Annotated in this window: 54 protein-coding genes and 4 tRNA genes; 32 read left to right on the forward strand and 26 right to left on the reverse strand. The window is 65.0% G+C overall.

Annotated features, from left to right (window positions below; genetic code table 11):
• The 8 genes from VNW74_RS12465 to VNW74_RS12500 form a co-directional block, all read right to left on the reverse strand.
• On the reverse strand, nucleotides 1–159 hold a 159-nt coding region (locus VNW74_RS12465), incomplete at its 3' end, for a methylmalonyl-CoA mutase family protein (RefSeq protein ID WP_414686667.1).
• Nucleotides 160–274: 115 nt separating this feature from the next.
• Nucleotides 275–1,087: a class I SAM-dependent methyltransferase gene (locus tag VNW74_RS12470; RefSeq protein WP_325677192.1), complete on the reverse strand. Its 813-nt coding sequence runs from the start codon at nucleotides 1,085–1,087 to the stop codon at nucleotides 275–277.
• A 103-nt stretch (nucleotides 1,088–1,190) separates the two neighbouring features.
• The gene (locus VNW74_RS12475; RefSeq protein WP_325677194.1) at nucleotides 1,191–1,880 is read right to left on the reverse strand and encodes a M15 family metallopeptidase; all 690 of its coding nucleotides are present in this window, start codon (nucleotides 1,878–1,880) and stop codon (nucleotides 1,191–1,193) included.
• 33 nt (nucleotides 1,881–1,913) lie between these two features.
• On the reverse strand, nucleotides 1,914–2,381 hold the full coding sequence (locus tag VNW74_RS12480; protein WP_325677196.1) for a hypothetical protein: 468 nt from the start codon (nucleotides 2,379–2,381) through the stop codon (nucleotides 1,914–1,916).
• 424 nt (nucleotides 2,382–2,805) lie between these two features.
• Entirely contained in the window at nucleotides 2,806–3,522 is a 717-nt protein-coding gene (locus tag VNW74_RS12485) for a hypothetical protein (protein ID WP_325677198.1), read from the reverse strand.
• A gap of 132 nt (nucleotides 3,523–3,654) precedes the next feature.
• Nucleotides 3,655–5,229 carry a PEP-utilizing enzyme gene (locus tag VNW74_RS12490; RefSeq protein WP_325677200.1) on the reverse strand — a complete coding sequence of 525 codons (1,575 nt, stop codon included), beginning with the start codon at nucleotides 5,227–5,229 and terminating at the stop codon, nucleotides 3,655–3,657.
• A complete protein-coding gene (locus VNW74_RS12495; RefSeq protein ID WP_325677202.1) occupies nucleotides 5,226–6,326 on the reverse strand; it encodes a TIGR03857 family LLM class F420-dependent oxidoreductase in 1,101 nt (366 codons plus the stop codon). Before VNW74_RS12495 ends, VNW74_RS12490 begins: the two co-directional genes overlap by 4 nt.
• Nucleotides 6,323–7,450, reverse strand: a complete 1,128-nt coding sequence (locus VNW74_RS12500; protein WP_325677204.1) for a hypothetical protein — start codon at nucleotides 7,448–7,450, stop codon at nucleotides 6,323–6,325. Before VNW74_RS12500 ends, VNW74_RS12495 begins: the two co-directional genes overlap by 4 nt.
• A gap of 121 nt (nucleotides 7,451–7,571) precedes the next feature.
• Between VNW74_RS12500 and VNW74_RS12505 the strand changes: the two genes are divergently transcribed.
• A complete protein-coding gene (locus VNW74_RS12505) occupies nucleotides 7,572–8,198 on the forward strand; it encodes a TetR family transcriptional regulator (RefSeq protein WP_325677206.1) in 627 nt (208 codons plus the stop codon).
• Here VNW74_RS12505 and VNW74_RS12510 read toward each other — a convergent pair.
• A complete protein-coding gene (locus tag VNW74_RS12510; RefSeq protein WP_325677208.1) occupies nucleotides 8,182–8,844 on the reverse strand; it encodes a helix-turn-helix domain-containing protein in 663 nt (220 codons plus the stop codon). The genes VNW74_RS12505 and VNW74_RS12510 overlap by 17 nt on opposite strands.
• 387 nt (nucleotides 8,845–9,231) lie before the next feature.
• Between VNW74_RS12510 and VNW74_RS12515 the strand changes: the two genes are divergently transcribed.
• From VNW74_RS12515 to VNW74_RS12565, 11 genes are all read left to right on the forward strand, one after another.
• On the forward strand, nucleotides 9,232–9,978 hold the full coding sequence (locus tag VNW74_RS12515) for a hypothetical protein (RefSeq protein ID WP_325677210.1): 747 nt from the start codon (nucleotides 9,232–9,234) through the stop codon (nucleotides 9,976–9,978).
• Nucleotides 9,975–10,625 (forward strand): cytochrome c oxidase subunit 3 family protein, encoded by a 651-nt coding sequence (locus VNW74_RS12520; protein WP_325677211.1) that lies wholly within the window; start codon nucleotides 9,975–9,977, stop codon nucleotides 10,623–10,625. The genes VNW74_RS12515 and VNW74_RS12520 overlap by 4 nt, the downstream gene beginning before the upstream one ends.
• A gap of 5 nt (nucleotides 10,626–10,630) precedes the next feature.
• Entirely contained in the window at nucleotides 10,631–10,900 is a 270-nt protein-coding gene (locus VNW74_RS12525) for a cytochrome C oxidase subunit IV family protein (RefSeq protein WP_325677213.1), read from the forward strand.
• 223 nt (nucleotides 10,901–11,123) lie between these two features.
• A complete protein-coding gene (locus VNW74_RS12530; RefSeq protein WP_325677215.1) occupies nucleotides 11,124–11,768 on the forward strand; it encodes a hypothetical protein in 645 nt (214 codons plus the stop codon).
• Nucleotides 11,768–12,940 (forward strand): phosphotransferase, encoded by a 1,173-nt coding sequence (locus VNW74_RS12535; protein WP_325677217.1) that lies wholly within the window; start codon nucleotides 11,768–11,770, stop codon nucleotides 12,938–12,940. Before VNW74_RS12530 ends, VNW74_RS12535 begins: the two co-directional genes overlap by 1 nt.
• An 86-nt stretch (nucleotides 12,941–13,026) precedes the next feature.
• On the forward strand, nucleotides 13,027–13,371 hold the full coding sequence (locus tag VNW74_RS12540) for a hypothetical protein (RefSeq protein WP_325677219.1): 345 nt from the start codon (nucleotides 13,027–13,029) through the stop codon (nucleotides 13,369–13,371).
• Between the two features lie 370 nt (nucleotides 13,372–13,741).
• Complete coding sequence (locus VNW74_RS12545) at nucleotides 13,742–14,581, forward strand: SH3-like domain-containing protein (protein WP_325677221.1); 840 nt, start codon at nucleotides 13,742–13,744, stop codon at nucleotides 14,579–14,581.
• A 57-nt stretch (nucleotides 14,582–14,638) separates the two neighbouring features.
• A complete protein-coding gene (scnC, locus tag VNW74_RS12550; RefSeq protein ID WP_325677223.1) occupies nucleotides 14,639–15,340 on the forward strand; it encodes a thiocyanate hydrolase subunit gamma in 702 nt (233 codons plus the stop codon).
• Between the two features lie 18 nt (nucleotides 15,341–15,358).
• A complete protein-coding gene (locus VNW74_RS12555) occupies nucleotides 15,359–15,730 on the forward strand; it encodes a thiocyanate hydrolase (RefSeq protein WP_325677226.1) in 372 nt (123 codons plus the stop codon).
• A gap of 381 nt (nucleotides 15,731–16,111) precedes the next feature.
• Nucleotides 16,112–16,606 carry a hypothetical protein gene (locus tag VNW74_RS31895; RefSeq protein ID WP_414686666.1) on the forward strand — a complete coding sequence of 165 codons (495 nt, stop codon included), beginning with the start codon at nucleotides 16,112–16,114 and terminating at the stop codon, nucleotides 16,604–16,606.
• Nucleotides 16,603–17,364, forward strand: a complete 762-nt coding sequence (locus VNW74_RS12565) for an O-methyltransferase (protein WP_325677227.1) — start codon at nucleotides 16,603–16,605, stop codon at nucleotides 17,362–17,364. Before VNW74_RS31895 ends, VNW74_RS12565 begins: the two co-directional genes overlap by 4 nt.
• A 259-nt stretch (nucleotides 17,365–17,623) precedes the next feature.
• Here VNW74_RS12565 and VNW74_RS12570 read toward each other — a convergent pair.
• The 3 genes from VNW74_RS12570 to VNW74_RS12580 all read right to left on the reverse strand — a co-directional run bounded on the left by VNW74_RS12570 (nucleotide 17,624) and on the right by VNW74_RS12580 (nucleotide 17,907).
• Nucleotides 17,624–17,700: transfer RNA gene (locus VNW74_RS12570), tRNA-Phe, on the reverse strand.
• A gap of 24 nt (nucleotides 17,701–17,724) precedes the next feature.
• Nucleotides 17,725–17,798: transfer RNA gene (locus VNW74_RS12575), tRNA-Asp, on the reverse strand.
• 36 nt (nucleotides 17,799–17,834) lie between these two features.
• Nucleotides 17,835–17,907: transfer RNA gene (locus VNW74_RS12580), tRNA-Glu, on the reverse strand.
• A 121-nt stretch (nucleotides 17,908–18,028) separates the two neighbouring features.
• Here VNW74_RS12580 and VNW74_RS12585 point away from each other — a divergent pair.
• From VNW74_RS12585 to VNW74_RS12600, 4 genes are all read left to right on the forward strand, one after another.
• Nucleotides 18,029–18,101, forward strand: a tRNA-Lys gene (locus tag VNW74_RS12585).
• Between the two features lie 88 nt (nucleotides 18,102–18,189).
• Nucleotides 18,190–19,296, forward strand: a complete 1,107-nt coding sequence (locus VNW74_RS12590) for a F420-dependent hydroxymycolic acid dehydrogenase (RefSeq protein ID WP_325677229.1) — start codon at nucleotides 18,190–18,192, stop codon at nucleotides 19,294–19,296.
• Between the two features lie 60 nt (nucleotides 19,297–19,356).
• Nucleotides 19,357–19,740, forward strand: a complete 384-nt coding sequence (locus VNW74_RS12595) for a metalloregulator ArsR/SmtB family transcription factor (RefSeq protein ID WP_325677231.1) — start codon at nucleotides 19,357–19,359, stop codon at nucleotides 19,738–19,740.
• Nucleotides 19,741–19,806: 66 nt separating this feature from the next.
• The gene (locus VNW74_RS12600) at nucleotides 19,807–20,010 is read left to right on the forward strand and encodes a zinc transporter Slc39a7 (protein WP_325677233.1); all 204 of its coding nucleotides are present in this window, start codon (nucleotides 19,807–19,809) and stop codon (nucleotides 20,008–20,010) included.
• Between the two features lie 30 nt (nucleotides 20,011–20,040).
• On the opposite strand, the gene VNW74_RS12605 is transcribed toward VNW74_RS12600, so the two are convergent.
• Nucleotides 20,041–21,069, reverse strand: a complete 1,029-nt coding sequence (locus VNW74_RS12605) for an oxygenase MpaB family protein (protein WP_325677235.1) — start codon at nucleotides 21,067–21,069, stop codon at nucleotides 20,041–20,043.
• Nucleotides 21,070–21,138: 69 nt separating this feature from the next.
• On the opposite strand from VNW74_RS12605, the gene VNW74_RS12610 reads away from it, so the two are divergent.
• From VNW74_RS12610 to phoU, 5 genes are all read left to right on the forward strand, one after another.
• On the forward strand, nucleotides 21,139–21,723 hold the full coding sequence (locus VNW74_RS12610) for a TetR/AcrR family transcriptional regulator (RefSeq protein ID WP_325677237.1): 585 nt from the start codon (nucleotides 21,139–21,141) through the stop codon (nucleotides 21,721–21,723).
• Between the two features lie 112 nt (nucleotides 21,724–21,835).
• Nucleotides 21,836–22,855 (forward strand): acyl-ACP desaturase, encoded by a 1,020-nt coding sequence (locus VNW74_RS12615; protein ID WP_325677239.1) that lies wholly within the window; start codon nucleotides 21,836–21,838, stop codon nucleotides 22,853–22,855.
• Nucleotides 22,856–22,860: 5 nt separating this feature from the next.
• Entirely contained in the window at nucleotides 22,861–23,994 is a 1,134-nt protein-coding gene (gene dusB / locus VNW74_RS12620; RefSeq protein ID WP_325677240.1) for a tRNA dihydrouridine synthase DusB, read from the forward strand.
• A 242-nt stretch (nucleotides 23,995–24,236) separates the two neighbouring features.
• Complete coding sequence (locus tag VNW74_RS12625; RefSeq protein ID WP_325677242.1) at nucleotides 24,237–26,387, forward strand: LCP family protein; 2,151 nt, start codon at nucleotides 24,237–24,239, stop codon at nucleotides 26,385–26,387.
• A 109-nt stretch (nucleotides 26,388–26,496) separates the two neighbouring features.
• Complete coding sequence (phoU, locus tag VNW74_RS12630; RefSeq protein ID WP_325677244.1) at nucleotides 26,497–27,165, forward strand: phosphate signaling complex protein PhoU; 669 nt, start codon at nucleotides 26,497–26,499, stop codon at nucleotides 27,163–27,165.
• Here phoU and pstB read toward each other — a convergent pair.
• The 6 genes from pstB to VNW74_RS12660 form a co-directional block, all read right to left on the reverse strand.
• Nucleotides 27,162–27,938, reverse strand: a complete 777-nt coding sequence (pstB, locus tag VNW74_RS12635; protein ID WP_325677245.1) for a phosphate ABC transporter ATP-binding protein PstB — start codon at nucleotides 27,936–27,938, stop codon at nucleotides 27,162–27,164. The two genes, phoU and pstB, sit on opposite strands and share 4 nt — an antisense overlap.
• On the reverse strand, nucleotides 27,931–28,863 hold the full coding sequence (gene pstA, locus VNW74_RS12640) for a phosphate ABC transporter permease PstA (RefSeq protein ID WP_325677246.1): 933 nt from the start codon (nucleotides 28,861–28,863) through the stop codon (nucleotides 27,931–27,933). Before pstA ends, pstB begins: the two co-directional genes overlap by 8 nt.
• A complete protein-coding gene (pstC, locus tag VNW74_RS12645; RefSeq protein WP_414686668.1) occupies nucleotides 28,860–29,804 on the reverse strand; it encodes a phosphate ABC transporter permease subunit PstC in 945 nt (314 codons plus the stop codon). The genes pstA and pstC overlap by 4 nt, the downstream gene beginning before the upstream one ends.
• Nucleotides 29,805–29,933: 129 nt before the next feature.
• Nucleotides 29,934–31,043 (reverse strand): phosphate ABC transporter substrate-binding protein PstS, encoded by a 1,110-nt coding sequence (pstS, locus tag VNW74_RS12650; protein ID WP_325677286.1) that lies wholly within the window; start codon nucleotides 31,041–31,043, stop codon nucleotides 29,934–29,936.
• Between the two features lie 125 nt (nucleotides 31,044–31,168).
• A complete protein-coding gene (gene mshD / locus VNW74_RS12655; RefSeq protein WP_325677250.1) occupies nucleotides 31,169–32,125 on the reverse strand; it encodes a mycothiol synthase in 957 nt (318 codons plus the stop codon).
• Nucleotides 32,122–32,886: a response regulator transcription factor gene (locus VNW74_RS12660; RefSeq protein ID WP_325677252.1), complete on the reverse strand. Its 765-nt coding sequence runs from the start codon at nucleotides 32,884–32,886 to the stop codon at nucleotides 32,122–32,124. The genes mshD and VNW74_RS12660 overlap by 4 nt, the downstream gene beginning before the upstream one ends.
• Nucleotides 32,887–33,076: 190 nt before the next feature.
• Between VNW74_RS12660 and lmeA the strand changes: the two genes are divergently transcribed.
• From lmeA to VNW74_RS12690, 7 genes are all read left to right on the forward strand, one after another.
• Complete coding sequence (lmeA, locus tag VNW74_RS12665) at nucleotides 33,077–33,889, forward strand: mannan chain length control protein LmeA (RefSeq protein ID WP_325677254.1); 813 nt, start codon at nucleotides 33,077–33,079, stop codon at nucleotides 33,887–33,889.
• A gap of 109 nt (nucleotides 33,890–33,998) precedes the next feature.
• The gene (locus VNW74_RS12670) at nucleotides 33,999–34,412 is read left to right on the forward strand and encodes a thioredoxin family protein (protein WP_414686669.1); all 414 of its coding nucleotides are present in this window, start codon (nucleotides 33,999–34,001) and stop codon (nucleotides 34,410–34,412) included.
• An 11-nt stretch (nucleotides 34,413–34,423) separates the two neighbouring features.
• Nucleotides 34,424–34,531, forward strand: coding sequence for an Ms5788A family Cys-rich leader peptide (locus tag VNW74_RS31900; protein WP_414686670.1), 108 nt, complete (start codon nucleotides 34,424–34,426; stop codon nucleotides 34,529–34,531).
• A gap of 98 nt (nucleotides 34,532–34,629) precedes the next feature.
• Nucleotides 34,630–35,094: a DUF4395 domain-containing protein gene (locus VNW74_RS12675; protein WP_325677258.1), complete on the forward strand. Its 465-nt coding sequence runs from the start codon at nucleotides 34,630–34,632 to the stop codon at nucleotides 35,092–35,094.
• A 20-nt stretch (nucleotides 35,095–35,114) separates the two neighbouring features.
• Nucleotides 35,115–35,948: a sulfurtransferase gene (locus VNW74_RS12680; protein ID WP_325677260.1), complete on the forward strand. Its 834-nt coding sequence runs from the start codon at nucleotides 35,115–35,117 to the stop codon at nucleotides 35,946–35,948.
• Between the two features lies 1 nt (nucleotide 35,949).
• On the forward strand, nucleotides 35,950–36,252 hold the full coding sequence (locus VNW74_RS12685) for a DUF1416 domain-containing protein (protein ID WP_325677262.1): 303 nt from the start codon (nucleotides 35,950–35,952) through the stop codon (nucleotides 36,250–36,252).
• Between the two features lie 144 nt (nucleotides 36,253–36,396).
• On the forward strand, nucleotides 36,397–37,074 hold the full coding sequence (locus VNW74_RS12690) for an FABP family protein (protein WP_325677264.1): 678 nt from the start codon (nucleotides 36,397–36,399) through the stop codon (nucleotides 37,072–37,074).
• 75 nt (nucleotides 37,075–37,149) lie between these two features.
• On the opposite strand, the gene VNW74_RS12695 is transcribed toward VNW74_RS12690, so the two are convergent.
• Both VNW74_RS12695 and VNW74_RS12700 read right to left on the reverse strand, forming a co-directional pair.
• Nucleotides 37,150–38,394 carry a hypothetical protein gene (locus VNW74_RS12695; protein WP_325677266.1) on the reverse strand — a complete coding sequence of 415 codons (1,245 nt, stop codon included), beginning with the start codon at nucleotides 38,392–38,394 and terminating at the stop codon, nucleotides 37,150–37,152.
• 560 nt (nucleotides 38,395–38,954) lie between these two features.
• Nucleotides 38,955–39,824 carry an aminodeoxychorismate lyase gene (locus VNW74_RS12700; RefSeq protein WP_325677288.1) on the reverse strand — a complete coding sequence of 290 codons (870 nt, stop codon included), beginning with the start codon at nucleotides 39,822–39,824 and terminating at the stop codon, nucleotides 38,955–38,957.
• A gap of 58 nt (nucleotides 39,825–39,882) precedes the next feature.
• Here VNW74_RS12700 and VNW74_RS12705 point away from each other — a divergent pair, with 58 nt between their 5' ends.
• Complete coding sequence (locus VNW74_RS12705) at nucleotides 39,883–40,977, forward strand: folate-binding protein YgfZ (protein WP_325677268.1); 1,095 nt, start codon at nucleotides 39,883–39,885, stop codon at nucleotides 40,975–40,977.
• Between the two features lie 146 nt (nucleotides 40,978–41,123).
• Complete coding sequence (locus VNW74_RS12710; protein ID WP_325677270.1) at nucleotides 41,124–41,300, forward strand: DUF3073 domain-containing protein; 177 nt, start codon at nucleotides 41,124–41,126, stop codon at nucleotides 41,298–41,300.
• A gap of 55 nt (nucleotides 41,301–41,355) precedes the next feature.
• On the opposite strand, the gene purM is transcribed toward VNW74_RS12710, so the two are convergent.
• The 3 genes from purM to VNW74_RS12725 all read right to left on the reverse strand — a co-directional run bounded on the left by purM (nucleotide 41,356) and on the right by VNW74_RS12725 (nucleotide 45,843).
• Nucleotides 41,356–42,450 (reverse strand): phosphoribosylformylglycinamidine cyclo-ligase, encoded by a 1,095-nt coding sequence (purM, locus tag VNW74_RS12715; RefSeq protein WP_325677272.1) that lies wholly within the window; start codon nucleotides 42,448–42,450, stop codon nucleotides 41,356–41,358.
• A gap of 58 nt (nucleotides 42,451–42,508) precedes the next feature.
• A complete protein-coding gene (gene purF / locus VNW74_RS12720) occupies nucleotides 42,509–44,092 on the reverse strand; it encodes an amidophosphoribosyltransferase (RefSeq protein ID WP_325677273.1) in 1,584 nt (527 codons plus the stop codon).
• A gap of 170 nt (nucleotides 44,093–44,262) precedes the next feature.
• A complete protein-coding gene (locus VNW74_RS12725; protein WP_325677275.1) occupies nucleotides 44,263–45,843 on the reverse strand; it encodes an NAD(P)/FAD-dependent oxidoreductase in 1,581 nt (526 codons plus the stop codon).
• Nucleotides 45,844–45,965: 122 nt separating this feature from the next.
• On the opposite strand from VNW74_RS12725, the gene VNW74_RS12730 reads away from it, so the two are divergent.
• On the forward strand, nucleotides 45,966–46,565 hold the full coding sequence (locus VNW74_RS12730; RefSeq protein WP_325677277.1) for a TetR/AcrR family transcriptional regulator: 600 nt from the start codon (nucleotides 45,966–45,968) through the stop codon (nucleotides 46,563–46,565).
• On the opposite strand, the gene VNW74_RS12735 is transcribed toward VNW74_RS12730, so the two are convergent.
• On the reverse strand, nucleotides 46,562–46,954 hold the full coding sequence (locus tag VNW74_RS12735; RefSeq protein WP_325677279.1) for a sterol carrier family protein: 393 nt from the start codon (nucleotides 46,952–46,954) through the stop codon (nucleotides 46,562–46,564). The genes VNW74_RS12730 and VNW74_RS12735 overlap by 4 nt on opposite strands.
• 55 nt (nucleotides 46,955–47,009) lie before the next feature.
• On the opposite strand from VNW74_RS12735, the gene VNW74_RS12740 reads away from it, so the two are divergent.
• Nucleotides 47,010–47,450, forward strand: coding sequence for a PPOX class F420-dependent oxidoreductase (locus tag VNW74_RS12740; protein ID WP_325677281.1), 441 nt, complete (start codon nucleotides 47,010–47,012; stop codon nucleotides 47,448–47,450).
• Here the strand turns inward: VNW74_RS12740 and VNW74_RS12745 are convergent.
• Nucleotides 47,437–47,628: CPBP family intramembrane glutamic endopeptidase (locus VNW74_RS12745; RefSeq protein ID WP_325677283.1), on the reverse strand; the 192-nt coding region annotated here is incomplete at its 5' end. The two genes, VNW74_RS12740 and VNW74_RS12745, sit on opposite strands and share 14 nt — an antisense overlap.

Raw genomic sequence — 47,628 nt, forward strand, 5'->3', positions numbered from 1 at the left:
CTTGCCCCGATAACCGGACGCGAAATTACCCCGAGTGAACGGATAGGTGCCCGGTGGCGGCGGCTCGTTACCACGCTCCCCCGGCCCGTACACGGGCTCCAGCGGGATGCCGGACGGAGTATGGGCCATGTCATCCATCGATGGATAACGTACTTGCAGAAAAAGAGAATGCCAATACCATGCGCCTGACCAGTGCAAACGGTGACTGCTCCGGTTGACGAGGTGACCGTGCTGATGTTCGCCGATACCTTCGAACGGCTCAGCGGAGGCTTTGCTACGCCCGACAGAGAATCTCGCCATGCGGGATCGCCAGCCAGGCGTTCGGCGCGGCGGCCCAATCCCGCCATGCCGACGAGATGTCGTTGAGCTCCGCGGTGGTGGCCATCCCCGAGTCCACCAGCTGACGAGCCAGGGCCGACTCGACGATCCGGTCCGCCCACATCCGGCCCCACCAGTCGCGGGTCTCCGGCGTCGCAAAACACCACATGCTGCCCGTCGGCGTGATGTCGTCGAACCCCGCTTCTTGCGCCCAGGACAACAAACGCCGCCCGGCATCGGGCTCACCGCCATTCGCGCGGGCCGCTTCGTCGTAAAGCTCCCGCCAACGCTCCAATGTCGGAAGGAGTGGAAACCAGATGAATCCGGCGTAGTCAGCGTCGCGGACCGCGACGATTCCGTCCGGCATACACACCCGCCGCAGCTCCCGCAACGCCTGCACCGGATCGGCCACGTGCTGCAGTACCTGATGCGCGTGCACGACGTCGAAGGTGTTGTCCGGGAAGTCGAGAGCGTGCACGTCGGATGTTACGAACGAGATGTTCGACTGGTTGCGTGCACGCGCCTCGGCGCGAGCCAAATCCAAAGCCGCATCGGTGAGTTCGACGGCGGTGACCTGGCCGGGCGCGACGAGTGCGGCAAGGTCGACGGTGATGGTCCCGGGGCCGCAGCCCACGTCGAGCACCGACATCCCCGGCCGCAGGTGCGGCAGCAGGTAGCCGGCGGAGTCCTTCGCGGTGCGCCGGCGGTGCGCGCGCAGCACCGACTCGTGATGCCCGTGGGTGTAGACGGCCTGAGGTTTGGTATTCATCCTGCGACTCCTTGCGATCGAACCATGCCCGAACCAAAGGCTACCGTCGGGAGTTCCATGATCCGAAACTGTTATCTCATATATTGAGATAACACACCTCGGCTCAGTCGACCGGAACGTTGAGGATCGGGCGTTGAACCCCGGCGCCCGGGCCGTCGAAATGCCACCACTCCCCGGAGTACACCGACAATCCGCCGGCACTCATCGCATTGCGTAGCCGCGCCCGGTTTGCCTGCTCGTCGGCGCTGACGCCGTCGGTAGCGAAGGCAGTTGCGCGGGGCGAAAAGTCGTCGAAGTCGGTTCCCATATCGGCGAGGCACAGGCCGGCCAACTGGCGCGCGGGCGGGCATTGCTGTTGTGCGCTTGCGATCGTCACGTCAACCGAACGTCCCGCCTCATGGCTGCGCGCATAGGGACCAGGCTTGGCCACCCAGGCGGGATTCGGTACAACGTTGAACATCTTGACCTGCACATCGTGCGGTCGATAGCAATCCCAGAAAACCAGTACCTCGCCGTGCGAAGCCAATGCCTTTGCCCCAGCGGCAAGCCCGGGAGCCATGGATTCGTGCACCAGGCAGCGGGCATCGGCCGGATACAACGTCATACCGGTGAAATTGTTCGGCGTCGCATAGCGCAGATCGATGACCGCGCTGGGAACGACGGAGCGCGCATCGACAAATCCCGCCGTGCGTGCCTCGGGGCTCAGCGGGGGCACGTCGGCATTGGCGCGGGCAGCCCAGCTGGGGGCGGACACCGCGATGAGCACCGCGGCCAGAAACCTCGCTACGGCCATGCGTCCAAGTCTGCCCTTCCGCGGCCGCGGACTTCAGCTCCAGTCGATAGCTGCGGCGCGCTGCGGGACGTCCTCCACTCTGGCCGCGACCTGGGCGGCAACCCCATGTTGATCGTTTTCCATTGTTCTGGCCAAAGATTCGGCTTCCGCGACAATCTGCTTGAGCAGGTCCCGGTGGTCTTCGATCATCGCGATGGTCGCGTTTCTGATGGCCACCACCGCAGCACCTCGAGTCTCCGACGGTGAGAAACTCCCGGACAGCAGAGGGGGCAGTGTCTGGCGCTCAAAGTCGGTCATGTCGCGCGACAGGTGCACGTTGAAGGTCGCTCGAAAAGGATCCTGATCATCGAGCTCAACACTGGATATTTTGAGTGGGTCCATGGGCCGTTCCTTTGGTCGGCGAGGGCGATCTTCGCCCGCGTCACGCCGAATCACATTCTTGTAGTTTACCTGCGTTCGCGGACCGCTGCGGAGGCCGACGATGCCGGGGTCGGCCACCAAGCCGGTAAACTGTCGCCGTCAGGAACGGCCTCGGAATCACGCCCAGCTACGGAGGAACATGAAGCGCGCTGTATTAAGGGCCAGGCCTGCGGCCACTTTCGGAATTGCGGTGGCGGTGACGATCTTGGCCGCGCCTTTTGCCCACGCTGACCCCGATGTTCAGGGTCAGTGTGCGAGTTCCGGCGGCCAGTACACGTCGCAGCAGGTGTCACCTCACTTCGGTCAGGCCCCCAGCCTGATCGAGACCTGTTGCGTCGCGCAGAAATGCACTACCTGGCGCGACGGCGTGCAAGGGCCGACGTACGGCGGGAATTAGGCGTGAGGAGGCCGCAAACCTGGTTTTCGGCGCGTGGAGTCGGAATGACCAGTCGGCCGCCGCAAAGGAAGCTACACCGCAGGCGGTAGCCGAGCTATCGCGATCATGTCAGCAACCACATTGGCCGGCGGGCAGCGCTCCGATATGGTCCTTCAGCCAGTTGGCCACTTTCGTGAGGTCGCGCGTGCCGTCGGCGAACGAGCCGGATTCGGGTTGCGCTGCCACCGCAACGGCGACCCTCCCGGTCGAGGCCTTGAGGATTCCGATCTGTCGCACCAGATAACTACCGGGGGGTGACGGCCCCCAACCGCCTTTGAATCGGGTGTCTGGAATGCGGCCGATGCCCCAGCTCTGGTCGGGGTCGATGTGGCCCATCAGCTCGAATATCGGGTCGTTTTGGCTGTCACACACAGCACCAGAGGTGAACCGAACCTGGTTTGTCAGCGACCAATTGGTCTGACCGAAAGCGGTGAACCCTGGCCGCACCCGCTGTGACTGAACGATCGTTGGATCGCCGGTCTGCCTCAAGACGTCTTCGACCTTGTGCGCGGCGGTGAGCGGATCGCCCAAACGCTCCCAGATTGATTCGGCTGCCGCGTTGTCGGATTCGGTGATGGCGAGGGTCATCTCGTCGGTGATATGGGGCGGGTCCTCTTCACGGTAGCCGGCAATGACCAACGGCACCTTGATCGTTGACCAGGCAGGTCCATCCTGCCAGTGCCCCAGTGTGATCGGGGCTTGCCCGTTGCCCACGGCGCTGATGGCGATACCAATCCTCGCGTGGAGCTTGCTTTCCAGCTGCGCGAAGTCATCATCCAGTGTCAAAGCCGTGTCTTCCTTCTTGTGCTGAGCGTTGAAACTTGCAGAGGGTCCTCGTCAGGGTATGCGGTCGATTCTGACAGAGCCGGGCCCGGTTCCTTGACGGCGAACAGTTCCGTTGCCACCGTTGGCGATTCGTTAAGCGATGCGTACCGCGCCGATGTCTCCGTCGACCTCGATTAGATCGCCGGTGCGCAAAACGGCGGTACCGCGCTTCGTGTTGATCACACAGGGGATGCCCAACTCGCGGGCGACGATCGCCCCGTGGCTGAGCGGGCCGCCGATGTCGATCACCACGGCGGCGGCGATCGACAAGATCGGCGCCCAGCTCGGATCCGTGACGTGGCACACGAGGATCTCTCCCGGCTGGAAGCACTCGAGCTCGTCGGCGTTGGCGGTGAGCAGGACGCGGCAGGTTCCCGTGATCTTGCCACCCGTGACGCCGAGGCCGGAGAGCTCGGTCGCGGTCTCCGTTGATCGCTTCAAGGGAGTGGCGCGGGGCGTGCCGCGCCAGGTCTCCGGCAGGTCGAGTTCGGCGTAGCGTGCATGAGCCGCGCGCCGCTCGGCGATGAGTTGACGGCGGTCGGGTCCCGGATCGCGAAGCTCTTGGAGCTCCAGGAAGAAGACGTCGTCGGGTTGGTCGAGCAGCCCGCGTCGCGCGAGTTCGCTGCCGGCCCCGCGCGCCCCGGCGCGCAGGCCGTCCATTGCGATCAGGAAGGCGGCCTTGCCGATCTCCCGGCTCAGCACGAGGCGCCGGGTCAGCGCGAGCAGAAGTCCCAGGCCGCGTGCGCCGGCGAGCGAAGAGCGGTCGCGCAACTCCTGTTCGGCATGCTCGCGAACGGTACGCGCCGCGGTCTCGACCGGCTCCGGTCTCGCCTCGCGGTAGCGGCTAGCGAGCGCGCGCACGGGGCCGGCGTCCTCCCGCCACGACCGGCTCGACACGTCGCCTTCGGTGGGACCGTGGTAGCCGTGTCCGGCTAGGAACGCCGGCTCGGAAAGCTGGCCGGCGGCGAGTCGCCGGACATCCGTGATGAGCGAGGCCTCCTCGAGTCCGCCGTAACCACCCACGAGGGCGCGTTCGAGTCCGGGAGCATCGGCGCGGGCGCACAGTTGCGCGAGCTGCTCGAAGGCGCCCTGCGCGAGCATTGTGACGACCAGATGGGCGCGCATGGCCGGCACGAAGCGATCGGCGGCGGCGTCGAAGAGCGCCAGGGCCTCCGGCAGAGAGGCCGGTTGCGCGCCGAAGACGCGGTCGCGCCACCATGTTTCGTTCTCAACGCGGTAGCGATGCACGGCGCGTGGCGCCCGGACAAGGTTCACCGGCAGTCGTGCCGCGATCAGCGGGTAGCGGCGACGGACTCGCCGGTTTGAGAGCGCCGACCGCTTGGCGCCGAACATCTGCTCTTCGACCGCGTCGCCGGAGGATCCGGGCATCCGGTCCCCGAGCTCCCTGAAGGTGTTCACGTTGAGCGCGTAGCGGCCGAAGAACACCGCGCCGAACCGATCGTCGGCGGCCGGCGACAGGAGCGGGCGGTTCCGCGGCCAGGCACCGAGGTCGATCGTCGACGCCGCGGTCGCCGCCTCGGCCAGGTCCCCCCAGATGCTCCAACCGAGTGGGGTGTGGACGCCCGGCGCCGCCTCGGACACGTTGACCGTGGTCCACAGCACGTCCGGCCCGCTGTGCATGTGCAGCGGGCCGGTGGGTTCGGTCATGCGTTCGTCATTGCCCGCGCGCGCCATGCCTCGAGCAGGCCCGCGTTTTGGCTGGGCGTGCTGCCGTAGGTGCAGATCTCATCTGCGCCCGCGTCGCGGAATTCCTGGAGCTTGCGCACACAGTCCTCGACCGAGCCGATCGCGCACGCCTCGCGCATCCACTCGTCCGGGATGAGCCGCGCAGGCTCGGTCAGCTGGCGGCGGTGGAAGTTGAGATCGGCGAGTTCGGCCTTCACCGACGTCAGCTGTGCGTGCTCGCGCATGCGGTCCATCGTGGCGGCGTCCCAGTCGTTCAGTTCCGAGTAGCAGCAGGCCCAGTCCGGCGGCTGCAGGTAGGTGACGGCGCGGGCGTTGGTGAGCTGGCGGGTCTCGCCCTCGCTCAACTCCGGCGTCGTGACGACCTCGACGTAGAGGCGGATCGTCGCCGGGTCCCGGTCGACCTTCTCGCACGCGACCCGCAGATTCTCTTTCACCTTGGCCACCGCGCCGGGCGTGACCATCGACGGCATGATCAGCCCGTCGAACACGCGATTCGCCGCGACGAACGCCGCCGCGCCCGGCATCCCGAAGCAGCCCGCCACGATCGACGGACTCGGTCCTTCGTAGATGTCCTTCAACCCCAACGTGCCGAGGTTGCCGAGGGGACCGTCATATTCGAACTGCTCCCCGGCCCAGATCCGTTTCAAGATGGTGCAGTAGTCGCCGAACGCCTCGAAGCTGAGGCTGCCGCCGTAGCCGTAGCGGGACGCGCCGCGGCCGATCCCGAGCGTGAATCGCGGGCCGTACGCGGCCTGCATCGTCGCTCCGACGGACGCGGTCAACATCGGGTGTCGGGCCCCAGCGGCGACGATCCCGGTGCCGATCCCGATCGACGAGGTGCGCGCGGCGATGCCACCGAGGATCGTCGCGGGCTCCTTCAGCTCGGGCCGCTCGGCGAGCCACACCCGCGCAAAGCCGAGCCGCTCGGCCTCGACACCATCGGCGATACCTTGAGCGGGCGTGCGCTCCGACGTCTCGTGCTCGGGGTCTCCGTGTAGGTGGCTCTTCACCCGCCCGGAGATCACGAACGCGCTCAGGTCCTCGACGACATCGGTCATACCACTGCCTCCTCGATTGCTTCCTGAATCAGCTGCAGTCCGTACCGGGCGCCCACGGTGGGAAGGTCGATGGTGGTCTTGTAGCCCGGCGAGGTCGTGACGACCGCCTCGATGTAGTTGACGCAGCGCGCCGCCGTCATCGCGACCGCGTCCTTCAGCGCTGTCCCAGTTCCTCCCGGCAGGCCGAGTGGGAAATCACCGCGGTAGGGCGGGAAGCCGTCGATTTCGATCCGGTACCCGCCCTCGTACCCGTCCATCTTGGGCCAGTCGGGCGCCATGCCCGCGCCCATCCGGTTGATGTGGTTGATGACGAACCGCGGCTGGTCGCCGACGAAGCCGGTGAGCGTCCACCGCAACGCGCCGATCGTCCCCGCCTCGACGACCATCCCGCTCGGCGCGGTCGACCGGTCGGGCGAGATGTAGAAGTCGGCGTCGAGCGAGGTGCGCGACAACTCGACCCCCGTCGCGTCGGCGAGCTGATAGAGCGCGCACGCCCACGTCGGGGCGACGGTCGTGAAGGTCGCCGAGTCCACGTCGTCCGGTCGGCGGCCGAAGCCGAGCGCGTCCATCTGCGCGAGGCCCGGATAAGGCCCGTAGTCGATCAGCTCGAATGTCCGCACCTGCGAAATTCGCCCGACGACCGTCGTCATCGTGATCGCCAGGCAGTCCGTGATGAAACCCGGGTCGATCCCGGTGAAGAAGATCGAGGCGTTGCCCTCGGCGCACGCGCCGTCGAGCTCGTCGCGCAGGGCCTCGCCGTCGGCCAGGTGCGCCCAATGCATCCCGGCCGCCAGCGAGCTCACGACGTTCTTGCCGCTTCTGAGGATCGGAAGCACCTCGTCGACCCACGTGCGGGAGGGGCTTCCGGGCGCGGTCGGGTCGAGCAGCCCGTCGCCCGGCATGAACAACACGCAGTCCGCATCGAGCGCGAGCAGCGCCGCCGAGTCGGTGGTCGCCGCCACGCCGATCGGGTCGCGTCCCGCCAGCTCGCCGGCGTCGCGCCCGACCTTCCGGTCGGTGTAGCAGCGGACGCCGACGAGCTCGAGGTCGTCGCGGTCGAGCACGTAGTTCATCGCCTGCGTCCCGACCGACCCGGCGCCCCACTGAATCACTCGTCGTCCCATGGGTTTCCTCCGGCGTCGAATAACCTCGTTCGACTGAACGGGGTTAATATGTACCATGCCGCGCATGACCGACACAAGGGCTACGACCCGCCGCCGCACCGGTCCCCCACCGAGCCTGACCATGGATCAGATCGTCGACGCGGCCCTGACCGTGATCGCCGACGGCGGGATGGCAGCCTTGACGACCCGCCGGCTCGCGTCGCAGCTCGGCGTGGGGCAGATGACCCTCTACACCTACGCCCGCACGAAGGACGAGCTGATCGACCGCGTCGCCGAAGGCGTCCTGCGCGCGCTCCTGGCCGACATGGACACCACCGGCGACTGGACCCGCGCGCTGCGGTCGGCCGCCACCGCGATCCGACGACGCATGCGAGAACAGCCCGGCACGCTGGAGGTCCTGCTCGCCGTCCGCGACGTCTCCGCCACGTCGCTCGATCCATTGCGTGAGCGCATGCTCGCCCCGCTGCTCGAGAACGGCTTTCCCAGCACGCTCGCCGTCGCCGCCGCGACGGAGGTACAGACCTATGCGTTCGGCTTTGCGCTGCTGGAGCGAGCACATCCGCACGCGGGCGAGGACGAGGTCATCCGCCTCAGCCAGCTCGACGAAAGCAGCTACCCGGCTCTCCGGGCGGTCGCCGCCGACTACGCCGACCGGTTCTCCGACGATCGATTCGAACGAGGACTCGCAGCGTTGCTCGACCGGATCCGCCGCGAGTGTGGAGATGGCCCGATCAAGCGCCACCCGTAACGCCGTAGAGCAACATGCGGGTCGCCTCGTCGATCTGTCGCGCCTTGCCGGGGCGCCGCTGATTCGGCGGGAAAAGCCAGCTGTCGAGCAGCACCAGCGACATCACCGACCCAACGGAAAACGCAACGGTCACCGGGGTATCGACATCGCGGAAATGTCGAGCCTCGCTGTGCTCGAGCAAGACATCCTGCACGCCTCGCAGGCTGTCGGCGAGTTTGTCGCTCACCCGGGCGGCGACCTCGGCCAGCGCCGGGTCACCGCCCTGGATCGGGGCGGCGAGAAGTGTCTGAAACAGCTCCCGGTGCTCGACAGCCAGATTGTAAAAACCCTTTACGAAGGAATGCGCGACCTCGGCCGGATCCGAGGCGGAGGTGGCGTCTACATCCCAGGTCTTGGCCCATCGATCGACGAAATCGGTGAACGGGGTCAGAATCGCCGCCTCGAAGAGTTCGGCCTTTGACCCAAAGTTCCGGAAAATCACCGACTCCCCCACCCCGGCCTCATCGGCGATCTGACGGGTCTTCGTGCCGTGGTAACCCTGCGTAGAGAAGAGTCGATGCGCGGCCTGCAGCACCAGGTCTTTGACTACGTCAGGCGCACGGCGCCCGTTCCCGCGCTTTGCGGTGGTGTCGGCAGTCAGTGCCACTCACCCCGACAACGCCGAACACCCATCCGCGGCCTCCTTGGTTCGAACTTTCCCTATCAGCGTAACGCCGGCGGGCCTGCTGATCCTGGTGTGGCCTTTATGATAAGTGCCACTCATGATCGAAGCATGTGTCACTTGCTGGCCAAGGCGGCGGTCTGCTTCAAGGTTTGCATTGATCGTGCGGTACGACGCGGCGGCTGTGTGTTGGTCCGCGAACCCTCACTTACGCAGGCTCTTCGGATTTTCGAGATCTCCTCTATCATAAGTGGCACTCATGATCTAAGCTAGTGCCACATACTAAGACCATAGGCTCGTTGCACGCACCAGACCGCTTGAGGCGCGGCATTTGAGTGCACGACGGCACTTAGACCGATGGAGCTAGAGCACATGACCAAACAGATTCGGATGGACTCCGGCCTGATGAAAGCGGCCGTATGGTCCGGGATCGCGCTCATCGTCGCGATGATCGTCGCGCAGGGGTTCATGATGCACTTCATCCCGCCGCCCTCTCCGGCACTGTCGGCCCATGACCTGGCGCAGCGGTTCATCGATCGACGCGACGAGATCCGGTTGGGATGTCTGATCCAGTGCATGTTCTGGTCGTTCTGGGCCACCTGGAGCATGGCGATCACGCTGTTTGTCCGCAAGATGGAACGCGGCTTCCCGATCTTGACCTACTCGTCGATCGCGCTGAACGGTGGCGGGTACGTCTTTTTCATCCTGATCCCGATGACCTGGGCGGTCATTGCCTTTCGGCCCGAGACGTTGGATCCGTCGGTCATGCAGATCATGAACGACTGGGTGTGGTTCGACTTCCTGTTCACCTGGCCACCGTTTGCTGTGGTCATGGCGATCTTCGGGATCGCAATCATCAAGGATCACAACGTTCCCACGTTGTATCCGCGCTGGGTCGCCTACCTCAACTTCTGGTGCGCCATCCTCATCTTCCCGGCCGGGTTGATCGCGTTCTTCCACACCGGGCTGTTCGCCTACAACGGCATCGGAGCGTTCTGGATGCCGTTCGCGATCTTCTTCGGCTGGATGATCACCATGTCGGTCACCACCCTGCAGGCGATCAACCGCTACCAGGCGCGTCGGGAGGTCGAGGCCAGCCGGACTCCCGCAGCCGTATGACGGCACCGAGGAACGCCGTCATTAATAGCGGCGAGGAACTCACTCCCGCGTCAGCCACCGTCGACGCGCGCACGTCGCCAAAGATGAACAAGCAGAAGAAGATTCCCGGCGAGGCGGGGGTGTGGATCTTCATCCTCGGCGACATGTCGGTGTTCGCCGTCTTCTTCACCTATTACCTGGTCCAGCGAAGCAAACAGCCCGAACTGTTCGATGCGTCGCAGGCGACACTGAACAAGAGCTTCGGTGCGGTCAACACCGTGTTTCTCCTGATCAGTTCCTTGTTCGTCGTCCTGGCGGTGCGGGCGATCAGATCGGCGCAGCGACCGCTCGCGCAACGCCTTGTCATCGCAGCGTTTCTGTGCGGCATCGCGTTCGTGCTGGTGAAGATATTCGAATACCACGAGAGAATCGCGGCGCACCAGACCCCGTCGGTCAACAACTTCTACCTGCTCTACTTCGTGCTGACCGGCCTGCACCTCTTCCACCTGGTAATCGGCTTGGTGGTGCTCATCGTCCTGCGGTCCATGGCCACTAAACCTGATCTGTCGCAAGGCCAATGGGCATTCTTCGAAGGAGGCGCGTGCTTTTGGCACATGGTCGACGCACTGTGGCTGGTGCTGTTCCCGTTGATCTTCCTGGTCAGGTGACAACGGTGACGAGATTGCTCCGCACGCCCGCCAGTGCGGTCTGGATTTTCTTGATCCTCGCCACCGTCGTCTCCTGGACGCTCGGCACTCAGCACGGGTTCAGCAATTACACCCTGGCCAGTGTGGTGATACTGCTCATCGCATTCATCAAAGTGCGACTGGTCGGCTTGTACTTCATGGAGCTACGCGGGGCGCCGACGGTACTCCGCGGGCTGTTCGAAGCGTATTGCGCCATCGTGTGCGCAGTCGTCGTCCTCGTGTTTCTGCTGGCCTGACAGCGGCGATGAGCAAATCGCGACCTGCAGCCAGCGACTCGGAGCGGGCAGACAGATCTAGGGCGTATGGCACCCGAATGCAGATGCACAAGAGAGGACACCGGCGAACATGACAACAACCGATAGCTCGACAACAGCAGAGCCCGTGCACGGTGGATGGCTGGCCACCTTCCGGATAGACCCCTTGCTGATGCGGCTCTTCGTGTGGTCTGGCTTGGTGCTCGTGGCAGCGACGATCGTCGGCTTCGGGTGGCTGATGCACATGGTTCCGCCGCCCTCACCATCGCTGAGCACGCAGGAACTTCTCCAACGCGTGCACGAGCATCAAACCTCCATCCTCATCGGCGCGGCTCTGGTGACGTTTTTCTGGTCTTTCTGGGTGACCTGGGCGGCACCAATCGTCCTCTACATCCGCCGGATGGAACGCGTCCCCCTGCTCACCGTCGCGGCCCTTGCCAACGTCGGCGGCGGCGCGGCGGTCATCACGACAATCGCCGTCGCGTGGACCGTCATGGCATTCCGCGCCGAGAACCCCACCATCGTCCAAGCATTCAACGACCTGGGCTTCTTCCTGTTCCTCTACACCTGGCCACCATTCGCGATCTTCATGATCATCATCGCCCTGGCCGTCTTCCGCGACGTCAACCCGGCGCCGATCCTCCCGCGCTGGGTTGGGTACTACAACATCTACGCCGCGCTCGCCATGGCGCCGGCGAGCCTCATGGGTCTGTTCAAGACCGGCCCCCTCGCCTACAACGGCCTGCTGTCCTTCTGGCTGGTTGCCGTTGACTTCTTCGTCTGGATGGTCGTCATGTCCATCGTCTTTCTGAACGCGATCTCACGCGACGAGAAGAGGCTGGGAGGCTGATGAACTACAAGCTGTGGCTTGCCAAGCGCGCTGTCGAGATCGGCGCCCACATGGTCGGCGAACGGATCCGACCGCCCACGCTGCGTGCGCGTGCAGATGTTCCACGCAACGGCACGGACCTGAACGAGGAATGGCTGACCGCCGTACTCTGCCAAGAGCACCCCGGTGCACGTGTCGTCTCCTTCTCAACTCCGGGAGGCAGTGTCGGCACGTCCACCCGAACCGCGTTACGGGTGACCTACAACGACGCGGGCCAGGCGGCGGGCCTGCCGACGGAGCTCTTCACCAAGACCACCGCGGCGTTTAGCCAGCGTCTCGTGCTCGGCGGCGGTGAGGTCCTGCATGGCGAAAGCCACTTCTTTTTAACGTTTCGCCCGAAGGTCGACATGGAGGCCCCACAAGGCTATTGGGGCGGGGTTGACGAGTCCTCTTGGCGCAGCATGATTGTGATGGAAGACATCGCCGCCACAAAGGGCGCGATCTTCATCAAGCCGACGACACCGCTGACCCGTGGCCAGGTCGAGGACATCCTGCGCAACATGGCCGCCTACCACGGCGTGTGGTGGCAGGCCCCCGAACTGGAAATCCTGAAGAAGCCCGTCGACCACTACAACAACGTCGCGAACTTCATGGACTTCGAAGGCCGGTGCGCCGTCGGTATGGAGCGGGCCAAGAGCGTTATCCCCACCCGCCTGCACGGCCAGGCCGACCGGCTGTGGGCGGGCACCCAAAAGGGCCTCGAGATCGCGACGGAGGTCTTGCCGGCCACGCTGCTGCACGGTGACAGCCACGTCGGGCAGACCTACATCACCCGCGACGGCCGGATGGGCCTCACCGACTGGCAAGCGACCCTGCAGGGCGGCTGGGCGTACGACTTCGCGTACTTCGTTGGATCTGCATGCGAACCCGCAGACCGCCGCAGGTGGGAGAAGGAGCTGCTCGAACAGTACCTGGAGGCACTCGATGAGGCGGGCGGCAAAGCGCCCAGCTTCGACGAGGCCTGGCTCAGATACCGACAGACTCTCTTCTACCCGTACTCGGCTTGGGCATTCACCATCGGGCGCGCCTTCTACCAGCCGAAAATGCAAGCCAAGGACACCTGCCTGGCCATCATCAAACGGCTATCCACCGCCATCGACGACCATGACTCGTTGGAGGCGATCGGCGTCTGAACGACCGACCTCCCAGCCCGGTCCCGGGCCATATGGAGGGTCTATCCGCATTGTGGGCCGGATCATCGCAAACGAAAGAGGCTGAGGTGAATCGTCGTATCGAGCTGGGATGCGCATGGTCGTGTGTGGTCGGAGTGGTCCTTCTCTTGATTGGCTTCTGGCCCATCGCAGCGCTGTTGCCGGTGCCGCCGGCCGACTACAGCGCCGCGAATATCGCCACCACCGGTGTCGTCACGTTCTTCAAGACAGGCCCGTTCACCTACAGCGGCGTCCTCGGCTTCTACATCCCGCTTGTCATGTTCTCGGTATGGCTGCTCGTCATGCCCTACGCGGTCTACCGCGCGATCCGCGACGAAGTCCCGCCGGCGGATGAATCATCCCCGGCAGCCACAGGGCTGATGCCTGGTAATCAACTAAGGGGAAATACCTAGGAGAAGGCGCCGCGGGTGCGATCAAGCCTTGTTTACTGCTCGCGCCGGACGACACCGCGTCCGTGCAGCTCAACCCTGGTGGCCAGGGCCGGGATCGAACCGGCGACCCTCCGCATCAGCCGGGGCTGGCTGCCTACGGTCGGGCCCGACAGACCGCCAAATCTGGTCATCCATCCGTGGGACGAAGCTTCGTCGCAGTTCGTCCAATGGCCGTCGCATGATGTTCTACTCGCAGGCGAGTTGCAGGCGTTCGAGACGTCGCACGAGGAGGCTTGGCAACCACCGCCCAGTGTCTGCGGCAGCGATCCGCGACGGTTCCGTCGGGCGCCGACAATAATTAAACTAAAGCTCCCAGTCGATCGGAGCACTCATGACCACACCGCGGGACCGGGTAACCCATCTCGACCTGATCGCCCGGCTGGCATCCGCTTTCACCGACCTTCCAGACGCACCGACTCCGGACCTTATCGACCACGAGCGGTTCACCGCATACATGAAGACCCCCCATGACGTAGGTGGAGAGCCCGATGCGCCGATCAAATTCGAGAACAAGCAGTACGAAGCGTGGGAAGACAACACCTTTGTTTCATGTGAGGTTCTGGGGTGGCGCGGAATCTGGGTGTCGGAGGAACGTCGCCGCCTCCAGAACGTCGACCTCGGACGCACGATTTATTTAGGGCTTCCCTACTACGGTCGTTGGCTGCTGGCTGCCGCGCGCATCCTCGTGGAGAAGCATCACATCACTCTGGGCGAATTGACCGACCGCCAGGTTGAAGTCAAGGCGCGCTATGAAGGCGGCCTTAAGGGAAAGACGTTGGAGGCGCGGCCGAAGTTCGAGGGTGACGGTTCGGAGGTTAAACGCAACCAGCACCACACGCATGCTGTCGGCAAGGGCGACCCGCAGGTGTTTGCCGGGCAGGCCGGCCAGCCGAAGTTTCGGGTCGGTGACGCGGTGGTGGTGCGCGAGCTGCCTGCCTTGTTCTACACCCGCACACCGGAGTATGTGCGCGGCGCAACAGGCGAGATCGCGACGGTCGCCTACGAAAGCCCGGCAGCCGAGGACGAGGCGTTTGAGCGAACTGACCAGAGACCGGAGTGGTTCTACATCGTTCGGTTTAACCTTTCCCGGTTGTGGCACGGCTATACCGGCACGGACAGTGACACCCTGCAGACGGAGATCCCTCAGCGGTGGCTTGAGGCGGCCGCCTAGCTCCGAGCTCGGCGCCGACTCCGCGTATTACTGCCTCTCGAAAGAAACGAACTCACAATGACCGAACACGACCACGATCACGAGCGCACTGCGGCACCCATGGTGGACGAGATCACCGACTTCGAAGTGCTTGAAATCGCTGTCCGCGAGCTATGCATCGAAAAGGGTCTGTTCACCGCCGAGGATCATCGCCGCTTCACCGAGTTCACTGAACAGATCGGCCCCACTCCTGCCGCCCACCTGGTGGCCCGGGCGTGGCTTGATCCTGATTTCAAAAGCTTGGCCCTGAACGAGCCCATGACGGCCAGTAAACAAGTGGGTGTCGACTGGCTAGAGCCGACCGGTTTCGGCACGCCCAGCGACTTCACCGCGTTCCATATTCTTGAGGACACGCCGACCTTGCACCATGTGATCGTCTGCGCGCTGTGTTCGTGTTATCCGCGACCGATTCTCGGCAATTCTCCCGAGTGGTACCGCACCCCCAACTACCGTCGGCGCATTGTGCGCTGGCCGCGCGAGGTGCTCGCGGAGTTCGGGCTCTATCTACCGGAGGACGTCGCCATCCGGGTGGAGGACTCGAACCAGAAACACCGTTTCATGGTGATGCCGGTGCGTCCGGCGGGGACCGACAACTGGGACGAGGACCAGCTGGCCGCCATCGTCACTCGTGATTGTTTGATCGGTGTCGCATTGCCCAAAGTTGGGGTGACCACCAACGCGATCACCGACACCCGTCCGGCCATGCATCCGGTGAAGTGATCGACCGAAAGCGAATCGATGAGTACTTCAGAAGAGTCGCGACGGATCGACGGGCTCAAGATCGCGCCGCTCGCGAACATCGTTGAACGGAATCAGGTCTGGAGCCGCATGGCGGCCAAGTACGGGGTTGAGAATCCGCTGCCACCGTGGAAATCCAGTCTCGATGGCATCTGTGACGCACTTGATCGAAACGGTTGCGGTCCAGAGAAACTCAGCTCCATCGACCGACGCAACGAGGAAGACGCGCTTTCGTCAACTGTCTACTCCACCCTGCCCTATCCGGAGAATCAGTTGGTTTCGCTGACCCACTCCTTGGTGGCCCGCGGTGTTATCGATCAGAGAGAGCTCCAGGAACGCCTGGCTGTTGTTCGGGCCAGACTGGAAGCCTGACCGGACACAAGCCGCACACCCCTGGCCCCGAGGAGATGGCGGCCGCGTTTGGTGATGAATTCGAGTACTTGGGTGGGCCGGGTGGCGAACGAGGAGTGGCTGGTATCGAGCTCGATGATTTCGCGGGCCTGGATGCGCTCAGCCATCTTCCGCTTGAGCTGTCCGAGGCGGACGCTGATTGCTAACGGGGTCACCCCACCCCTCCGGGGACTCCTAGCTGGCTGCGCAGAGCCGTCGTGCCGGGGTGTTCGGAAACCCCCCGCACACAGGCCAAATCGAGAAATGGCTGAAGGAACTCGGCCTCGACGTCGCGACACTCAAGCGCAGCGGAGCTGTCGAATTTTTCGAAGCACGGTCGCCGTTTCCAAAACAGGCGGATTGATGGGCGACAGTGTTGTCGGCGCGCACACCGATCTGCCCAGTGATCAGGGCGCTCGCCAAGGAGACCATCCGGGGCGATCCCGTGACCCCAATATCAAGGTTCACGACATTGCCTGGTCGGTGTTCGAGAAGCCGGATCTGGTTCGCGCTGAAGCGTTTTCGCTGGCGTTCGGCTTTAGCACCACAGTTGGATTGGACGAATGGCGTTATCGCTTGCACCTCAAAGCAGTTCACGCGATGATCAAAGGGATCCCAACACACCTCCAATACTTTCCACTCACCCGAGACCAACGCGCGCACTATCACCGCACGGGTACCGTCGCGCCGATTCCTTTGCCAACCCGAAATCCGCATCAATCAAATCGCTGGTCGACTCCGTCAGCGCGATCGCGCGGGAACGGGTCCAGGAATCTGAGCAATACAGATCTGAGCGGGATAGAAAGGGCCAATCTCATGGCGAAGTTGCCATCTGGACATCGGGTTTCAGTGCGATGAGTCTGAGTAGGACGTTGCGACAGAAGTTTCCATTCTTGAGGTACTCGGTTCTGCGCGGGGCTTTCGGAGGCCGGGACGCCATACGGACGGGTCAGATGGGTGACGGGCGGGAGGAGGCGACGGCCGAGTACGTGATTGCCACCGCACCGGCGGGCGATGTCGATGCCGCGATCAACGCGATCGACAACTTCGCCTACGACAAGTCGATCCTGATGAACGTCGGCGACGAGAAGGGGGAGCTGCTCGACACTGCCGTCAAGCGCGCGAATCCGAAGCTCGCCATGGAACTCGGTGCCTACTGCGGATACAGCGGGCTGCGGATCGCCCGAGCGGCACCGGGTGCCAAAGTATTCTCGATCGAAAAGTCCGGTGCCAACGCCTCGGTGGCCCGCCGCGTGTGGGCGCACGCCGGCCTCGCCGAGCGCGTCACCTGCATTCACGGCACTGTCGGCGACGGGACGACGCTCGGGGTACTCACCGAGGAGTACGGATTCACTGAGGGCTGTTTGGACTTCGTATTCCTCGATCACTGGAAGGACGTGTACCTCGACGACCTGCAGCGACTCGTCGACCGGGGCTGGCTGCATCCGGGAACGATCGTCGTCGCCGACAACGTCGGCTTCCCAGGCGCACCCAAGTACCGTGCCTACATGAAGGAACAGCAAGGCGAGCGGTGGCAGACCATAGAGCACAAAACCCACGTCGAGTATCAGACGCTACTTAAAGACCTGGTTCTGGAGTCGGAGTTCCTGGGCTGAGCCGCGCCACCAACACATCGCCGCCTGGGGCACGCGCCCATTACCGGCACGGCCCACACCTACGCAGATCTTTTCGATGACGAGCTCGACAACATAGCGGCCGCGCTCGACTCCCTCGACGACCTAAGTCGGGCCACCTGAGAAGACGCGCCAATGGTGGCGCCTCGTTTTGGCCCCATATTGGCCCCATCGCCCCGGCCGATTCGAAGATGCGCAGTTCGGCGACAGAGCATAAATGGCCCTTGAACTGTACAAACTTTGGTGGCCAGGGCCGGGATCGAACCGGCGACCTTCCGCTTTTCAGGCGGACGCTCATACCGACTGAGCTACCTGGCCGGAAGGCATCGTGTGCCTCGACGGCGACCCTGACGGGACTCGAACCCGCGACCTCCGCCGTGACAGGGCGGCGCGCTAACCAACTGCGCCACAGGGCCTTGCTTGTACTGCTTGCTCCGCGTCGCCGCGTCGCGTACCCCCTACGGGATTCGAACCCGCGCTACCGCCTTGAAAGGGCGGCGTCCTAGGCCGCTAGACGAAGGGGGCCAGAACCGAATCTCTCCGGGGTACTCACAACAAGGTTACGTTGAAGCCACGTCAGCTTAGGTCACCATGGACCGAATCCTCAAACGCGCGCCGCCGAGCACCCAGTATCCTGGTTCCTCGCGCCCCTATAGCTCAGTTGGTAGAGCTACGGACTTTTAATCCGCAGGTCCTAGGTTCGAGTCCTAGTGGGGGCACCGGTGTCCGAGGATGACCTCGGCTGATTAATGACGCGAGCGACCGCCGCCGTTGACGCCGTGCCGGATTGCGGGTAATCCCGGGCGCATGAGAGGAATTTCACGGCGCTCATTCGGACAACTCGCGGCTGGAGCGAGCGTGGTGGGCGCCGCCGGACTGGCAGCCGCCTGCAGCGGCTCCAGGCAGCCCGCCGGCTCGCCATCCACGCCCGCCGCTCCGCCGACGCCGTCGGGACCGGGTGTGGGCTTAGTGCTCGGACACGAGCAATTCACCACAGCGCAGCTCGTCGACCAGGCCCAAGCGGCCGAGCAAGCCGGCTTCCGCTACCTGTGGGTCAGCGACCACCTCCAGCCTTGGCAGGACAACGAGGGACATTCGATGTTCCCCTGGATCACGTTGGCGTTGGTGGGCCAGCGCACCAGCCACATCCCGTTCGGCACCGGCGTGACATGCCCCATCTACCGCTACAACCCGACGACAGTCGCCCAGGCGTTCTCCTCGCTGGCGCTGCTCTACCCTGGCCGTGTCTTCCTTGGCGTCGGAACGGGCGAGCGGCTCAACGAGCAAGCGGCCACCACCCAGTTCGGACCGTATCGGGAGCGCCACGACCGGTTGATCGAAGCCATCCAACTCATCCGGCAGCTATGGAGTGGACAGCGAATCTCGTTCCAAGGACGATACTTTCAGACCAACCAACTCAAGCTCTACGACGTGCCGCCGGCGCCGCCGCTGATCTTCGTGGCCGCCGGCGGACCCAAAAGCGCACACCTGGCCGGGCAGTACGGAGACGGTTGGATCACCGAAGCCAGCGGTGTCAAAGACCAAAAGCTGGTGGCCGCCTTCAACCAGGGTGCACACGACTCCGGCCGCGATCCCACCACCTTGGGCAAGCGAGCCGAAATGTTCGCTGTCGTCGGCGACCAGAACGAAATCGCCAGCGCCGCAGAACTGTGGCGGTTCACCGGCGGTGCCGTCGACCAGCCCAATCCCGTCGACATCCAACGCGCAGCGGAAGCCAACCCCTTGGACAAGGTCACCCGCGGCTGGACCACCGGCACCGACGCCGCGACCCACATCACCGCGGTGCAGGCGGTTCTGGACGCCGGCGCGACGCCGTTCATGCGCTTTGCGCAGCGGAATCCGCTGGCCGCGATCGACTTCTACCGCACGGCGGTCTTGCCGCGGCTGCATTAGTGGCGGGTCGGCGCAGCACGTCGCCCTTGACAGCGCCGACGACTGCGCTACTATCTGCGTATGCATGCAGATAACGAGGATGTCCGGTTGCCGGACGACCAGGTCAGCCTGGTGGTCGAGGTGTTCCGGATGCTGGCGGACGCCACTCGTGTACAGGTGCTGTGGTCGCTCGCCGACCGCGAGATGTCGGTCAATGAGCTCGCCGAGCATGTGGGCAAACCGGCGCCGTCGGTGTCCCAGCACCTCGCCAAGTTGCGGATGGCACGGCTGGTGCGGACGCGCCGCGACGGCACGACGATCTTCTACAGCCTGGAAAACAATCACGTTCGACAACTCGTCGTCGACGCCGTCTTCAACGCTGAGCACGCCGGTCCCGGGGTGCCGCGGCATCACCGCGTCGACGACGGCCTGCGGGTGGTGGAACGGCAGCAGAAGGGTAGCTGAGCTGTCAGCTACCTAGGCGTTGCAACCAAGCAACACAATGTGTTTCACACAAAGGAGATGATCGCAATGAGTGAGCAGCACAACCATGAAGGACCGCACTCGCACGAACACGAGCACAGCGGGGTCGCTCACACGCACGCTCACACCGCGCACGACCACGAACACGTCGAGCACGAGCACACCCACACCCACGACGACGGAACCGAGCACAGCCACGGACACGTGCATCAGTCCGGCCTCGAGGAACCTCACAACCACGCGCACAGCTGACCACGGCCGCGCTGACGGGCCCGGTCGTTGTTAGACGTTGGGGCAGTAGTGCTTTGGGCTGTCGCGCTCGTCAAGGGGCGGCAAGTTGCGTGCGGGAGTCTGGACCAGCGGCGCGTCGGCCGGGATGCGGCCGTTGACGCGGTCCAACCCGCCGCGGGCCCGCGGGTGCTTGCGATAGCGCGGCGGCACGAAGGCGAAAACCAGACGCACGACATCGCCGAGCCGGCGGTGTAGCCACTCGTCGCGACGCGACCAGCTGTAGCCCATCAGCTCGCGCACCGCGGGGTCGTAGAGTCCGACCGTCAGCCAGACGAAGAACGGTGCCAACAGCTTGCGCTGTATGGCCCAGAGTCGGTCTGGAAGCCATTGCGCAAACGGCGGTTTGGGCAGCTCGGTTAGGTCGAGTACCGCGCGCGCCGCGAAGTTGTTCTCCAGCACCTCACGACACATGTGGTCCCAATAAACCTGGAAGTCTTCCCAGGTCTTCGGCACCGACCGCATGCTCATGCCGTACATGCGGTACCACTGCACGTGCTCGTCGAACAGCTGGCGCTTCTGGGCTTCGGTGATGCCGCCGCAGAACCGTTCCGCCACAATTAAAGTGCCGACGAAGAACGTGGAGTGCGCCCAGTAGAAGACGTCGGGGTTCAGCGCATGATAGCGCCGGCCCACACTGTCGGTGCCTTTGATGTCCACGTGATAGTCGCGCACCTCGGCGCCGGTCGTCGGTGCGCGGTCGCCGTCGAAAACGACACCGCCGATCGGGTACAGCGACCGCAGCAACCGCGGCCAGCGTTCGCGGAAGAACGTCGAGTGCTCTTCGACGGCCGCACCCAGCTGCGGATGCATGTTCTGCATCGACCCGGCCCACGGGCCCTGCAGCATGCCGCGCCAGTCACCGAAGTACCGCCAGGTCAGCGAGTCTGGGCCCAGCGGCTGCGGCGGGGCGTCATACCCCAGCGGCGACACCGGGCAACCTGTCGCGACCGCTCCGCTGGCCACCTCGTCGGCGGCGCGTGTGCTGGTCAGCGGGCACGCCTCAGACGTATCTTGAGTCACTGGCGAAGTTTCCTATCCGTGTCAGCCAACCTGACTACATGCGTTGTCATTATAGACCTTAGGAGTGATGTGCCGTCCGGTCAACGACGGGGCCGCTGGTCCGGCGTTCCCTTGGAGGATCGCCAGGCGCTACGGCGAGACGAACTCATCGCGGCCGGTGTGCAACTGCTCGGCGGGGAAGGCGGCCCGGCGCTGACGGTGCGGGCGGTATGCCGTGAGGCGGGGCTCACGGAACGCTACTTCTACGAAAGCTTCACCGACCGAGACCAATTCGTCCGCGGTGTCTACGACGACGTCTGCGCACGCGCCATGTCGGCGCTGATGTCCGCGACCACACCACGCGAAGCCGTTGAGCGATTCGTCGCGTTGATGGTCGACGACCCGGTGCGCGGCCGGGTGCTGTTGCTGGCCCCAGCGGTGGAGCCGGTGCTGGTGCGGTCCGGCGCGGAGTGGATGCCCAGCTTCATCGACCTGCTCCAGCGCAAGCTGACCCAAATCGGCGACCCGGTGCGGCAAAAGATGATCGCTACCAGTTTGATCGGCGGCCTGACCGCGCTGTTCACCGCCTATCTGGACGGGCGACTGGCGGCCAGCCGTGAGCAGTTCATCGACTACTGCGTAGAAATGCTGCTCAGCCGGGCCGCAACGCACTAGATGGCGCCCTGAGCGCGACACCAAATAATCTCGCCGAGTGGCAACTTGAATGTCACCGGCATACACAGATATATTGACTGACACCGACAGACACAGATAACTGGGAGGCGTTGTGCCGGATCCTCAAGACCTGGACCTGTTGCGTGAACTCGAGCCGGTCGTTGAAGAAAAAATGAACCGGCACCTGAGCATGCACAAGCCCTGGAACCCGCACGACTACATCCCGTGGTCGGACGGCAAGAACTTCTACGCGCTCGGCGGGCAGGACTGGGAGCCGGGTCAGTCGAAGCTCTCCGACGTCGCGCAGGTAGCGATGGTCCAGAACCTGATGACCGAGGACAACCTGCCGTCGTATCACCGCGAGATCGCGATGAGCTTCGGCATGGACGGCGCGTGGGGTCAGTGGGTGAACCGCTGGACCGCCGAGGAGAACCGGCACGGGATTGCGCTGCGCGACTACCTGCTGGTGACCCGCGCGGTCGACCCGATCGAGTTGGAGAAGTTGCGCATCGAGGTGGTCAACCGCGGCTTCAGCCCCGGTCAGAACCGCCAGATTCGCGACGACCTGTTCTGCGAGAACCTGTTCGACTCGATTGTCTATGTCACGTTCCAGGAGCTCGCGACGCGCATCTCACACCGCAACACCGGCAAGGCCTGCAACGAAACCATCGCCGATCAGCTGCTGGCCAAAATCTCGGCCGACGAAAACCTGCACATGATCTTCTACCGCGACGTCACCGAAGCCGGCTTCGAGATTGCGTCGGACAAGGCGATGCGGTCGCTGCACAAAGTGCTGCACAACTTCCAGATGCCCGGCTACCAGGTACCGGAGTTCCGCCGCAAGGCCGTGATGATCGCCGTCGGCGGCGTCTACGACCCGCGCATCCACCTCGAGGAGGTCGTGATGCCGGTGCTCAAAAAGTGGCGCATCTTCGAGCGCGAAGATTTAAGCGGGGAATCCAACCGGTTGCGCGACGAAATTGCGGTGCTGATCAAGGAACTCGAGGTCGCCTGCGACAAGTTCGAGATCTCCAAGCAGCGCCAACTCGACCGCGAGGCCCGGACGGGCAAGAAGGTCACCGCAGAAGAGCTGCACCACACCGAAGGCACGCTCAGCCTGAGCCGGCGGTAGCCGCCATGCGGATCGGCCCCATCACCCTGGCCAGCCCGGTGGTGCTCGCCCCGATGGCCGGTGTGACGAACGTCGCATTCCGCACGGTGTGCCGAGAACTCGAGCAGGACCGTGTCGGAACGGTCAGCGGGCTTTACGTCTGCGAGATGGTGACGGCGCGTGCCCTCGTCGAGCGGCACCCCGTCACCATGCACATGACGTCGTTCTCCGACGACGAATCGCCGCGATCGTTGCAGCTCTACACCGTCGATCCGGCGACCACGTACGCGGCGGTAAAAATGGTCGCCGACGACGACCTGGCCGACCACGTCGACATGAATTTCGGCTGTCCGGTGCCCAAAGTCACCCGTCGTGGCGGCGGGGCGGCCCTGCCGTTCAAGCGGCGGCTGTTCGGCCAGATCGTCGCGGCGGCCGTGCGCGCCACCGAAGGCACCGACATCCCGGTGACCGTCAAGTTCCGGATCGGCATTGACGACGCCCACCACACCCATCTCGACGCGGGCCTGATCGCGGAGTCCGAAGGCGCGGCCGCGGTCGCATTGCATGCCCGCACCGCCGCCCAGCGCTATTCCGGATCTGCGGATTGGGAGCAGATCGCGCAGCTCAAGCAACATGTGCGGACGATCCCGGTGCTCGGCAACGGCGACATCTTCGAAGCCAGCGATGCGCTGACCATGATGGCGGTAACCGGGTGCGACGGCGTTGTCATCGGCCGGGGCTGCCTGGGCCGGCCCTGGCTGTTCGCCGAGCTCTCGGCCGCGTTCACCGGCAGCCCGCCGCCCGCCCCGCCCAATCTCGGCGAGGTCGCCAACATCATCCGTCGGCACGGTGAGCTGCTCGCGGCCCATTTCGGCGAGGACAAGGGGATGCGCGATATTCGCAAGCACATCGCCTGGTACCTGCACGGCTTCCCGGCAGGATCGGAATTGCGACGTGCTCTGGCGCTGGTCAAAACCCCCGCCGAACTCGACATTCTGCTGGACAAACTCGACGCCGACGTGCCCTTCCCGACCGCGGCAACCGGGCCGCGCGGGCGCCAGGGGTCACCCGCTCGGGTCGCCCTGCCGGACGGTTGGCTGGCCGACCGCGATGACTGCACGGTGCCCGCGGGGGCCGACATCATGCACTCGGGCGGCTGACCGGACGATCCGGGTCGGTCCCCAGATCGCGTTTCGACAGATGTGTCGATACGATGTGGAACTTGTTGCGTCGCACGCCGGTGACGAAGCCCTAACAAGCTCGGCCGCCGCCGCGGCACGACCGACAAACACGACGCGACCAACCGGTCGCATGGATTTGCAGCACTGCCAGCGCCGGCGCTGCCTTGTTGTACGCGCACAGCAAGTCAGGCACCTCATCAGATTCGGAGGCCGGGTAGGACATGAGTGACGGCGACTTTGGCGCCGATAAAGCCACTCCTGATGCCGCTTCCGGTCGTCGGCGCGCCTCGGGCGTCGCCGGTGACGATCTAGGGCCTACCGCAACGGCGCCGCGATCGCGAGGCGTCGCGCCGTGGGAACGATTCGGAGCGCCCTCGCAAGGAGTCGCCGTCGCCCCCCGGCGGTCACTACGACCGCCAGCGCCAACCGAGCCTGTCGCCGACGAAGACGGCGAGCCACATGGATGCCATACCGATGGTGGGCTCACCGTCGCCGACTTGATCGCGAAGATCGGCGGACCGACCGCGACCCGGCCGAGCCGGCATCACGCGGCACCTGACCTCGAGCCGGCGGCAGCGGCCCCAACCAGGCCCGGCGACGAGCATGACGACGGATACGACGCCTATGCCATGCCGGTCTCCCCGGCCTATGACTTTCCGTTGCCCGACTTGGAGGCCGGCCACCTCGAGACTCGCACCGGCGGTGCCGACACCGAGCGGACCGGCGTTCTGCCGAGAACGCCGGTCGCGACCCGACCGGCGCGGATCCTCGACGAGCCGGCAGCTGACGAGATTCTCGAGCGGAAGCCGAGGCGCAGGCGCAACGGGGTAATGCTGGCCGGCCGCTTGACGGCCGCCGCGATTGCGGCCGCTGCGCTCGCGCTGACCGGCGGGGCTTGGCAGTGGAGCGCAACAAAGAACCACCGACTCAACACGGTCAGCGCACTGGACCCTCAGTCGCGGGACATCGTCGACCCGAACGGGCAGTACGGCGACGAGGACTTTTTGATTGTCGGCATCGACTCCCGTGCCGGGGCGAACGGCGATATGGGCGCCGGCGACACCGAGGACGCCGGCGGCGCCCGGTCGGACACCGTCATGCTGGTCAACATCCCAGCAAACCGGAAACGCGTTGTCGCAGTGTCGTTTCCGCGTGATCTGGCGATCACCCCGATGCAATGCGAGGCATGGAACCCCGACACCGGGAAATACGGCCCCATCTATGACTCCGATGCCAAGAAGTGGGGCCCGAGAAACGTCTACACCGAGACGAAATTGAACTCGGCCTTCTCTTTCGGCGGGCCCAAGTGTCTGGTGAAAGAAATCCAGAAGCTGTCCGGCCTGAGCATCAATCGCTTCATCGCCGTTGACTTCGCCGGCTTCGCCAAGATGGTCGACGCGATCGGCGGCGTGGAGGTGTGCAGCACCGCCCCGCTGAAGGACTATGAGCTGGGCACCGTGCTGGCGCACTCCGGACGTCAGCTGATCGACTCGAAAACCGCACTGAATTACGTGCGGGCCCGCAACGTCACCACCGAGAACAACGGCGACTACGGGCGCATCAAGCGCCAGCAGCTTTTCCTGTCGTCGCTGCTGCGCTCGCTGATCTCCCAGGACACCTTCTTTTCGTTGAGCAAGCTCAACAACGTCGTGAACATGTTCATCAACAACAGCTACGTCGACAACGTCAAGACCAAAGACCTCGTCCAGCTCGGCCAGTCGGTGCAGGGCATGTCCGCCGGCCATGTCTCCTTCGTGACCGTGCCGACCGGCGTCACCGACGAGAACGGCGACGAACCACCCCGCACCTCAGACATGCGGGCGCTTTTCGACGCGATCATCAACGACGATCCGCTGCCGGGCGAAAACGACCTGAACGCGACATCGAGCCCGCCGACAAAGTCGCTGACCAGCAAGGCACCCCAGGCCAGCCCGTCGGCCGTGCCGCATCCCGAGCAGGTCCAGGCCGTGACGGCGGCACCGCAGGACGTCACGGTGCAGGTGTCGAACTCGACCGCCAAGTCGGGTCTGGCCGCCATCGCCAGCACCGAGCTGAAACACCACGGCTTCAAGGTCAAGACGCCCGACGACTACCCGAGCTCGCTGAAATCGACCACAGTGTTCTTCTCGCCCGGCAACGAAAAGGCCGCCGCCACCGTGGCGGCGTCGTTGGCGAACCCAAAGGTCGAGCGGGTCACCGGAATTGGGCAAGTGGTGCAGGTGGTGCTCGGCCCGGACTTCTCTTCGGTCGGCGCTCCCCCGCCCGCCGGCTCGTCGGTCAGTGTGCAGGTCGACCGCAATACCAGCACACCACCGACGAAGCTTCCGGAGGACTTGTCGGTGACCAACGCCGCCGACACCACCTGCGGATAGCGGCAACCGCCGTCGAGGAACTGAACGAAAACTCGCATTCACCGTGAGTTCATGCCCCACTTCATGCCGGTTCATGCCGGTCTGCGGATTCAGAACGTAGGCTTGCGATATGCGGACCGCGTACCACGAACAACTCGCTGAGCTCTCGGAACAACTCGGCGAGATGTGCGGGCTGGCCGGCGCGGCGATGGAACGCGCAACTCAGGCGCTGTTACAGGCCGATCTGGTGCTCGCCGAACAGGTCATCTCCGATCACGAGAAGATCGCAGAGCTCAGCACCCACGCCGAGGAGAGCGCTTTCGTATTGCTCGCCTTGCAAGCACCCGTCGCCGGCGACCTTCGGTCGATCGTGAGCGCAATTCAGATGGTCGCCGACATCGACCGGATGGGGGCGCTGGCCCTACACGTCGCCAAGATCGCCCGTCGGCGCCATCCGCAGCATGCATTACCCGAAGAGGTCAACGGGTACTTTGCCGAGATGGGCAGGGTGGCTGTGGAATTGGGTAACAGCGCGCAAGAAGTGCTGCAGTCCCGCGACCCGGAAAAGGCCGCGCGCATTCGCGAAGAAGACGACGCGATGGACGACCTGCACCGCCACCTGTTCACCGTATTGATGGATCGGGAGTGGAGGCACGGGGTGGCCTCAGCGGTGGACGTGACGTTGCTGGGCCGGTTCTACGAGAGGTTCGCCGATCACGCCGTCGAGGTGGCACGTCGGGTCATCTTCCAGGCCACAGGTCGCTTCCCCGACGACGAAGCCGTAGCCAAGTCCGGCTAGCCGAAGCGGCCGGAGATGTAGTCTTCGGTGGCCTTCTGAGTCGGGTTGGAGAAGATCTTCTCGGTGTCGTCGATCTCCACCAAGCGGCCCGGCTTTCCGACAGCCTCCAAGTTGAAAAACGCGGTATGGTCGCTGACCCGCGCCGCCTGCTGCATGTTATGGGTGACGATGACGATGGTGTATTCCTGTTTCAACTCTGCGATCAGATCCTCGATCGCCATCGTCGAGATCGGGTCCAGAGACGAGCACGGCTCATCCATCAGCAGCACATCGGGTTGCACGGCGATGGCCCGTGCGATGCACAGCCGCTGCTGCTGACCGCCGGACAACCCGCCGCCCGGCCTGTCCAACCGGTCCTTGACCTCTTCCCACAAGTTTGCAGCGCGCAGCGCGTATTGGGCGGTGTCGTCGAGCAGTTTTCGGTTGCGGACGCCCTGCAGTTTCAGCCCGGCCACCACATTGTCGCGAATTGACATGGTGGGGAACGGATTTGGCCGCTGGAAGACCATTCCGATCGCACGACGCACACCTACCGGGTCGATACCGGAGCCGTAGATGTCGTCATCGTCGAGCAGGACGCTACCCTGCATGCGCGCACCGGGGATGACTTCGTGCATCCGGTTCAGCGTGCGTAGCACCGTCGTCTTGCCGCATCCCGACGGGCCGATGAATGCCGTGACGCTGCGGGGCAGCACGGTTAGCGAAACGTCAGCGACCGCCTGGAACGAGCCGTAGTAGATGTTGACGTCCTTGAGATCTAACCGCTTAGCCACTGAAGCTCCTGCCTAGCGTCTGGGGCGCAAAGACTTTCGCGCCCACCCTGGCCCCCACATTAATAACGGCGATCAGCAGAATCAGCGTCAGGGCGGCGCCCCATAGCCGATCGGTGGGAATTGGGTTGGCACCCGCACCTGCCGAGGTCTGGTCGTACATCATGCCCGGCAACGACCCCATGAAGCCGGTGAACATGTCGAAGTTCATCGCCTGCGAATAGCCCACCAGGATCAGCAACGGGGCGGTCTCTCCCATCACCCTGGCCAGCGCCAACATGACGCCGGTAATGATGCCGGACAGCCCGGCTGGAAGCACAATTCTGGTGATCGTTTTCCACTTCGGCACGCCGAGCGCGAAGCTGGCCTCGCGCAGATCCGCCGGGACGATCCGCAGCATCTCCTCGGTCGAACGCACGATCACCGGAAGCATCAGCAATACCAACGCCAGCGACACCGCGAAACCGGACCGGGGAAAGCCGAGTGTGGCGATGCACAGCGCGTAGATGAACAACGCGGCCACGATCGACGGGACCCCGGTGAGGATGTCCACCGCGAATGTGGCCAGCTTGCCCAGCGGGGTGTCGCCGCCGTATTCGACCAGGTAGATGGCGACGAAAATGCCGACCGGTATGGAGATGATCGCGCATACCAGGCCCTGCATAACCGTGCCGACGATGGCATGGTAAGCGCCGCCACCAGGTAAGAACACCGTCATGTCGGCTTGGGAATGCGTCCACCACTCGCTGGACCTGACGGCGTTAAGACCTTTGGTCACAACCGAATACAGCACCCAGACCAGCGGTATCAGGGCCACCGCCACCGACAGCGTCACCAGCACCGTCGCGACCGCGTTGGCCAGCCGTCGCCGCAGGCTGACACCGGTGAATGTGCGCGCTTTGAGTGGGCGGTCCAGGATCGAGGTCATCGGATGTCCTTGCCGGCGACGGCGGCGCGCGCCATCGCGTTGACCACGAACGTGAGCAGGAAAAGCACCAACCCGGCGGCGATGTAGGCACCGGCTTTGTACTGGTCGTTGAACTCTGAAGCGGTGGCCGCAATCTTGGTCGCGAAGGTGTAGCCGCCGTCGAATAGCGACCAGCCGAACGCCGCCTGGGTGCCGCGCAGAATGATCAGCAACGCGACGGTCTCACCCAGCGCTCGGCCCAGTCCCAACATGGCGCCGCTGATGTAGCCGGATCGTCCGAACGGCAGCACGGTGGTCTTGACCACCTCCCAGCGGGTCGCGCCGAGCGCGAGCGCCGCCTCGATGTGGCTCTGCGGCGTTTTGACGAACACCTCGCGGGTGACCGCGCTGATGATCGGCAGGATCATCACCGCCAGCACGATCCCGGCGGTGAAGATGGTGCCGCCACCGGCAACCGAGACGTTGCCGGTGGCGAACAGGAAGAACCAGCCGAGGTGTTCATTGAGCCAGGTCGCGATCGGTCGCAACCGCGGTGCCAGCACGTACAGACCCCAGACCCCGTAGATGATCGACGGGACCGCGGCGAGCAGGTCGACCACATAGGCCAGCGGTCCGGTGATCCGGCGCGGCGAGTACTGGGTGAGGAAAATCGCGATACCCAAGGCCACCGGCATCGCCAGGATCAGGGCGAACAACGCCGCCAACACCGTCACCTGCAGCAGATCGAAGATGCCGAAATGCATCGCCGAGGTGTTCGTGGTGACCCAGTTGCCGCCGTAGGTGAAGAAATTCTCCTTGTCGCGCGCCAAGGCGGGGATCGCGCGCACGAGCAGAAATACGCCGATCGCGGCGATCAGAACGACGATCAAGACTCCCGAGCCCTCGGACAGGCCGTGAAACAGCCGTTCGCCACGGCCCGTTTTGCTGTTGGCCCACGACAGGGAGCGGGTAGCCGTCGGCTCGAGCGAAGCTGCGGCGACGACGTCACCCGAACCTGCATCGGCCGGGTTCGGCGTTGTCACTGTGTTCTCATCAATCAAAAGCCTTCGGCCACAGGTCAATCGGCTTGATCACTGGATCGCGTTGATCGCGGCGAGCAGGCGACGTTTGAACTTATCCGGCAATGCAATGTACCCGGCGGCGGGAAGACCGCTTTGAGCGTTGTCGGCGGCCACAGTCAACAGCGACTTGACCGCGGCGGTGGTGGCCGGGTCGTAACCCTTGGAGCAGACGATCTCGTAGGTGGCCAGCACCAGTGGGTACGCACCGGCCGCTTTGGTGCTGTAAAGCGACTTCAGGTTCAGTTTCAAGTCGTTACCCACGCCCGCGAAGGTAGCGCTGTCGATGGCCTTGCGCGCCGCGTCGTCACTGAGCGCCACCGCGCCGCTGCCGTCGTTGATCTGCGCGTACGGCACGCCGCTTTGGTCGGCGAAGCCCTTCTCGACGTACCCGATGGCGCCGGGCGTCGATTGCACGGCCTGGATGACGCCGGCGGACTTCTGCGCACCCTCCCCTACGCCGCCCTGAAACTCACTGCCGGTGCCCCTGGTCCAACTCTTCGGGGCGGCCGCGGCCAGATACTTCTGAAAGTTGTCGGTGGTACCCGAGGAATCCGACCGGTAGATCGGCGAGATCTTCTTGTCGGGCAGTGCCACACCGGGGTTGAGTGCGACGATGGCCGGATCGTTCCAGTTGTAGATCCCGCCGCTGAAGATCTGGGCCAGCACGTCAGCGTTGACAACCAGCTGCTTGACGCCGTCCAGATGGTAGGCGACCGCGACTGGCCCGAAAACCATCGGGAGATGCCAGGCCGGGTTCCCGTTGCAGCGCTTGGCCGCCGGATCGAGCTGGTCGTGACTGAGCGGTGAGTCCGAGCCGGCGAAATCCACATGGGCGGCGATGAACTGCTCACGTCCGGCGCCCGACCCGGTCGGGTTGTATGCCAGCTGCTTATCGGGACACAGCTGAGCCCAGTCCCGATTGAACAACGCGATCGCGTTTTGCTGAGCCGCGGAGCCCTCAGCGGTCAGGTCGCTCTTACCGCCGCAGTTCACCGGCCCCGTCGGTGCCGTCATGCCGTGCAGGTTGTTGTTGCTACCACAGCCGGTCAACATCAGGCTTACGGCCACACTCGTCGATACCGCCGCCACCAACGCCCTCCCCAGCCGGTGAAGCTTCACCGCTCTCACTTTCTCAATGACTTTGTCCACGACTGAGTCTCCCAGCAGCCATAGCCGGGCTATCCGGAAAGTATGCCCCAGGCGTAGACGGCATCCGCCTGTCACGTGAACGCCCAGTGAACAGCTCAGCGGAGGCCGGCGCCGCCGCTGGTAGAGCCCAGTGTGGACGCCGCGTAGGCGGTGTCGACGCTGTGCTGGGTGAATCCCAGGCGCCGATAGGTCCGCAACGCGGCGGTGTTGTCCGACTCGACGTAAAGCATCACCGTCGGTTGCGTTGCTGCGGCAAGTTGCCGCGCCAGGAACGCGACGCCCACCGACGTCAGCAGTCCACCCAGACCGGTGCCTTGTGCGGATGGATCGACGCCGACGATGTAGACCTCACCCAGGCCGGGCTCTTGCGCGTGCACTTTCGTCCAATGGAAGCCGAGCAGGGCGTCCGTCTGCTCGTCGACGGCCAGGAACAGCCCCTCGGGGTCGAACCACCACTCGGCTCGTCGCTCGGCCAGGTCGGTTGCCGTCCAGCCGCCCTGTTCTGGGTGCTCGGCGAACGCGGCATTGTTGACCCGCAGCAGCTCCGCGTCGTCGGCGGCACCGGCATAGGTCCGGATGCGCACCCCGTCGGGTATCGCCGGTTCTGCGATGCCGTCCAGCGAGCGGCGCATCTGAATGAGTTCTCGAACCGGCACCAGACCTAATACTGAGGCGGTCGCTCGCGCCGACTCCAGCGTTCCGTGCGCCCAAAAATGGTTCCGCCCAGCGGTTTTAGATAATGCGGCATGTATCATTGCGGCGCCGATACCACGTCGGCGGGATTGTGGGTGCACCACCAACTCCGCCATGCCGAACCGATCTTCCTGCCCCGGAGAAAGATTCAGGTAACCAATTACCCGCTTGTCTCGCTCGCCGCCACTGGGATCATGGCCGGTGGCCAGCAGGTGCCCGGTGCGCCGATGCGCCAACTCCCGCAGAACTTGCTCACCGACCGGTACCACTTCATCGAATTCCGCCGCCACGCTGACGAGTTCACGTATCTGCTGCTGCTCCTCCGCGGCCAGCACCACCCGCCACTCGGGTGACGTCACTGGCTGCGCAGCGGATCGCCCAGCGGGTCTTGGCGACTCTCTGCATCGAATTCGTTGTCCTCGGGCGCGGGCTCGCTGCCCGGCATCCGACCGCGGGTCGGGCGGACCGCCTTGTAGCCCACGTTGCGTACGGTGCCGATGAGCGATTCGTACTCCGGCCCCAGTTTCGCCCGCAGCCGACGCACGTGCACGTCGACCGTCCGCGTGCCACCGAAGAAGTCGTATCCCCACACCTCGTGCAACAGCTGTGCCCGGGTGAATACCCGGCCGGCATGTTGGGCCAGGTACTTCAGCAGCTCGAATTCCTTGTAGGTGAGGTCCAGCGGACGTCCGCGCAACCGGGCCGTATAGGTGCTCTCGTCGATCACCAGTTCGCCAAGCGTGATCTTGCCAACGCTTTCCTGGTCCTGCAGGCTGCCGCGCCGGCCGATCAGGAGTCGCAGCCGGGCATCGATCTCGGCGGGCCCGGTGCTGGGCAGCAGGATCTCGTCCAGACCCCAGTCGGCGTTGACGGCCACCAGGCCGCCCTCGTTCACCACCACCACCGCCGGAGTCGAGCGGCCCGTCGAACCCAGCAATCGGCACAGGCCGCGCGCTGCAGGCAGGTCAAGTCGCGCGTCGACGATCAATACGTCCGCGCTACCTGCTTCCAGCAGGGAAGAAACGTCGGGCGGCGCCGTGCGCACGGTATGGGCGAGCAGCGACAACGACGGCAGGACCACGTCCGGGTGCGGCTCCGCGGTCAGCAGTAGCAAGTCCAAACAAGCCCCTCCAGCGTCGTGGGAAAGGCGTCTCCCAAATTCATGGCGAGAAGTGAAGTTATCGGCCAGGTTATTTAACGATAGCGTGAACCCTAGTGTTCAGCGCGGGGACGATACATACCGGAACGCTCTGAGGGCGACATGGGCAGACCCGATCCCCGGTGGGGACGATGGCGCGGTAGGCCAGAATATGCGGATGCGTAAGGTGCTGGTCGGCGCGACGGCGTTGGTGCTGGCCATCGTGATCGTGCTCGTCGGGGCCGCGGCTGTCGATTTTGGGACCAGCATCTATGCGGAGTATCGGCTGTCCCGCACGGTTCGCGAGGCGGGTCACCTGGGCTTCGACCCATTCGTCGCGATTCTCGGCTTCCCGGTAATCCCCCAGGCGATGCGGGATCGCTACGACGACGTGGAGATCAAGGCCGCCGGAGTAGATCGTCCCGTGATCGGCAAGGCCACGTTGGAGGCCACCATGCACTCGGTCGACCTGACCGACGCGTCGTGGCTGATCCGGCCTGACGCCAAGCTTCTGCTCGGCAAGCTGGAGAGCCGGATCATCATCGACTCGCTGCATCTCGGCCGCTACATCGGTATGCGCGACCTGATGGTCGAGGCGCCCCCGCAGGAGACCAACAACGCGACCGGCGGCACTACCGAATCGGGGATTTCCAGCAACCATGGTCTGGTGTTCACCGGCACCCCGAAATCGGCCCACTTCGACAAGCAGGTCAGCGTCTCCGTCGACCTCTCGATGGCTGGCGACGATAAGACCACGCTGGTGTTCACCCCCACCGGGGTGTTGACCGGCCCGAACACCGCCAACCAGAAGGTTCCCGACGACAAGCGCGACGCAGTGCTCGCCGCGTTCGCCGGCAGGCTGCCCGACCAAAGACTTCCGTTCGGGGTGGCGCCCACGAGCCAGGGCGCCCGCGGCTCCGACGTGATCATCGAGGGAATCACCACGGGATTAACCATTACCCTCGACGGGTTTAATCAGCCATGATTCGCGCCAGCCGCGATGCAGAGCGGAGCGATGGGGTGGGGGCACGCCCGCTCGCCGCTGCGCGGCTGGGGGTACCCCCACCCGCTTGCGGGGGAGAGCGGCGCACGTGATCACCGCGATCGTGGCGGCGTTGGGCGGGCTCGCACTGGCCGCCGGCCTCGGGTGGCTGCTCACCCGCCGTGCCGGCGCCGTCCGGGCATCAGATCCCGAATCGACTCGCGAAGTGGACACCAGCGACCTCGGCCTGTCTGGCACCGGACCGACCCTCGTGCACTTCAGCGCGACGTGGTGCGGGCCGTGCGCCCGGGTGCGCCAAGTGATCGACCAGGTCAGCGAAGACCTTGGCGGGGTGGCGCATGTGGAAATCGATATGGACGCTAATCCGGATGCGGCGCGGCGGCTTTCGGTGCTGTCGCTACCCACCACGTTCATCTTCGATGTCGACGGGCGCCAGCGATACCGAGCGTCGGGTGTGCCCAAAGCTGGCGACTTACGCTCAGCGCTGTCCGAGCTGTTGGCTTGACCACCGAGCCGATGGGTAAACTGATCGACGTGTCAACCCGGCTGGAGCTCTTGCTCACCAAGCGCCGCACGGTAGATCTGTGCCGCGTCGCGGGTTGCTGCTGTTGTTGTAGTCGCTGAGTAGCCGCGCTTCCTCGCGCCGCGCTCGGAGCAGCCAGGAACAAACACCATGGCGTGCGTCCCTCATACCCGTGCACAGAGCACTTAGGAGCAGCATGATGTCGAGCCCCAAAACCGCCGACCAGGTCGATGTTCGAGGGCCGCGTTTCGCCGCCTGGGTCACCACCGTTGTGCTGGTGATCACCCTGCTTGTCTCGGGGGTCAGCCCGTTGGCCGCCGCGGTCATTCTGGGCCTGCAAGCCGTCATCTTCGCGATCGGCGCCGTGGGCGGCCCGCGTCGTCATCCCTACGGCCTCGTGTTCGCCAAAGTCGTGGCCCCACGCTTGGCACCGGTCCGCGAGCGTGAGCCGGTGCCTCCGCTGAAGTTCGCCCAGCTGGTTGGTTTGATCTTCGCGGTAGTCGGCACGGCCGGGTTCGCCGCCGGCGCGCCCCTCGTCGGCGTCATCGCCACCGGCGCTGCACTCGTGGCAGCGTTTCTCAACGCAGCTTTCGGGATCTGCCTGGGCTGCCAGCTCTACCCGCTCGTCGCGCGGCTAAAGCCAACCCCGAGCACATCGTCTTAACGACCGAAAGGATTCCCAACATGCCACGCTCCGACGTCCTGGTCTCCGCCGACTGGGCCCAGAGCAATCTCGATGCCGATCACGTCGTCCTCGTCGAGGTCGATGAGGACACCAGCGCCTACGACGGCGGCCACATCGCCGGCGCGGTCAAGCTGGACTGGCGTGACGATCTGCAGGACCCGGTGAAGCGCGACTTCGTCGACGCCCAGCAGTTCTCCAAGCTGCTGAGTGACCGCGGTATCTCCAACGACGACACCGTGGTCCTCTACGGCGGCAACAACAACTGGTTCGCCGCCTACGCCTACTGGTATTTCAAGCTGTACGGCCACGACGACGTCAAGCTGCTCGACGGTGGCCGCAAGAAGTGGGAGCTCGATGGGCGACCGCTGTCGAAGGACACGGTGACGCGTCCCGCGACGTCCTACACGGCCACGGCGCCCGACAACACCATCCGGGCGTTCCGCGACGAGGTGCTCGCCGCGATCAGCGTGAAAAACCTCGTCGACGTGCGCTCGCCCGACGAGTTCTCGGGCAAGATCCTGGCGCCGGCCCACTTGCCGCAGGAACAAAGCCAGCGGCCCGGCCACATCCCCGGCGCGATCAACGTGCCGTGGAGCAAAGCGGCCAACGAGGATGGCACCTTCAAGTCCGACGACGAGCTGGCCAAGCTCTACGCCGGCGCCGGTTTGGACGGGTCGAAGGAGACCATCGCCTACTGCCGGATCGGTGAGCGGTCGTCGCACACCTGGTTCGTGCTGCGCGAGCTGCTCGGACACCAAAATGTCAAGAACTACGACGGCAGTTGGACGGAATACGGCTCCCTGGTGGGCGCCCCGATCGAGTTGGGAAGCTGATATGTGCTCTGCACCAAAGCAAGGACAGACGTTGCCCGCCAGCGTCGACCTGGAGAAGGAGACGGTGATCACCGGTCGGGTCGTCGACGGCAACGGCGAGGCCGTTGGCGGCGCGTTCGTACGTCTGCTGGACTCCTCCGACGAGTTCACCGCCGAAGTTGTCGCGTCGGCCACCGGCGACTTCCGGTTCTTCGCCGCACCAGGGTCCTGGACGCTGCGGGCGCTGTCCGCGGCAGGTAACGGCGACGCGGCGGTGAACCCGTCCGGCGCGGGGATCCACGAGGTCGACGTCAAGATCGCCTGACCGGTCTCCCCGGCCAGTCGCAGCCCCCGTACCGATTAGACTCGTCGCCGTGGTTCTGTTCTTCGAGATCATGCTGATCGCGGCGGTGGTGGCGATCTCCTGGTTCGCGCTGTATGCGTTGTATCGGCTGATCACCGACGAGTCGTGAGTGAAGCTGAAGGCCTAGAAAGGCCCGACGAGTCGGCCCGTGCGCCCGGTTCCGCGGACCGTGCCGTCGCCGCAGCCGCCCAACGTGCCAAGGTGACCGCGAGCCGCAACATCCCCGTCTTCGACGACCTGCCCATCCCCGCGGACACCGCAAACCTGCGCGAAGGCGTTAACCTGAACGACGCCTTGTTGGCTCTGCTTCCGCTGGTCGGCGTCTGGCGCGGCGAGGGAGAGGGCCGCCGAGCCGACGGTGACTACCGGTTCGGGCAGCAGATCGTGGTCTCACACGACGGCGGCGACTATCTCAATTGGGAAGCCCGGTCCTGGCGGCTCACCGGTTCGGGCGACTACCAAGGACCCGACTTGCGTGAAACCGGCTACTGGCGCTTCGTGAACGAACCCGACGACCCGACCGAATCACAGGCCATCGAGTTGCTGCTGGCGCACTCCGCCGGCTACGTCGAACTGTTCTACGGGCGCCCGCTGAACCAGTCGTCGTGGGAATTGGCCACCGATGCCCTGGCCCGCAGCCGGTCGGGTGTGCTGGTCGGCGGCGCCAAGCGGCTTTACGGCATCGTCGAGGGTGGCGACCTGGCCTACGTGGAAGAACGGGTGGACGCCGACGGGGGGTTGGTGCCGCACCTGTCGGCGCGGCTATCGCGGTTCGTCGGCTAACGGCGCCGCGAGGTTGTCGTGGTCGAGATGAGCGCCTGGTCGCTCAACGGCGGAGTATACGGTGCGTCCCAGTGCCTAGCGAGGCCGTCGTTGGGCAGGTGTTCGTCGGGCAGGAGCGCAGCTCTTGTTTGCGGGGAGTTTCGTGCTCGCCGTCGCGAGAATCGGGTGCAGCGACGGGTTCGTTACGTCCGGGGTGTACACCTCCCAGAAGTCCACCCCGGCCGCCGAGACCCAGTCCAGGGCGCGGGTCAGGGATCCCGGGTCGGCGGGAGACATCGTTACGGCGTCCTGAAATGCGGTGACGATGTCGCCGCAGTGGGCCCGCACGAGGTTGTAGGCGGCGTCCGTCGGCCGTGTCGCTCCGCCCTTCATGCCGTCCTCCTGCAGGTCGAACTGCTGCTTGTACCGCATGCCCGCAGCGATGACGCTTATTCGGGTTGCTTCTTTCTGCCGCTGGTCGGGCCGACCGTCGTTGCCGATGGGCAGCCCCGGGTACAGCGCCAGGCCCAGATACTGGTTCGGGAACAGCCGGTGGTACTGGTCGAAGGCCTCTTTCCATGCATCGGTGAATTTCGCGGGCGTGTAGCCAAGGCTCGTCCATTCCGCGACGTCGGAGCCGCGTGTGTCCGGGGGCAGCGCGGTATCGCCGGATGTCCGGTCCGGCAGCGACATTTCGGTCGACACCGATGTCGGCCCGGCCACCTGGATCAACCGGAATTCGGGGCTAGACGCGTAGCGGTTCGCCACGGCTCCGAGGAAGTCGAACCAGCTGTGCAGGTAGGCCTGGTTCCAGGGCAGCGGAAGCGGCCGGGCCGGCGCTTTGCCGCTGTAGGAGAATTGGAAACTTTGTGATTGCACACCCGGCAACGTGAATACCCACGGCGGGCTCAAGAAGCCGGGGATCAAGGACAATCCGACCCATTTGCCGTGCGCGTGTGCCTGTTGGAATAGACAATCGAGCACCGACCAGTCATAGGTTCCCGCGGCGGGTTCCAGGGGGTCCCACCCGATCAGCAGATCCACGCCACTGACAGCCTGGTCGGTGAAGACTGCGGGCGGGAAGGGCTCCTTGTCTTTCCGATAAAGGCTGAAGTCAACGACGCCGGTCGGCCGGGAGAGGACCGCGCCCGCGCCGGCGGGCGCGGAGCACGACGCCGTCCCACCGGGTGCGGGGCTGGGCGTCGATTGCTGCGCCGACGACGCCGTCGCGCCGGGTGCGGGGGCGGGCGTCGATTGCTGCCCGGATGAGCAACTCGACAACCCGACTATGACGGCGCAAGCAACTATCGGCCGTAGGGCGGTTCGGCGCGAGATCGTCATGGCGCCTCCCAACTCTGGGCGGATTAGTGGGGCAATGATACGGCCGTCGGCGGTTAGAGCCAGTCACCCGCCCGGAAGATGGTCTGTGGCGCGCTCCACGGTTGCCGCGCGGTTGCGGCGCGGTGCGAATCCAGATGCCCCTGGGGTGCGGCCCGAGTCGTTGCGGCAGTTGTAGATCATCGTCCACGACGATCCGACCGGCGGTGTCCTGCGCGGGACGAACTGGAGGGTCGGGCCAGATCGCCGACCAGATGTCGGCCAAGGTGACGCCATAGCGGTTGCCGCAGAGGGTGTTTGAGGCGCCGAGCCCAATCTGTCGCGGTTCGCAAGCTGACCCCGAGAAATGGGCAGCCCCCGAGCCGTAGTTCCTGGTTGGACAAACCGGAGGCTCGGGGGCCGGGTGACTGCGGGGAATTCGCCAGCGCGCGCAGGTGATTCCTCGCCTGGTGCAGCTAGCGTGCAGCCACCTCACAAGTCCATTGAGCTATCAATTTCGCGGACCACCTCCTTCCCTGTGTACGGCCGACCGTACTCGCTCAGGGTTGCGCCGACAACCGATTTCAGCGATCGCTGACGATGGCGGCGTCGACGAGTCCGGCGAATTCCGTCGCCAACGGGGCACTGGGCAGTGCCTGGCCGTCGAGCGTATGGACGCGCGCCGCCAGCGTCATACTCGATACCAACCAAATCCCTTGCGCCGCAAAAAGGTCAGCGACACGCAGAGCGCGATAGTCACAGTCGTAGCCCTTGGCCCGGGCGACGCCGAACAGCGCCTGTTGCGTGGTACCGCGCAGGATCGGATACCAGGGCGGCGGCGTCAGCAGGCACACGTTGCCGCTGGCCCCTGCACCACCGACGGCGATCACCACCGTCGAACGAGGGCCCTCCAGAACGTAGCCGTCCGAGCTGACGAAGATGACGTCGCCGGCGCCTTGCCGGCCGGCATGTCGCAGAGCGGCCATGTTGATGGCGTAGGACAGCGTCTTGGCGCCGGCGAGCAGCCACGGCATCGCCTCGACACCGGTCGCGGGCAGCTCACGGGGCAACGTCACCGCGGCAACCCCGTCGCGGCGGGCCGCGGTGATCCGATCGGCGATCGGGTTGACGGTCACGTATGCGGTGGGCGCCGACCCGCGTTCCCGGCCGCGGCTGTAGACCAAACGCATCGCACCCTCATCGGCGGTGCCCGCCGCCCACCCCCGCGCCGCCAGGTCGATCGCGTGTCGCCAACCCGCCAGGTCCGGCTCCGGCAGGTCCAGCAGCTTGGCGGAGTGGCTCAGCCGGCCCAGATGCGCCTCCACCAGGCACGCGCCGCCGGCGCGGACCAGCAATGTCTCGAATACGCCGTCGCCACGTACCGCGGCGAGGTCGTCGGCGAACAGCAGTGGCGTCCCCGACGGATGTACCTCGCCGTCGAGCGTGACGACCACGCCCGGCTGGCCTGTCATGGACCAGAAGCCTAACGCCGTAGACCCGTAGAGTTGGTGTGTGTCCGCTGTTCCCGCCCCCGATACCGGGCCCGACGCCGGCGCGATCTGGCATTACGGCGATCCGCTGGGTGAGCAACGTGCAGCCGAAACCGGCGCCGTCCTGATCGATCGCTCGCACCGTCGGGTGCTCACGCTGACCGGCGCCGACCGGCAGACCTGGCTGCACAGCATCTCGACGCAGCACGTCAGCGAGCTTCCCGACGGCGCGAGCACGCAAAACCTCAGCCTGGACGGGCAGGGCCGGGTGGAAGATCACTGGGTCCAAACCGAGCTCGGCGCCATCACCTATCTCGACACCGAGCCTTGGCGCGGCGAGCCGCTGTTGGACTATCTGCGCAAGATGGTCTTCTGGTCGGATGTGACCCCCGCCCCTGCCGACGTCGCGGTGCTGTCGCTGCTGGGGCCGCAGCTGGCCGAACCAGCCGTGCTGAAGACGCTCGGATTGGATGCATTGCCCGCCGAGATGACCGCGGTGCCGATGCCCGGGACCGGCTTCGTACGACGGATGATCGGGGCGCCAGCTGGCCAAGTCGAGCTGGACGTGCTGGTTGACCGGCGCGAGTCCGCCGACCTACAGCGTCGTTTGACGCAGGCGGGGCTGCGCCCGGCCGGGGTGTGGGCCTACGAAGCCCACCGGGTGGCGGCCGTGCGCCCGCGGCTCGGCGTCGACACCGACGAACGGACGATCCCGCACGAAGTGGGTTGGATCGGCGGTCCGGGGCTGGGTGGCGTCCACCTCGACAAAGGCTGCTATCGCGGTCAGGAGACCGTCGCGCGGGTGCACAACCTGGGCAAACCGCCCCGCATGCTGGTGTTGTTGCACCTGGACGGGTCGGCGGACCGGCCGACTACCGGCGACGCGGTGCTGGCCAACGGCCGCGCGGTGGGCAGGCTTGGAACCGTGGTCGAACACGTCGACCTCGGCCCGGTGGCGCTCGCGCTACTCAAGCGCGGGGTACCGGCCGATACCGCCCTCATTACCGGCCGCGACGCCGAGGTGCCCGCAGCGATCGACGCCGACTCGCTGCCGCCGCTCGATGGGCCCGGCGCCGGGCGGGTGGCCGTCGAGCGATTGAGGGGAACGCCGCGATGAACGTCTGAACGACGTGCCGCACAAGGTGCGGGGTGCAACAGCGCACAGCCATCGGGCACGGTAAGCTGTCGGCAGGACAATAAAGACAAAAGATCGGAGCCGCCTGCTCGTTGGGCCGCTCCGTTATTGCGCGAGGGGGTTCCCCCATGGGCCGCGGCCGGGCTAAGGCGAAGCAGACCAAGGTTGCTCGAGAACTTAAGTACAGCTCACCGCAGACCGATTTCGAGCGGCTTCAGCGCGAGCTGTCCGGGTCGGGCGATGACGACGCCGACCCGTCAGACGGCGAAGACCCCTGGAGCGACGAGAGCGAGTGGCGGCGCTGAAAGCCGGGTTTTCCGGCCATTTCCGGCCCGCGTTGTTATCGGTTGAAGTTGGTTTTTAGAACCTTGGGTGTTGCCCGACGAGCTTGGCTCGTGGGCTTTCTTTCCCGCCCTTGTTGATTGCGCCCAGCACCCAGCAGTCCAAGTGCCGGGCGGTCAGTATTGCCAGCGCCCGGTCGGTGTCTTCCGGCGCCACCACGGCAATCATCCCGACGCCCATGTTGAAGGTTTTTTCCATCTCGGCGCGAGCGACCCTGCCACGCTGGGCAATCATCCCGAACACCGGCGCGGGCGTCCATGTGCCGCGGTCGACCTCGGCGACCAGCCCGTGCGGGATGACGCGTTCCAGATTGCCGGCCAACCCGCCGCCCGTCACATGACAGAACGTCCGGACTTGGGTTTCGGCGGCCAGCGCGAGACAGTCCTTGGCGTAGATGAGAGTCGGCTCGAGCAGCTCTTCGCCAAGCGTGCGGCCGAATTCTTCGATGTAACCGGCCAGGTTCATCCGGTCGATCTCCAGCAGAACCTTTCGGGCCAGCGAGTATCCGTTCGAGTGCAGACCGGACGATCCCATCGCGATGATGACGTCCCCCGGCTTGACCCGGTCCGGGCCAAGAACGTCGTCGGCTTCGACTACGCCGACGCCGGTGGCGGAAATGTCGTAGTGGTCCGGTTCGATCAGACCGGGGTGTTCGGCGGTTTCGCCGCCGAGCAGGGCGCAACCCGCACGGATGCACCCTTCGGCGATACCGCCGACGATCGCGTTGAGCCGTTCCGGCACGATACGGCCCAAGGCGATGTAGTCCAGCAGGAACATCGGCTCGGCGCCGCAGACCACGAGGTCGTCGACCACCATCGCCACCAAGTCCAGGCCGACGGTGTCGTGCTTGTCCATCGCCTGCGCAACCGCCAGCTTGGTGCCGACGCCGTCGCTGGACGCCGCCAGCAACGGTTCGCGGTAATCACTACGCAGCGCAAACAATCCGGCGAATCCACCAAGCTTGCTGCGTACCTCGGGCCTGGTGGCTTTGGATGCCAGCGGCTTGAACAATTCGACAGCGCGGTCCCCGGCTTCGATATCGACTCCGGCCGATGCATACGTAGCGCCCGGGGCGGCCGGGTCTTTTCCGGACTTTTTTGTGAGGTCGGCCATCGTCGATAAAGGCTACCGGTCGGCGCCGAACACGCGTATCGGCCACCCGTCCACTGAGCTAGGGGTGGCGCAGCACGGAGGCCTGCTCCGCTTCCGGGGAAATTTCGCGAGCCGCCAGACTGGCTTGGGCCACGACCTCTGCGGCCTGCACGGCTCCCCGCGCGGTGGAGGCAAGCATGTGCTCGATGACGTTTTTGCCCAGTGCGGTCTCGCTGGGCAGCTCGATCGGATACTTGCCGTCGAAGCAGGCCGCGCAGAGCCGCGAGGTGGGTTGCTCGGTCGCGGCGATCAGACCCCGTAGCGAGATGTATCCCAGCGTGTCGGCGTTGATGGCATGCCGTACCGCTTCGAGCATCTCGTCTTCGTCTTCGACGGCGTTCGCGATCAACTCAGCCGGCGAAGGGAAGTCGATGCCGTAGAAGCACGGCCATTTCACCGGCGGCGAGGCGATCCGCACATGCACCTCCACTGCGCCGGCCTCGCGCAGCATCCTGACCAGAGCGCGCTGGGTATTGCCCCGGACGATCGAGTCGTCGACGACGATGAGCCGCTTGCCGCGGATGACCTCCTTGAGCGGATTTAGCTTCAGCCGGATTCCAAGCTGGCGGATGGTCTGCGACGGCTGAATGAACGTCCGCCCGACGTAGGCGTTTTTCATCAGGCCTTGCCCGTAGGGGATACCGGCCTCCTGCGCATAGCCGACCGCGGCAGGTGTGCCGGATTCCGGAACGCCGATCACCAGGTCGGCATCGATCGGACATTCGCGGGCCAGCCGACGACCGATCTCGAGCCGGGCGCCGTGGACCGAGCGGCCGGCGATCGTGCTGTCCGGTCGTGCCAGGTAGACGTACTCGAAAATGCAGCCCTTGGGTTCGGGGTTGGCGAAGCGGGTGGACCGGACGCCGTCGGCGTCGATCGCCAGAAGTTCGCCCGGCTCGATGTCGCGGACGAACGAGGCGCCGACGATGTCCAGAGCAGCGGTTTCGGAGGCCACCACCCAGCCGCGGTCCAGCCGTCCCAGGGACAGCGGCCGCACGCCGTACGGGTCGCGCGCGGCGTAGAGGGTGTTCTCGTCCATGAACGTCAAGCAGAACGCGCCACGCACTGTCGGCAGCAGTTCCATCGCCGACTGTTCCAGGCTGGAGTCGGCGGCACCGTGGGCCAGCAGCGCGCCCAGCATGTCGGAGTCGGTGGTGGCCGCGAAGGGAACCCGGGTGTGCATCAATCCCGCCGCCCGGGCACGAGCGACCAGCTCGGCGCTGTTCACCAGATTGCCGTTGTGCCCCAACGCCACCCCGGTGCCGGCGGCGGTGTTGCGGAACACCGGTTGTGCGTTCTCCCAGGTGGTTTGGCCGGTGGTGGAGTATCGGCAGTGCCCGATGGCAACGTGGCCCTCCATGGCCGCCAACGTCTGCTCTTCGAAAACCTGGCTGACCAGGCCGAGGTCCTTGAATACCAGCACCTGGGACCCGTCGGCCACGGCGATACCAGCGGCCTCCTGGCCGCGGTGCTGCAGCGCGTAAAGCCCGAAATAGGTGAGTTTGGCGACTTGTTCGCCGGGTGCCCATACGCCGAATACACCGCATTCTTCGCCGGGCGGGTTTTCCAGGTTTTCTGCGGGCAATGGCTGCTGGGCGGTCACGATGTGGCGGCTCCCCGGGAGGCGATTGGTGACGTAATGCAGTCTACGATGACCGCGGCCAAGCAACCGAATCCGACCAGCGTGTTGACCCGCTTATCTGGCCTGCGGCAGGCATTTTCGGTTCAGCTCTTAGCTGATTTTGCCACACCAATCCCAGCAGTCACTTCCGTCTAATCACGACCGGAACTGGCGCCGACGTCGTCGAGCACTTGATACGCGGCGTTGTAGCCGGGCGTGAACGTGATGCCGGGCCCACCGTGACAGCCGGCGCTCGCCAGGTAGAGCCCGCTGATCGAAATCGGCAAGTCGACGAACCCTTTCGGCCCGGGCCGGTTGGGCCCCATCAAATCGGGATGCAGCAGCCCGTGGCAGAAATCACCCGACGGTGCCCCGAACATGGTCTGCATGTGGTACGGCGCGAAAGTGATGTGCCGGATGACGATGTCGCGGAAGTTCGGCGCATAGCGGGTGATCTTGTCGATAACCCGTTGCGCCATCTCGTTTTTCAGATGTCCGTGCTGGTCGCGGCTGGCTTCGACGGGAAACGCGTAGGCATACGCGCTCGCCGCGTGCTTGCCCGGCGGCGCCAGTCCAGGGTCCATGCAGGACGGTATCTGCATGCCCAGCGATGGATTGTCGGGCACCAAGCCGCGGGTGCACATCTCCCACTGGCGCTGCTGTTCCTCGGGTGAGCCGAAAATTCCGATGGACTGCTGCATGCCGGGTTCGTTGAGCAGCTCGTAGGGCGGCGCGAACTCCGGCAGGCCGTCGAGAGCGAAATGCATTTGGATGAATGCGGCACGGTGGTCGCGACCGGTCAGCCGGGTGATCAAGTCCGCGGGCAGGTGCTCCGCGCCGACGAGGTCGGTGAGGGTGAGATCGGGAGCGAGGTTGGATACCACCACGGGTGCGCTGATGGTGGACCCATCGCGGAGTCGTACGCCGATGACACGGTCGTTCTCGACGAGGATCTTCTCGGCTTTGGCCCGGAAGCGGATCTGGCCGCCACGGGAGACGAAAAGCTCATGGAGGTGTTCGGTGAGCGCTCCGATACCGCCGGCGAGTTTGGTCATCATCGCGGTGCTGTCGTCGGGCACCGCCAGCGCAAAGGCCAGGCAAGTGGCACTGCCGGGCGTGTACGGTCCGCGATAGGTGGAGTTGACGGCCAGAAAGGCCAGCATCCCGCGCATGATCGCGTGCTTTTCTTTGTCCGGCAGGTAGCGGTCGATGGCGTCCATCGCCGAGCCGAACAGCATTTGATGGATGGCCGTACGTTCGGCCTCCGTGGCTGCGCAGGAATACATCTGGTCGAGCGTTTTCGGTGGTGTGCGCACCTCAAATCGACCCAGCGCTTTCGCCGGCCCCTGGCTCCAGCCGATCAACTCGGCCATGCCCATGATCGCGTCGGCGCCGTGTTTCTCGCCGAGATGCGTCATCAGCTGCATCGGATCGCGGTAGAAGATCATCGGCTCCTCACCGGACTCGCCGATATTGACCGACATGACTTCGGCGTCGACGGTCGGAAGGGTATCCAGGCCGAGCTCTTTGGTGATCTGGGGAGCGGTGGGAAACTGCACCGACCCTGCGATCTCGTAGCGGAATCCGTCGATGAGCTCGACCGTCGCGGCCATTCCACCGCTATAGGTGTTTGCCTCCAGACACAGCGTGCGCAGGCCCGCACCAGCCAGGATGGCCGCCGCCGTCAGGCCGTTGTGCCCGGCGCCGACAACGATCGCGTCATAGTCAGTCATGGCTCGGATCCCTTCGTTAGGCCCCTACCCGGCCGCGCACACAGCAGAATATGTCAGTACTGACACAATAGGAAGATGTCAGTACTGACATAGTCCGGGAATTCGCGATAGCATCTGGCGCGATGACGGAGCCGATCAACCTTCACGAGCTGCGCCGGCGATCGACGCACGAGGCGTTGCGCCGGGTAGCTCTGGCGCAGTTCGCCAGTAACGGCTTCGGCAATGTGACGGTGACGCAGCTGGCCACCGAGGCCGGCGTCACCGAGCGCACATTCTTCCGGCACTTCCCCAGCAAGGAAGCAGTCCTGTTCCAGGACTACGACACCCACCTGGACTGGCTGGCCGAGGCCTTGGCGCAACGACCCGCCTCGGAGACCCTGTTCGATGCCGTGTTGGCCAGCGTGACGAGCTTCCCGCACGACGTGGAAGTGGTTCGCCAGGCCGCGATCGCCCGTTCGACGTTGATATCCGCCGAGCGCATCTCCGCGCATTTGCGAGTGGTGCAGTCGTCGTTCGCCGAGGTGCTGACCGACTTCATCAAGGCCCGCTACGCCGGCGTTCCCAACCTCGACCTCGTCGCTGAGGTCGCGGGAGCCACCCTGGCGGCGGCTCTTGTGGTGGCGGTTCAGAAGTGGGGCGATGACGGCTGCACTGGCGACCTGGGTGAAATCGTCGCCGCCAGTGTCGATCTGGTGCGTTCCGGGCTCGCGCCGCTGGCCTAACCGGCCAACCGCACCAGCGGCAGCCAGGTCTGGATCTCAGACGCACGCGAGCCGGAGAGACGCAGCGCCCCGGCGGCGCCGGCGTCCGGTACCGCCAGCAGTCCGGTGGCCAGCAGCAGCCACGTTCGAGGGTCGGTCTCGACCACATTGGGCGGTGTGCCTCGGGTGTGCCTCGGCCCGGAGATGCATTGCACCGCGACGAATGGCGGAATTCTGACCTCGACGCTGGCGCCCGGCGCTTGTGCGGCCAGCGTGCGCGCGGTGAGCCGGACTGCCGCCGCCAGGTCCGCACGACTGGGCGCCGGACGGGTGTCGTCGCGCAGCCAGTCTTCGACAGCCCGGACCGCTTCACGGGCCTTTACCGGGTCGGCGTTATGTCGGGCGGCCATCCCCCTAGCGTCTCACCCTTGACCTCAACTGAAGTTGAGACTCTAGCGTGGGCCTATGTCGTTCAAATCGCATGAAATTGAGTTCATGAAGTCTGCCGACCTCGCCCGGCTGGCCACCATCCAGCCGGACGGGACACTGCAGAACAATCCGGTCGGCTTCAGCTACAACGAAGATCTGGGCACCTTGGACATTCATGGGTACCGGATGTCGAAAAGCCGCAAGTTCCGCAACGTGGTTTCCAACAACACCGTCGCACTGGTGATCGACGACATCTTGTCCCGCAACCCGTGGCGGGTGCGGTGCCTGGAGATTAGAGGGACCGCTGAACCGGCCGAGTCCGGCGAGCGGCGCACGGAGCCCAACGATGACGGGATCGACACCGCGATCATTCGGATTACCCCACGCCGCATCATCAGCTTCGGCATCGACGACACCGAGACCGAGCCGCACAAGCTTGCAGCCGACAGCCGCGACGTGCCGACTACCGCCGACTAGCCCGCGACCGCCGCTGGATGGTCAGCGCCGCCACCGCGGCGGACTCGTTGATTGCCAAGTGCGCCAGCATTGGCGCGCTGAGGCTGCCGGAATGTTCTGCCAGCCAACCAAATATCCAGCCCGCACCGCCGGTAGCGAGCACGGTGGGCAGCACGGGCTCACCGGTCGCGCGCGCATC

The organism is Mycobacterium sp. (genome assembly GCF_035570115.1).
In the GTDB taxonomy this organism is placed as follows: Bacteria; Actinomycetota; Actinomycetes; order Mycobacteriales; family Mycobacteriaceae; genus Mycobacterium.

Bases quoted from the DNA above. Each gene is read 5' to 3' on its own strand.
- VNW74_RS12470 (WP_325677192.1), bottom strand. From the start codon at position 1,087: ATGAATACCAAACCTCAGGCCGTCTACACCCACGGGCATCACGAGTCG.
- VNW74_RS12475 (WP_325677194.1), bottom strand. From the start codon at position 1,880: ATGGCCGTAGCGAGGTTTCTGGCCGCGGTGCTCATCGCGGTGTCCGCC.
- VNW74_RS12490 (WP_325677200.1), bottom strand. From the start codon at position 5,229: ATGACCGAACCCACCGGCCCGCTGCACATGCACAGCGGGCCGGACGTG.
- VNW74_RS12495 (WP_325677202.1), bottom strand. From the start codon at position 6,326: ATGACCGATGTCGTCGAGGACCTGAGCGCGTTCGTGATCTCCGGGCGG.
- VNW74_RS12500 (WP_325677204.1), bottom strand. From the start codon at position 7,450: ATGGGACGACGAGTGATTCAGTGGGGCGCCGGGTCGGTCGGGACGCAG.
- VNW74_RS12505 (WP_325677206.1), top strand. From the start codon at position 7,572: ATGGATCAGATCGTCGACGCGGCCCTGACCGTGATCGCCGACGGCGGG.
- VNW74_RS12515 (WP_325677210.1), top strand. From the start codon at position 9,232: ATGACCAAACAGATTCGGATGGACTCCGGCCTGATGAAAGCGGCCGTA.
- VNW74_RS12520 (WP_325677211.1), top strand. From the start codon at position 9,975: ATGACGGCACCGAGGAACGCCGTCATTAATAGCGGCGAGGAACTCACT.
- VNW74_RS12535 (WP_325677217.1), top strand. From the start codon at position 11,768: ATGAACTACAAGCTGTGGCTTGCCAAGCGCGCTGTCGAGATCGGCGCC.
- VNW74_RS12545 (WP_325677221.1), top strand. From the start codon at position 13,742: ATGACCACACCGCGGGACCGGGTAACCCATCTCGACCTGATCGCCCGG.
- scnC (WP_325677223.1), top strand. From the start codon at position 14,639: ATGACCGAACACGACCACGATCACGAGCGCACTGCGGCACCCATGGTG.
- VNW74_RS12555 (WP_325677226.1), top strand. From the start codon at position 15,359: ATGAGTACTTCAGAAGAGTCGCGACGGATCGACGGGCTCAAGATCGCG.
- VNW74_RS31895 (WP_414686666.1), top strand. From the start codon at position 16,112: ATGGGCGACAGTGTTGTCGGCGCGCACACCGATCTGCCCAGTGATCAG.
- VNW74_RS12565 (WP_325677227.1), top strand. From the start codon at position 16,603: ATGAGTCTGAGTAGGACGTTGCGACAGAAGTTTCCATTCTTGAGGTAC.
- VNW74_RS12590 (WP_325677229.1), top strand. From the start codon at position 18,190: ATGAGAGGAATTTCACGGCGCTCATTCGGACAACTCGCGGCTGGAGCG.
- VNW74_RS12595 (WP_325677231.1), top strand. From the start codon at position 19,357: ATGCATGCAGATAACGAGGATGTCCGGTTGCCGGACGACCAGGTCAGC.
- VNW74_RS12600 (WP_325677233.1), top strand. From the start codon at position 19,807: ATGAGTGAGCAGCACAACCATGAAGGACCGCACTCGCACGAACACGAG.
- dusB (WP_325677240.1), top strand. From the start codon at position 22,861: ATGCGGATCGGCCCCATCACCCTGGCCAGCCCGGTGGTGCTCGCCCCG.
- VNW74_RS12625 (WP_325677242.1), top strand. From the start codon at position 24,237: ATGAGTGACGGCGACTTTGGCGCCGATAAAGCCACTCCTGATGCCGCT.
- phoU (WP_325677244.1), top strand. From the start codon at position 26,497: ATGCGGACCGCGTACCACGAACAACTCGCTGAGCTCTCGGAACAACTC.
- pstA (WP_325677246.1), bottom strand. From the start codon at position 28,863: ATGACCTCGATCCTGGACCGCCCACTCAAAGCGCGCACATTCACCGGT.
- lmeA (WP_325677254.1), top strand. From the start codon at position 33,077: ATGCGGATGCGTAAGGTGCTGGTCGGCGCGACGGCGTTGGTGCTGGCC.
- VNW74_RS31900 (WP_414686670.1), top strand. From the start codon at position 34,424: ATGGGTAAACTGATCGACGTGTCAACCCGGCTGGAGCTCTTGCTCACC.
- VNW74_RS12675 (WP_325677258.1), top strand. From the start codon at position 34,630: ATGTCGAGCCCCAAAACCGCCGACCAGGTCGATGTTCGAGGGCCGCGT.
- VNW74_RS12680 (WP_325677260.1), top strand. From the start codon at position 35,115: ATGCCACGCTCCGACGTCCTGGTCTCCGCCGACTGGGCCCAGAGCAAT.
- VNW74_RS12685 (WP_325677262.1), top strand. From the start codon at position 35,950: ATGTGCTCTGCACCAAAGCAAGGACAGACGTTGCCCGCCAGCGTCGAC.
- VNW74_RS12695 (WP_325677266.1), bottom strand. From the start codon at position 38,394: ATGACGATCTCGCGCCGAACCGCCCTACGGCCGATAGTTGCTTGCGCC.
- VNW74_RS12710 (WP_325677270.1), top strand. From the start codon at position 41,124: ATGGGCCGCGGCCGGGCTAAGGCGAAGCAGACCAAGGTTGCTCGAGAA.
- purM (WP_325677272.1), bottom strand. From the start codon at position 42,450: ATGGCCGACCTCACAAAAAAGTCCGGAAAAGACCCGGCCGCCCCGGGC.
- VNW74_RS12725 (WP_325677275.1), bottom strand. From the start codon at position 45,843: ATGACTGACTATGACGCGATCGTTGTCGGCGCCGGGCACAACGGCCTG.
- VNW74_RS12730 (WP_325677277.1), top strand. From the start codon at position 45,966: ATGACGGAGCCGATCAACCTTCACGAGCTGCGCCGGCGATCGACGCAC.
- VNW74_RS12735 (WP_325677279.1), bottom strand. From the start codon at position 46,954: ATGGCCGCCCGACATAACGCCGACCCGGTAAAGGCCCGTGAAGCGGTC.
- VNW74_RS12740 (WP_325677281.1), top strand. From the start codon at position 47,010: ATGTCGTTCAAATCGCATGAAATTGAGTTCATGAAGTCTGCCGACCTC.